Here is a 57,671-nt window from a genome sequence, read left to right as displayed (position 1 = left end):
AAGAGTCAATCAAGCGATAGGGGGAGCGAAAACGAGCCAACACCTTTTTGGGATGGCCGCTGATATCAATGTAAGCCATTTGACTACAGAACAATTATACCAAAGGATCAAAAAGAGCGGGTTGGTTTTCGACCAGTTGATCCAGGAATTTGACAGATGGGTCCATGTTTCTTATAATTCTGATCTCAATGCCAACCGGCGCCAATGTCTGAGAGCAGTCAAAGAAAACGGAGCAACAAGGTACATTCCTGACTAAAAAATCTCTAAACCAAATAAAGAAAAATACGAGTGTAGGATTCCTTAATAAATTTTGAATTTTACACTCCTGTTATCTCCCTGAATTTGACGCTTTGTCTTTGGCTGAGATCAATTTTTTGACCTGTTTTCATTTCTACCAAAAGTGTGCTGTTGAAGTAAGGCTCAATGTTTTTGATAAAATTCAGGTTTAGGATAAACTGCCTGTTGGCTCTAAAGAAAACTTCCTCAGTCAGTCGGTTTTCCATGTAAGTCAATGATTTGTGAAGCAAGGCTTTTTTGTTTTCAAAATATACCTTCACATAATTTCCCTCGCTTTCTATGAGGTATATGTCCCTGATGGGAACGAAATAGCATTTTTCGCCATCCTTGATAAATATCTTTTTATCTATGCCGAGTTTTTCGGATTCATTTGCCTTCTCTGATTGGGTTCTTTTTTGGATTTTGTTAATCGCATCTCTTAGCCTTTCCGGATTTACAGGTTTTAAGATGTAATCCAAGGCATTGACTTCAAATGCCTGTATAGCATATTCATCATAAGCCGTTACAAAAATTACATTGGGGGTTTCTTCAAGGTTTTCAAGCAATTCAAACCCATTCATTCCCGGCATATTAATGTCCAAAAAAATCAAATCCGGCTTTAGGCTGTTGATCATTTCTACTGCTTTTGCTGCACGGTCGGATGATCCAACGATTTCCAGTTCCGGAAAAACCTTGAGCATGGTCTCCAATTCTTTGATGGCAAGGATTTCATCATCTACCAAAAAACATTTTTTATTCATGGTTTTTATATTTCAATGGATAAATAATAGACACCGATACTTTATTGGGCGATTTGGATTGGAGAAGAAGTTGGGCCTTTTCCCCAAAAAGGTTTTGAAGTCTCTTGGTCGAATTCTTCAGTCCAATACCTTTGTTTTCATTTTCTTTCAGTTCTCCTGTATTACAAACCTCCACTTTCAAAGTGTGGGAATTAGCACTTGAATTGATTTCGATGATTCCCCCGTCAGGAAGCTGCGTAATCCCATGTTTGATGGCATTCTCTGCCAAAGTAAGGATCATAGCAGGAGGCACCTTTGCGTCCAAAGTCTCTTCCTGTAGGTTGATATATACATCTAACCTGTCTCCAAACCTGATTTTTTCAAGTTCCAGATATTTTACGACCTCATTGATCTCATCTGAAATATTGATAAGAGGCGTTTTTTCATAGTTGAGTGTAAAGCGAAGCAATTCACTCAATTTGATAATTGCCTCCCGTGCTTTATCTGTGTCTATAAGCACCAAGGCCTTGATGCTGTTGAGTGCATTGAAAAGAAAATGTGGATTAAGTTGTGATTTGAGCAGTTCCAATTCCGATGTCTTGGCTATGTTTTCCATCAAAAGCTTCTGTTGGGAGATTTCTTGATTTCGCTTCAGAATATGGTAGAGGTAATAAATAATGATCCAAACTACCACATACCTAGCTATGTTCATCATCTGTCCAAGAAACTGGATCAGAAAATCTGTGGTTGAGAATAATTCCGGGCTGGCAAAAATGTATGGAATAAAAAAAGTACACACCATGATCAATGTGATGAAAAAAGTATCCAAAAGAGCCTTTCCCCAAATTTTGGAAAGGCTCTTTTCGAAAACAACAGGTTTGATAAATAATTTTTTGTATAAATGTGAGGCAATCAATCCCGAAACTGCCAAAAGGCAAAACTGGATGAAATAAGCCCAAACAAATTCCCGGATAATAAAGAATGTGTAATTGATAGTTTCGACAAAAACAATCGAAAGCCATCCTACAATCTGCAACAACCAATATTGTTGTTTTTTATTCAGTCTGATTTTTTTCATGAAACCGATTTACCGACAATTGTTCTTTGATCGGTAGTACAAATAACAGGAAAAACCTCAAGAAAAGAATTCCCACAATACAGGATTGCAGGATTCAATGGATGAATGCCTACCTGCCTACAAAATTGACCAAAGTTCCGATTTCATCGATTTCGATGCTGATTTTGTCACCGTCATGTAATGTAAAAGAGTCATCAGGTACGAGACAAGTTCCTGTCATCAGGTAGACACCCGCAGGGAAAGCCATTTCTCTAAAAAGGTAACCTGCCAACTCGGTATGGCTTCTTTTCATTTGGTTGATCGAGATTTCGCCTTCAAAGACTGTTTTGCCAAAGCGCTCGATTTTCATGTGGATTTTGGTGTCAGGATGGATGGGCTTCTCGGGGACAAAAAGGCAAGGACCTATGGCGGCTGCGTAATCATAGCTTTTGGCCTGAGGGAGATAAAGCGGATTTTCTCCTTCGATATCCCTAGAGCTCATGTCATTACCTATAGTGTATCCTGCTATTTGACCTTGGGAATTGATAAATAGGGTCAATTCAGGCTCAGGAACGTTCCATTTGGAATCTTTTCTGATATGGACTTTTCCATTTGGTTGGGCGACGCGGTAGTAGGTGGATTTGAAAAACAGTTCAGGTCTTTCTGCTTCATAGACTTTAGAATAAAATACAGCCGCACCGCTTTCCTTGGATTCTTCCATTCTTGCCTCACGGCTTCTGAAATAAGTGACGCCTGCTGCCCAGATTTCCTGAGTTCCGATAGGTGCGGTGATTTCCTTTGGTGACCAATCGATTTTTTCGGAGTTAGAAACTTCTTCCTTTAGTTTTTGAAAAAGGTTTTCACTGTTGACCAAAGTGTTCCAGTCATTTTCTTTGTATCTAAAAAATTCTGACTCAGATTCTATGATGATGCCTTGATCGGTTTTGTAAATTTTCATTGTTCAAAGGTTATTAGGTTTGAACTTGAAGTTAAATAATTATAACTGATTCATGGAAGTTAAAATGATGAAAATACTGATTAACCCTTTAAACAGATAAATAAATATGTAGGATGGTGAATATTGGGTGAATCTAAGGATGATGACTCAAAATCTATAATTCTTACCCAGCCTAAAATCTCCATGCATCTGATTAAAAAATTTAGAGCACCTATTTCAAAAGCATCATTTTTTCGTCTTCAAAAACGAAAATTTTCCCGTTGCTCAGTTCGATTTTAAGATCAAAAACCAATTCCAAATTTTCCACCAAAGAAGAATTCCATTTCAGAAACAGCCCGTCTCCTAGATAAATCCTTGGCTCGCTTTTTAAATAATCAGAGATAGTTTCGGCAGAATTTGAAGGATAATTTGAAATCAAAAAATATCCCGAAATGTCAGATCCGATTTCTATGTTTTCTTCGGGTAAAATTCCAAATTGTTTTTTGGTCGTAATCATTATTCCTGTGATGTTTTCTTTTGATACGTTTGGTGCAGGACTACAAGCGATGCCAACTTGGATAAAACCTGATCCAGGAATATAATGCTCATATTGTGAAAGAAATTCAAAATCAGATACTTCAATCAACTTGTAAAAATCCTCCTTTGGATAATAGAAATCAGGGTTGAAGGTTTGGCCCAACAAAAAATCGGTTACCTTAAAATCCTGTATGGAAAAGTCTTTGGGTGGAGCATTATTTCCACACCCACAGGAATCAAGGCATATTATATCACAGGAAACGGGTATGGCACCAAATAGTACAAGGAAAAGGAAAAAGGCTACGAAATTCTTTTGCATGATTTCAATAATTTAATCTTTCTATCAACTTGACGATTTTTTCAACCTTTATGTCCTGCTTTTTTGAATCAAAGATCGCATTGATTTCCTCTTTTTGTTGGGAATCCGAAAGGCTTTTGAATCTTTGATAGGCTTTTGGAGCATCTTGAAGACATTCCAAAATATCATCTGGGATGATTTCCGGAATTTCATCTGTGAAAAGGATAACCTTCACCCATTCTCCAACTTCCTTTTTGATGGCTTTTCTGATTGCTGCTTTTACTGGCAAAAACAATTGTCCGTTACCAAAAGGCATGAGTGTAACATTTTCAAGCTGGAAACCATCGATGCTTCCGATGACTTTCATCCATCCAAATGGAAATCTTTTTTCTTTTGGGATTTCCGGGAAAAGCACATAAGTCCAAGCTCCTTTTCCATTGAATTTTTGGAGAAGGTAATCATTGTCTATCAAAGGTCTTTTATCCATTGTCGGTTGGAAGCTTGATCAAAATCCCTTTAAATTTAAGGAATTTAAAATTCAATTTTGAATCAATATGGACCCAATCTCTTGCACCTTCCTTGCAGAATACTTAAAAAAAACCGCTATTATCATCTTGATCATTTTCCAGATAATGATAATAAACTCCTGCTCTGAAAATCCTGACTTGAAGTCAAGAAAGGTTGTTTTGGTGATTTTGGATGGAATTCCTGCTTCGGTGATCGAAAAAGTATCTACACCAAACCTAGACAGTATCGTCACTTATGGCGGGTATTCACGTGCATGGCTGGGAGGAGAAAAAGATGGTTATTCTGAAACACCGACCATATCCGCAGTCGGCTACAACAGCATGCTGACAGGAACCTGGGTCAACAAACACAATGTCAAAGACAATAATATCCAATTTCCCAATTACCATTATTGGAGTGTTTTTCGACATTTTAAGGAAACTTATCCCCAAAGGACCATTGCCATATATTCAACATGGTTGGACAATCGAACCAAATTGCTTGGGGAAGGATTGCCTGAAACAAGCAATTTAAAGTTGGATTACAATTTTGACGGATTAGAACTGGACACAGTCAGGTTTCCCCACGACACCTTGAGCCAATATATCCATGAGATAGATAAATTGGTGGCCTCAAAAGCCGCGGAAGATATCAGCACAAATGCTCCTGATTTGACTTGGGTTTACCTGCAATACACAGATGACATGGGGCATCGCTATGGAAATAGTCCCGAAATGGATGCTGCTGTCCAAGAAGCGGACCGGCAATTGGGAGAAATTTGGAACGCCGTTAGAAATAGGGAAGAAAACCTTAATGAGGAATATTTGCTGATAGTGACGACAGACCATGGAAGGGCATCAGGTGGATTTCACCACGGAGGACAATCGGAAGAGGAGAGGGAAATTTGGATCGCAACCAATTCCAAATTCAATAAACGATTCGATTACAATCCTTCCATAGTAGATGTTTTCCCCACTGTGGCAGATTTTCTCGAAATTCCAATTCCAAGAGACCATGCCATGGAGTTGGACGGGGTTTCCTTATTGGGCGAGGTTTCTGCTATTTATCTTTCAGGAAAAATTGAGGGCGGAAGATTGAAAATCAATTGGAAGAATTTGGGAGAAAAACAGGTTGGGAAAGCTTGGATCACCTTTGGAAACCAATTCCGGTATGGGAACAAGGATGCGTATATCCTGCTCGGGGAAGTAAACTTAAAGGATGAATCTGCCGAATTTGACATTTCAAAACACGATTTCCAAAATGCCAAAGTCGTATTGGAAACCCCGGCAGGCTTTCTGAATTATTGGGTTAAAAAATGAGGATCGATGGGCCTAAAATGGATGATTATACTATTTCATTTGTTAAGAACGGATAGCTGAAGCAGAAATCAAACAATACCATGATTTCTTAAATAATATCAACAAATATCCAATATCAATCAATATCATTTTAAACAAATATCATGACCGCTTCGCTTAAAGACTTTTACAATTGGTCACAAGACCAAAAATCAACCCATTTGATGCCTGCACTATTTATCGGTCATGGTTCGCCGATGAATGGCATCGCGGACAATGAATTTTCCAGGCAGTGGTCTATTTTGGGAAAGGAAATTCCAAAGCCTTCAGCTGTTTTGGTTGTTTCGGCACATTGGTTGACAAGAGGGACTTTTATCACGGCAATGGAACATCCTAAAACCATCCATGACTTTGGGGGATTTCCGAAAGAGCTGTTTGAAGTCCAATATCCTGCTCCAGGAAATCCAAATCTAGCCAAGGCAATTTCGGATTTGGTAGTTTCCACCAATATTGAATTCGACCACGAATGGGGATTAGACCATGGAACTTGGACGGTTGTGCGGCACATGTATCCTGAGGCCAATATTCCTGTGCTTCAGTTGAGTATTGATTATTATGAAAGTCCTGAGTTCCACTATCGCTTGGGAAAAGAGTTGAGGGAATTGAGAAAAAAGGGAGTTTTGGTCATTGGAAGTGGCAACATGGTACACAACCTTAGGATGGTGGCTTGGGACAAGTTGAATGAACCTGAGTTTGGTTTTGACTGGGCATTGGAAATGAATACTTTGTTTAAAACCAAAATCGGATCAAAAGACCATCGCGATCTGATAAATTATAGAAATCTTGGGCATGCAGGTAAGCTTGCCATTCCTACACCCGACCATTATTTTCCTCTTTTGTACCTTTTGGGAATTCAGGGTGAAAAGGAGGAAGTTTCTTTTTTTAATGACAAAGCGGTCGGAGGATCGTTGACAATGACTTCGGTAAGGTTTGGTTAGGAATCCTGTAAATGAAATGGTGCATTTTTATTATTAGAAAAAAACTTGAAGTTTTTTTTTAATTTGATCGAGTAAATTCACCAATACTTCTTCCATTATGAAACATTGTTTTGTTAGGTTGTTTTTAATTTTTGCTTTTTTTACCTCTGCACCGTTATTTTCCCAAACCGATTCTATCTTTTTCAAAAACAAAGACCTTTTGATCGGTGAAATCAAATCTATGGACAGAGGAGTCATCACCGTTTCCACCGCTTACAGCAAGGAAGATTTCAAAGTCAAATGGGTACAGGTTAATAGAATTATCACAAAAGTTCCTTTTATAATAACTACTTCTGACGGGATAAGAACATATGGAAATGTAATCGGATCCGAAACTGGAAAACTGACTTTCAAACCGGAGAATTCAGAATCTATCGTCATCCATCTTTACAATATCATTGGTATCAATAAAGTGGAAACAAGATTTCTTGATAGGTTAAAAGCTGAAATTGATTTGGGTTTTACGGTGGCTAAGGCTAGAAATCAGAGACAACTCACTATCAGAAGCAGGGTAGGTTACCTTACCAAAAAGTGGGCGCTAAGTGGATCATTTAACGTATTGGCCTCAGTCCAAGATGAAACTGAAGCAATTGGAAGAATGGACGCCAACCTAACTTACATATACTTTCTTCAGAAAGATTGGTTTGCTGTAGGCCGTTTGGATTTCCTTTCAAATACAGAACAAAAGCTTGACCTTAGGTCCAATACAAAGTTGGGTTTTGGTAAGTTTATCAAACGTGACAACCATTTGTACTGGAATTTCTCTGCCGGTACCTCCTTTAATAATGAAAGGTTTATGGGTGAGGCCGAAAAGAGACAAAGTGCGGAATCTTGGTTTGGTTCGGAGGTGAATTTGTTTGATGTAGGTGACATTAGCCTTCTTTCCAACGTATATGCATATCCAAGTATCACAGAAAAAGGCAGAGTTAGGGTTGATTATAGAGTGGATTTAAAATACAACTTGCCTTTGGATTTTTATATCAAAACCGGGCTGACATGGAACTATGACAACAAACCAACACCGGGTGCACCTTTACATGATTACGTTTGGCAAACGACTTTTGGATGGAGCTGGAAATAAGTCAAAATTATTTTTTTGATCTGAAATGCAATATTTTTTCTACCAAAGTCAGATTACTTTTTGTCAAAAAGAAATTTTTAATTGGTTATTGCGTTATACCTGTAAAATATATACTTTTCAACATAATTGCTTATCATCCAATGCAATAAAGAATAATTGATTGTTCGTTTTATAGGTAAATAACCTTCTAAATACAATCAATTGACGGATACCTTCAAAATATCTCGCTTTTGAAATTGTTCCGGAAAAAGATGAAAGGGCACGGCAAATTTCTTTTTTAAGTTTAATAAGTACATATGTTTCCAATCAGACCCGGTCAGTACAGACATCTGAAGCCTAAGTATCAAAAGGTCATACCTCCTGATCTGACATCAGGTTTAAAGGCTACTTCCGACCCAAAAGCATATTCCAATGCAAGGTTAAATTACATCGAAGCCGGCTTGGAGCCTTTTTATGGAGAATTGACTGATGCACATTTGGTACATTTTATCAAAAGGACTCGTTTTGGAGCTACCTTGGAAGAATTGAAAAGATTGAGAGGAAAGTCTCTAAATTTCATCGTATCTGAGTCATTGGCTTCTTTCACTCCATTTACCGAACCGGTCAATAACTACAATGACGTAAGCGAAAACAAAATTGACCCTGAGGTTCCTCTTGGTCAAAGCTTTGTTCAGGCGGCATTCAACAGGGATTTTGAAGGCGATAGGATTGTGGCTCTCAAGTCTTGGATGATCGGTAGGGTTTTAGGCCCCAACAGCGGCATACAGGAAAAAATGGTTTTGTTTTGGTGGAATTTTCTTCCTATCAAGATGTGGGATGTATTTGTAGCCAAATCATGTTACAGATATATCAATATGCTTCACAGGCATGCTTTGGGTAATTTCAAGGAGTTAATCAGAGATCTTACTTTAGACCCTGCCATGCTCGTTTTTTTGAGCGGCGCTTTCAACAACAAAGAAACCCCTGATGAGAATTTTGCGAGGGAACTTCAGGAGCTTTTTTGCATCGGTAAAGGAAAAGATGCAGGGTACAAGGAACAGGATGTACAGGCTGCCGCTAGGGTCCTTACAGGATGGACTGTCAATTGGGACAGTATCCACACAGCTGGTGAGCCCCAATCTTATTTCAATCCGGAAATGCACCATTTGGGAAACAAGCAGTTTTCGGCTTTTTATGGAAATAAGTTGATTTCAGGAAAAGAAGGGGAAGCAGGTGCGGGAGAATTGGATGAAATGCTTGATATGATTTTTGCTACCAATGAATCAGCCAAGCATATCGCTCGGAAGATTTATACTTTTTTTGTAGCCAGTGAGATTACTGAAATGGCCGAAGTCAATGTCATCACGCCTTTGGCAAATATCATCAGACAAAACAATTACAATATTTTGCCTGCAATGACTGCATTGTTTTCCTCAGCTCATTTCTTCCACGAGGAGATTATGGGAGCCTTGATCAAAAGTCCTTTGGATTTTATTCTTGGTTTATGGAGAAATTTTGACATGCCTATTGCCGAAAGTGCCATGGCTGAAAAGGATTTTTATTCTGCTATCCTTTGGGATATGAGCGGAATGGGAATGGAAGTGGGAGATCCCCCCAATGTGGCAGGATGGACACCTTATTATCAGGCCCCACAATATGACAAGATTTGGATCAATACTGATACCATCCTCAAAAGGGCTATCGGGTCCGATTCTATGCTGTTTTGGGGTTATTGGATTTCCAATTCTGTCAATATCGAAGCAGACCTTCTTGCCTATGTAAAAGGTTTTACCACACCGGAAGATCCCAATCTATTAATAAAGGAATTTGCACTAGTGAATCTCGGGCTGGAATTGAGCCAATCCCAGATCGATCAGGTAAAAATGCTTCTGCTCAATGGACAGGATCAGGATTATTATTGGACAGGTGCTTGGCTGACACATGCGGCTTCTCCAAATGATCAGGAAAGTGCCATTATCGTGATCAATAGATTGAAACCGGCTTTCCAGCTTTTATTACAAATGGGAGAAGCGCAACTGATGTAATTTTTATGAAAAGAAGGTCATTTATAAAACACGCCGCACATAGTCTTGCCATCCCTAGTTTTTTGGGGGCAATGAGCAACAAAAGCTTTGGGCAGACTTTGGATAAATTTTTGCACCTAGCCAATGAAACAGACCGTGCCTTGGTTCTGATTTATCTGGAAGGAGGAAATGATGGACTCAATACAGTGATTCCTTTGGCCCACCTCAGCCAACTTAATAAGGTCAGGCCACATGTGGTACTTCCTGAAAGTGGAATTCTACCTGTCGAAGGAACAGACTTTGGTCTGCATCCATCACTCTCCGGATTTCAGACTTTGTATGAGGAGGGAAGGCTTCAAGTATTGCATTCCGTAGGATATCCACAGCAGAATTTTTCTCATTTCCGCTCTACAGATATTTGGATGAGCGGATCGGATTCCGATGAATTGATCAATTCAGGTTGGACAGGAAGGTATTTGGAAGCAAAGCATCCACAGTTTCCGGAAGGATATCCCAATGGAGAAAATCCGGATCCACTGGCGGTGGAAATTGGTTATGGTTCATCCATGCTTTTTCAAGGGGAGAAAGCAGGATTTAGTATGATTATCAACAATACCAACCAGTTTTATCAATTATTGGACAATGAGCAGGAAGAAACTCCTGATACTCCTGCGGGGGATAAACTGAGGTATATCAGGCTTATCGCCGAGCAATCACAAAAATATGGGGCAGTGGTCAGAAGTGCTGCACAGAAAGTTCCGCAACAGAAAGTTTATCCCAATACACGGCTTGGCAACCAACTTAGGGTTGTTTCCAGGCTTATCGCAGGGGGATTAAAGACGCCTCTTTATTTGGTAAGAATGGGTGGATTTGACACCCACGACAATCAGGTGGATGGGGGAGACCATACCCAAGGAGAACATGCGCGATTATTGAAGGATTTAAATGATGCAGTGATGGCATTTATGGCTGACCAAGAGTTTTTGGGAACAGCTGATAGGGTAATGGGAATGACTTTCTCGGAGTTTGGAAGAAGGATAGTCTCTAATTCTAGTGGGGGAACAGACCACGGTGCTTCCGCTCCCTTGTTTATATTTGGTAATATGTCTTATGGTGGATATAAAGGTAACGCACCGCTTATAGATGGATCAGAGGAGTATAGGGATAATATTCCGATGCAACATGATTTTAGACAGGTATATAGCTCATTGCTTACTCAATGGTTTGGGTCAGATGCTTCTGTAAACCAAGCCACGATGATGGGGACTTTTGGCGAAATACCTGTTGTAAAAAATGCACTTATTACCTCAATTGAAAAAGAAGAACCAACCAATTTAAAAGTCTATCCTAATCCGATCAGGGATTTTGCAACTGTAAAATTTGATGTGTTTTCGGGAAATATCAGAATAGACATCATTGACAGCCAAGGAAGGGAAGTGAAAAAAATCTATGAAGGAATGGCCCAAAACAGGCAATTCAATCAAAACTTTGATTTCTCTATGTATCCTCCCGGAAGGTATATCCTTCGTGTCATGGATGGTTTTAGAAGGTCAACAGTCCATTTGATTAAGTTATAATAATCCCCATCCGGCTTTGTTCTGAGGGATTTAGAAGATAAAGGTTTATTTTTTTATTTGGTTAGTTTTGGTTAGAAGGAGTCAGTTGGGAGGCTGACTCCTTTCTTTTTTGCCTCGGTCAGTGTCCTCGCTGACCTGTTGAAGGTTTTAAACCGCTTTTTCCAAATGCTTATCCAATACCTCTCTGATATTTCCTGAAGGTCTTTCCGCAGAGGGATCAATGATTTTTCCTTCTTGGTCTAAAAGGAGGAACCTTGGAATCGCATTTACCATAAAGAATTGGGCAAGCTCAGATTGCCATGCATTGGAAGCAAACCACTGCAGACCATCCATTTTTTTGTTCTTCACCATTTTCTCCCAAGGTTCACGCGTATCATCAATTGACACGGTGAGGAAAGCAACTGGCTTGTCTTTGTATTCTTCTTTTACCTTATCCCAATTGGGATGCTCCGCAATACATGGACCACACCAAGTCGCCCAAATGTCAATATAAACGAGGTTTCCTTTTAAATCACTCAGCTTGACCGAATCTCCTTTGATATCAGTAAAGGTAAAATCAGGAACTGTTTTTCCGGGTGAAATGGGATCCCACTTGGCTTTAAGTTTTTCCAGCTTTTCTGCAAACTTTGGCGTAGTGTTTTCAGCTAAAAATTTGCTGTACATATCTTCCACATGTACCGGCCCTCGGTATTCAAGGGTAGATTTCAAGGTTTCAAATTTCAGTTGGTCCTTGATTTCAGGGTTTTTGATCAATGAATCGATTGCCATCCAAGAAACTTTTTCATATTCTTTGATGGTGGTATCCGCTTTCATCATTTCACCTGCCAAATTGTTAATCCTTTGGTCTAGGAGATTTTTGTAAGGTGCCACGCCAAGCAGTTCCTTTTGGTCCAAAGGCAATTCATTCAATTTACTTTTGGTATCCTCAACCGGAAAATCCACCGAATCCTGTGGAATTTTATTAATATAGGAATGGTATAACGGATACATTTGATCCATAAATAAGCTTTGGTAGGTAAAATAAGATTCTTCCATTTTTGAAAAAACAGGATCAATATCTTTTCCAACTATAAGCGAATCGTAATTCTGTTTGACTATTGAGATGAGACTGTCTTTTCTTGAAAAATAGGCTTCTTTTTTCAAAGCCATGGTTTCCATGAAATTATCAAGCCCGCTCTCATTGATGGCACGGAATTTTTTTCTCAGGTAGGCATTTTCTTTGGCTTTGTCGCCGGAAGCCATGAACGTTTGTCCAAATTCTTTGGCATCACCTGTGATAAAGATGCTGTCTCCGGGATTGAGGTAGAGACTAAATCTCAAATCTCCATTGGTGAGCAAAAACATTCCCGATTCGGGATAATCAAATTTCAACCGGAAGGTGCCGTCAGATTGTACAGAGTCACTTGCAAGGTCTTCATCAAGGCTTGCCATAATTAAAGGAAATTCTGAATTCTCCAGCTTTCCTTGGATTGTGATGCTGTTGTCCACAATTTCAGGTTTTTGGCTGCAGGAAATTAAGAGCATGCTTCCTGCCAACACAGATAGACATAAGTTTTTCATTTGTTTGTGGTTTAGATAGTGGAAGAAGGTAGGAAATCAAAGGACATTGGCTGTCAGATGATATCTTTTTAAACTTAAAAGTACATTATAGTTTTTGGACAAAAAAATAAAACCGCAGTGATCAAATAAAAAACTTGCTATTTTATGATTATTTAACTTTGGGATATGGTTTGAAATTGATAATTGACTTCTGTGAAAGCCAATGTAGCTTAAGGTTAAGGGACAAATCAACGTCAGCTTCGGACTGACGTTGTTTGAAGTTAAAGGGTGTATATAATTCAGGGTGGTTTTGACCTTAAACAGGATGCACAAAACAGTATCAGATACTCAATTTAAATTGTGCGAGTTTTTCCTCATCATATTTTCTAAGTAGCTGATTTAAGGAATCCAGGTAATCCGAAAGAATTTTGTTATTAACTAAGGCACTTTCAGCCTCAGGAATCGTCACTGGCATTTCACTGATAAATTTTTCAAGTTCAGGTGCATATTCTTTGATTTTTACGGTTGCTGCCAGGATTTCAGCATTGAGTTGGGCTTCGGTTTTCATGGTATTTTGGTGTTTGTTGAAAATCATTACAACTGTTAGGTTGCAAAGATCATTCCTAAATAGACTGAAAATCATGTATGAAAAGAAATTAGATTTATATTTTTTACAGGTTTCAAGCCTCTGAATACTTTATAAAAAAGCCATCAAAAAGCGGATTATCCGATTTGAAACGTTTAAATCGGATAAGTAGTCTCCTGGGTTAGTGATAGAGTAGGAAAGGTGAAATTGCTTTATTATTTTAGTTTGACAAATATTTTTAACAAATAAAATTCTTAAAAACATGGAAGACTCTATCTCGTTTACCATTCCACCTGAAGACTTGCAAGCTGTCAAAGACATGATCGCTGCAATTAATGACCTCTTAGCCCCATACCTCATCACCCTTTCACCCGAAGAGCGTGGAAAACTTGTCGAATTGGCTGAGGAATGCGAACCTTTTGTCAACAAAGTAATGGATTATGCTGTCACTAATCCTGAATTTCTTCCTCCTTTTGTGCAAGTTAAGGACATAAAAAAAGATTGGGCTGACACCTCTTCTCTGCTTCCAATTTTCCGGTCTATTCAGCAACTTGAGAGCAATCTCGGCGATACTGTGATGGTGATCAGTTCTGATGCATTTGAAACTGCATTAATCTATTTCAGTTGGGTAAAAATAGCGGCAAATTTAAATGTCCCTAACTCCCAAATCATCTGCGATGATCTAAATAAAAGTTTGGAAGGGGAAGCAAACCATAAGCCTAAACCGAATGAAGAATTGTAATTAAATAGGGAGTTATCGTTTGAACCAGGCCGGGTCGTATGATCTGGCCTTTTTTTTTTGGGAAAAATTCCTTTACAATGAGTCTTTTGTTTACTGACTGAAATGAAAACAAAAAAAAATCCCCTAACCTCAGATCAGAATTGGGCCATAAAATTAAGTCTGAGCAAAAATTGTCGGCATAGCTTTATTTTCATTTCGAGCGGCTTCGTGTAATTGTCTCCTATTTAATTTATAGAAGTCACAACGATAACTTGAGAAGTTGGGGTTTGAGTAGCTTTAATCCTTCTAAAAAGGAAAAAGGACTGTGCCAAAAATTCTGTTTCAGTGCTGGTTTTGACAGGACTTACTCCATGGTTTTCCACTTTAAAAAGTATTCCATTTGGACTTACAATTTCATAACCATTGGGATCATTCTTTTGTCGGACATTTATCTCGTCACCATTTACAAAAATTAATTTACCTGATCCTCCAAACAAACCGCCTTTTCCTTTTCCGATTTGCATTTTTGAATCATTGTCCACAATTCTGGCATGTTTAAATTTTGGATTATTTCGGTTATAAAAAACTCTAAAAGACCTGCCTTGATAAGAAAGGTCAGCATAATCAAATCCTGGATCCACCCACATTTTTGCAGTACCACCTTGGTCATCTTTCATAACGATCTCGTCCTTGGGAATGCTCCATCCATCTTGTGTCTGAGCATTAGAAAAAACAATAAGAGAGAAGAAGAGTAAAACAGAAGATAAAGTCGTTTTCATGGTCATTTTGGCTTATGATTGTGCAAACGGAATTATTAAAAAACAGTTACTATTAATTTTAAGCTGGGGGACTTATTAATTGGTGGGTATAAAGTATAATATGACCTAAGCCAATTCCCTCAGATCCACAGGAACAACCCTTGAAACTCCAGCTTCGATCATGGTGATGCCATAAATGATGTCTGTGCTTGCCATTGTGCGCTTGTTGTGCGTCACGATGATAAACTGGGACTCTTTGGAGAAGGTCTGAATGATGTTGTTGAATTTGTCAATGTTGGCATCGTCAAGCGGCGCGTCCACCTCGTCGAAAATACAGAAAGGTGCAGGCTTCAGCAGGTAGATTGCAAAGAGCAGGGAAGTGGCGGTCAGGGTTTTTTCCCCACCAGAAAGTTGGTTGATCGTCAGAGGTCGCTTGCCTTTAGGTTTGGCGATGATCTCGATCGGACTTTCTAATGGATTGCTTGGGTCCACCAAGGTCAGATCGCATTGGTCCTCCTCGGTAAAGAGCGAGCGGAAGACTTTGATAAAGTTCTCTTTGATCTTGCCAAAGGCATCCAAGAAAGTATCCTTGGCTACCTGATCGATTTCCATGATCGTTTCCAACAGGGAGTTTTTGGCTTTGATCAGATCGTCTCTTTGTTCGGTGATAAAGGTGTGGCGCACTTTGATTTCGTCATAGGCTTCCATCGCCATCGGGTTGATGGGACCGATTTTCTCTAATCGTTCTTTGGCTTTGCCGACGATTTCGCGGATATCGGACTCGGCCATCTCGACATACGCTTCATCCAAAGCAGGATTATCGGCCATCAATCCATCCAAATCTATTTCAAATTCCACACTCAGTCTTTCCTTGAGACTTGCAAGCTTAAGTTTGACTTCATTCATGGACTGCTGCATCTCATGGATCAAAGTATCAAGCGATTCTTTGGATTTTTGGAGTTCACGGATCTGCTTGTCGGTATCATCAATCTCCCCACGGCAGGCATAATAGTCCTTTTCTGCTTCGTTGACGCCTTTTTCTATGCCCTCCTTTTCGGCATAAAGTTCGATCAGCTCGTCGTCTTTGATCTCATTGTTATCCAGCAAGGAGCGGATCTCTGAGTCTATGGAAGCATGCTCGGTTTGGGATTTTTCTATTCTTTCTTTGCTGCTTTCGAAGGCTGATTGCTTGAATTCAATCTCTTGGGCAAGGCTGTTGACGCGGTTGAGCTGTTGGTGATACAGGATATTCTCCTGGTTAAAAGCCGCAGACTTTTGGCTGAGGCTTTCACTTTCAGTTTGGAGCTGAAGGTTTATTCTTTCCAATTCTACTTCCAAAGCTTCAAAAGCTGCCTTTTCATTTTCCAGATCAGGCATGATGGTTTCCAAACTGAATTGGAGTGATTCAATCCGGTCAAGGATGTCCTCCCGCTTGTTGGCATTGGAAGAAAGGAGTTCGGCTAACTGTTCCTTTTTGGTGCGGACAGAGACATATTCCTGATTGGTCTCATTGATTTCCTGCTGCAGCTTTTCAATGGCCGATTTGAAGCTGACTTCTTTGAGTTTGAGCAAGTCAGTGAGCTTGTCGTCAAGATTGGCGCGGGTCGCGGAAACTTTCTTGTTAAGCTCCTTGATTTCCTTTTCGAGTTTCTCCAGATTTTTTGCCCGGCCTATTCTTTTTCCTTCAAAAAGTCCCACAGATCCACCTGAAACGCTGAATTTACGCTTGGTGAATTTACCGCTTTCGGTGATGAAAATTGAAGATTGGTCTTGAGGAAAATCCTGGTATTCACCTTTGACGATATAGACATCATCAAGGATAAATCCGATCAGCTTGGCGTATTTGTCATCGTATTCGATGATTTCCGTTGCCGGAATGGCATTGGCAAATAGCTTGGTCTGGGCCGGATGGAAGCTGCTGAAATGCTCAAGAACAAAGAAATTGGCTTTTCCCTTTGCCGAATCGCTTAAAAGGTTGACTGCTGCAATTGCCTGCAATTCTGTCTCGACCACATAGTAATTCATGTAGGTTTCGAGGTAGTTTTCTATCGTGACCCTGTACTTTTCTTCCGTTGTCAGAATGTCTGATAGGAGCGGAGTGTCCTTCGCCCAACTTGAATTTTTCTTTAGGAACTTGATTGCCTCGGGATACCCCTCCAGGTTTTCTACCAAAGATTTTGTCAGGTTAAATTCATTTTGTCTTGCGTCCAGCTTCCTTGAAGTCTGCGTGACTTCCTCCCGGATCATGTCGATGATGCGGTTGGTTTCCTCTATTTTTTGGATTTGGTCTTCTTCTTTGGATTTGATCTTGGACAACTCAGCTGATTTGAGGTCGAGGAAATCCTTGAGCAAAACCATCTTGTCTTCAAACTCCGCCAAGTTGGTAACCTGATTGGTATCGTCAGAAGCAGTCTTTTCGAGTTCCTGCTTGAGTGTGGAAAGCTGGATTTGCTTGATTTCCTGGTCTTTGGAAAGCTGGTAAACGCGGTCTTTTTTGGAAGAAAAATTCCTTGTCACCTCTTTTTGACTTTCCTGGATTTGAATCTGTTCTCTTTTTTGGGATTCGTAGGCTGCACGCAGTTCCTCGACGATCATTTCTTTCTCGGAAAGCATCTTTTGGGCAGATTCACTTTCCTGCTCAAGGGATCTAATGCTGAATCCTGCACGGTCGTTGGACCTACGGTCTGCATCGATCTGCTCTCGGAGTTTTTGTGCCCGGTCCTCTAGAAATCTCAGCCTTTCGTTTTTGATTTTCTTGTCACTTTCAAACTGCCTGATCTTGTTGACATGCTCGTTGAGTGTCTTTTGGCGGGAGGAAAGCAGTTTTTCCTTCAGGATCAGGTCAGCCTTGCTGAATTCCAATAAGGCTTCTTTTTCTGCGACTTTGGTATTGACTTGGAGCTTTCGGTCTTGTTCCTGCTGTACTTTTTGATTCAAAGAAATCAGCGAATCCGCATGTTTTTGGACGGATTTTTTGGCCAGGTTGATGCTTGCTTCCTTGTATTCCTGTTTGATTTCAAAATACCGAGCAGTCTGCTTGGCCTGTTTTTCGAGGCTTTTTAGGTTTTTTTCTATTTCAAAAAGGATGTCTTCAACACGTGCAAGGTCGGCATCGGTATCTTCTAGTTTCCGGAGGGTTTCCTTTTTTCTCGATTTGAATTTGGATATTCCTGCAGCTTCCTCGAAAAGTTCGCGGCGTGAATTGTTCTTGTCATTCAGGATTTCATCGATCATTTTCAGTTCGATGATGGCATAACTGTTGGAATTGATGCCGGTATCCATAAAGAGGTTGGTGATGTCTTTCAGTCGACAAGCGATGCCATTGAGCAGGTATTCACTTTCCCCTGACCGGTAATAGCGCCGGGTGATGGTAACGTGCGTGTATTCTGTGGGAAGGAGGTTTTTGGTGTTTTCAAAAGTAAGGGAAACCTCCGCGAGATTGCTTGGTTTTCGGTTTTTGGTACCGTTGAAGATCACGTTTTCCATCTTATCCGAGCGGAGCATCCGGGATTTTTGTTCGCCGAGAACCCATCGGATCGCATCCACTACATTGGACTTGCCACAACCGTTTGGACCGACTACTCCGGTTATTCCCTTGTCAAAATGGATGACCATCCTGTCACCAAAACTCTTAAAACCTTTGATCTCCAGCTTACTCAGCAGCATCCTTTACCTCTTTGAAAATGATTACAGACAAAATTACTTGAATTCGGAAATTAACCAAGGCGGGAATGAGAATGATGAATTTAGAATTGAAAATGAATAATTGAATGCAAAACCCTGGCAACCCTCTGCAGATAACAATTACAACAACTAAAACAATTATAACTATTGAGAAACAGATTTCGATAACTTGACAACCCGATAGCCTGACAACGCACAGCATAAAACAATTAAATTCCTATATTAGTAACATCAAATTTCAACTTCCATGGATTTAGGAAACATCATCTATATCATTGCCATCATCGCATATTTCATTTATACAGCGACAAAAAAGAAAGCAAATCCTGAAGAAGTGGACCAACCGGGTTCGCCGGATAATCCTCAGGAACAAAGAAAACCTTTATCTTTTGAAGATCTCTTGAAGGAAATCAGGCAAGGTCAAGGTCAAAGGGAAAAAGAAACCAAAGACAAAAGTCAGAGTAAACCGGCTGAAACACTTGCAAGAAGACAAGAAGGAAGGACTTTCGAGCAACCCAAACCGAAGACTGTGCAAGAAGTCAAAAAGATCAAAAGATATGAAAGTTACGAAGGGGTGATTGAAGAAAGAGCCCTTCCGGATAGGGTTAAATTAGCAGACCAAGAAAGGATCCATAGCCATGTGGAAGGGATTAAATCCACCATTGCACTTGAATCTGTAGGAGGTCAAGAAGAAGAGAACAAGTATAAAACCATGCTCAGAAATCCTGAAACCATTAAAGATGCAGTGATTTTGAGTGAGATTTTGAATAGGAAATATTTTTGAAGCCAAGCTTATTTTTTGATTTAATGAGGGGGTATGAACCTTTCTTATGGCTTACTTTGATATGAATATTGGTTCTTAGTAATTTATTACTGAATGATTTGGTTTAGCACCATTTTTCCAAACCTTTACCTCCTATTTTTCTGAAAAACAATTGTTTGCCTTTGGCGTTTTACTTTAGTAATAATTTTTAAATCCAATCCCAATCCCTTATCCGTATATCTTACCATGAAAACTTTAACTGAAATCAAAACTGGTGAATTGTCTTCGGCAAGAAGAGATTTTATCAAAAAATCCGGTGCTATGGCAGCCATGTCCTTATTTGGAGTGGCTTTTTTTACAAGTTGTTCTTCCGATGATCCTGATCCTGGAAGCGGCAGCAACAATCCTCCGGCGACCGGAAATGGAATCACCGTTACCAATAGTGCTGTCACTGTCAATCTTGATCAGGCAACAGCCTTGGCAACAGCAGGAGGTTGGGCTTTGGTAATTGACGCAAAGGTCTTGATTGTCAATTTAGGGAATAACACTTTCAGTGCTTTAACGTCTGTCTGCACACACTCTCAATGTGACAGAAACTGGACTTTTGGAAGCAATGTGTTTACATGTACTTGCCATGGTTCGAGGTTTAATACAGAAGGTGCTGTGCTCACCGGGCCTGCCATCCAACCATTAAAGAGCTATGCTACCAACCTGAACAACAGGACTCTCACCGTAAATCTCACCTGATGAAAAGGTTTTGGTTTTATTTTATTGCAATTTCCTTTTTTGCATTCCCCAAAATAGGGAATACCCAAGGTTTCAAGACAGAAAGCGGTTCTGTTGAATTTCTTTCAAAAGCTTCCTTGAATGAGTTTACCGGAGTTTCAAGTTCGCTCAACGGCTTGATGGATTTGGATAAAAATCTCCTTGACTTTTTTGTTGACCTCAATACCCTGAAAACAGGTATAGGTTTGCGGGACAGGCATATGAGAGAAAATTACCTTGAAACAAAGAAATTTCCTTTTGCTGAATTTACAGGGAAAATTGAAACCTTGCCTACGTTGATAAAAGGTCAGTCAAGAGAGGTTTTAGCCAAAGGGAAGTTTAAAATTCATGGTGTTGAGCGTGAAATTGAGGTTCCTGGAAAGTTGACCATGATCTCCGATAACGAACTGAAGCTTGAGGCGCAGTTCAAAGTTTTACTTTCTGACTACAAAATAGATATACCAACTGTGGTATTTTATGAACTTTCTGAAGAACAGGTTGTCACCATTCAGGCTGTTTTGAAAAAGAATTAAAAAATCTAACCCATCACTTTATGAACTTGAGAAATCTTATCCTTTTAGCAGGGTTGGTGTTTACATACCCTGCATTTGGTCAACTCGAAAGAAAATTAGCTACCGAAAACCAAAATGTTGATTTGATATTCCACGCGCCAAGACATATCAATTTGCTTACTGTAGAGCCATTGGATAAGAAAGCACTCCATTTTGCGATCATGCATACTTTTGGAACCTTGGATGGCGGGATACAGGATTTGTGGGGCTTGGACAACGGTGCAAACATCCAATTCAGTTTTGAGTATGGCTTCAGTGACAAATTCTCTTTGGGTGCAGCGCGTCAAAGTCGAGACAAAGTGTATAACCTATACGGGAGGTACCATCTTCTAAGTCAGACACAAGATAACAGCATGCCTTTTTCCCTCTCATTGATGGGTGGTGCAGCGGTCAACACTTCTGATTATGGTTTTTTACAAAATGACGCACCAAATTTTGCTGAAAGAACCTCATACGCTTTTCAGTTTATGGCTGCCCGTAAATTTTCGGAAAAGCTTAGTGTACAGGTCACACCGATGATGGCCTATTTTGTAGACCCTAATCCTATCTTCTTTATTGAAGGAGATCAAAACCTGTATCTCGCTTTGGGATTCAGCGGTAAATATAAGGTTACAGGAAAGTCCTCGCTGACTTTACAATGGATTCCCAATCTAAACAGCGACCTAAGAAACAACCTTGGAGTTGGGATTGATTTAGAAGCAGGCGGGCATGTATTTCAAATGTATTTTGTTACCTCCCAATTTTTAAATGAACAGTATCTTTTGGCAGGAGGAAATGGAACACCTGGGGATGAATTCAGGATAGGGTTCAATGTCAACAGAATATTTGCTACAGGAAGAAAGAAAAGCAAAAAGTGATTATTTGCTTTTATAAATCCTGATCAAACCCATTTAGTGAAAATTTTCTGTGACATTCCTTGTCAGTCAGGAAGGAATAGTTGTCAAAAGCATTATATTTTGGCTTTAAACTTATTCTTATGGCTCAGGCAAATACTATTGAACAGCAAAAGATTCTTCGGGTATTTAAACTCATCAACCTTTTGAGGGGAAATATTGGAAAAAATGTCCACAGGTTAGCGGAATCATTGAATACAGATTCAAGGACCGTTTATAGGTATTTCAAGTTGTTGGAAGCATTGGGTTTTGAAATCGAAAAACAGCATTCCAAATTCAGAATTGTGGATCGGGTGGAGATTCCCATAGAGCATGTTTTCGGTACTTTCAACGAAGAGGAAATAGTTTTTATGAATGAGCTGATCAATAAAAGCAGCCAAAAGAATCTCCTCAAAGATTCCATTCTCCAAAAAATCAATATCCGGTCAGATTTTAGACAAAGCGTTAATCAGCTTTTCAATGCCAATTTGGGCATTTTTGTAGACTTGATTTCCCATGCCATCAAGGACCAAAACCAAGTGATTCTGAGAGATTATTATTCCATGAGTTCGGATTCTGTTTCTGACAGGTTGGTTGAGCCTGTGGCCTTCAACAATAATTTTGATTCAATCTATGCTTTGGAAATAGAAAGCAAAGAAATGAAAATGTTTAAAATAGAAAGGATTGGGGAGGTTTTGTTGACTTCCAAGGTATTCAGATACCAATCATTGCACCAGCCTTTGGAGCAGGGATTGTTTGGTTTTTCGGGAAAAAGCCAGTTTTCTGTTCATCTAAAACTCACTAAAAAAGCCTATCAACTGATGATAGAAGAATATCCGGACGCCAAGCCATTCACTTTCACCAAAAACCGAAACCAATATTATTTTGAAGGAAAAGTGCCACAATTGCCGGGATTGGCCCGTTTTATTCTTGGCTTACCAGGAGAAATCAAAGTGGTGGAAGGAGAGGAGCTAAAAATGTATCTGGCAGAGCAGTTGGAGAAAGCTAAGTTTTTTTAGGTAGATCTGAGATATGAGACAAAAGATATGAGACTTTAAAACCCCGAAAATGGAATGGTGAAATTTTCTCTTCCATCAGTGTGATTTCATATCTGATTTTTCTTTCAATGAGGTTTCGCTAAGACGTAATAGTATGTTTTACGCCAACCCCATTTGAACAAAAGAGCCACAATTTTCATCATGGCTCTTTCTTTCAATTGTTTTTGGGAATACATTTTATTTTCCCGGAATCTATCTCAAATCTCCCATCTCAAGTCTCACATCTTATTGATGTTCGTCTCTCAATAAATCATTGACAGTCTTTACAGGATTGAAAGTAATCAAAGGCACTTCTACGAATACGGTATTCCAACCTGCCATCGCGCCGTTCCATAATCCAGGCAATTCCAATGCCTTCAGGTCGCGTCCGCTTTTTGATTTTTCGGTAATAAACCCTGTCCGCATATCCCTAAATTTCAATAAGTCAAATTTATTACCCTTGTAATCCTTGGTGGCACAAACCAAATCGACAGGATTGAAGTGGGTAGAGGCAGAGAAAATCTCTTTGTGTTTTGGGTTGGAAAGGTCGATCTGCGCAGTCTCTGCGATCTGAAGGGAAAGCGAACCGTCATCCTCTTTTACCCAAAAAGGTCCACCTCCCGGTTCCCCAGTATTCTTGACCATCCCGCAGACACGCAAAGGCCTGTTGAGTTTGTGGTGAAGGTAATTTCCTTTTTCAGCAATACTTTTTCCATGATAAGAATCAGGTAAAATTCCTCCCAATGAGTCAGTAAACACCTTCTCGCCAAAGGACACTGCAGATTCATCTACATTGAGATCCAATTTATTTAGAGCCTCGAAGACTTTTTCCTGAATTTCAAGCAACAATCCTCCAATTGCGATCTTATATTCCTTGGTAGTCTGCTTCAACCTGTCGGGAACTTCATTGTCAATGTTTTTGATGAAAATCACATCTCCGTCGATGTCATTCAGGTTTTCGAGCAGGGCACCGTGTCCGGCCGGTCTGAATAGTACGCTACCATCTTCCTCTACAAAAGGCTCGTTATCCATCGTTACCGCTATCGTATCAGTGGATTTCTTTTGTTGAGAATAGGTAATATCGAACTTGACCCCATACTCCTTTTCCAGTTTTGGCTGAACTTCAGCAATCAAGGACTTAAACTTTGGCTCGTGGTCAGGAGAAACCGTAAAATGAAGTCTGATGGTATTTCCTTTTCCCAAACTGTACATCCAACCTTCGATCAGGTGTTCATATGCCGGAGTCCTGTTGTGGTCGCTATATTTATGGAATTTCAATAATCCTTTAGGGAGATTTCCATATCCCAATCCGGAATCATTGAGTAATGCTGATATGATTTTTTTGTATTCCTTATTTTCCAAAGCCTCGCGGATGCTTGATCCTTCTTTTTTAAGGGTATTGTCAAGGTCTTCATAGAAGGCAAATTTTTCGATCTGGCTGATGAATTTTTCTACGAATTTGCTTTTAGAAACATCTCCATCTCCTTCTACAAAGGAAAAAAGGTCTTTGAACATCCTCGTAGCAGCCCCGCTGGCAGGTACAAATTTGACCACTTCTTTTTGCTTTGCTTTTTCAGGATAGGTTTTCTGAAAATGAGCCAATTCTTCATCAGTGAGCAATTTGATCCCATCACCTATGGTAGCGGCCCTTTCAATCGGTAAAAATGGAAATCCTTCTTTGAAGTTTTTGAGCTGTTCTTTGGCATTTTCAAGGGACATACCCTGACTCAAAATCTGCTTTTCAAGCTGTGCGTTCATGGTTGAATGGTTATTGGTTTAAAAACTTTAATATATGAATTGAAAATAAAGATTGGAAGTTTTTTCTATATGCTAAAGTTAATTTTATCACCCGGTCTTTTTTGGGAGAGGATGTTGAGTGAGTTGTTTTCTACTTGCAATATTCTCGGATATCCACCTGTCACTTGTGCATCACGCATGAGGACTATCAGGGTTCCGTTTGGGGTAAGCTGAATTGTCCCCGGATAAACAGGTGAAGTCAATATCGGCTCAACTTCATTTTCTATGGTTTCTTCAAGTTGATAGGCCATCCTGTTGACCAAAGTTGAAATGGTAAATGACTTTTTCATGATCCTGTTTTGCATCAGCTTGGGCAATTTTTCCCATTCAGGTCCTTTAAAGACTTTGATCTCTCCATGCTTGAACCAGTTGAGGTTCATTTTGGCGTGAGAACTCAAAGCAGGGTAGAAGCGCTCTTCAGATAGGTAACAGACCGAATCACTTTTTTCAATTCTGGATTGTGGCGTAATGCCGGGGTACCAACTTCTGCTTTCGGCTACTATTTCAGTTTCAAAACCTCCCTGAATGCCCATATAAAGCCATTGCCCTTTCCTGTATTTCCGGATATGGATGACATCATCTTCTTGGATGTCAAGGATTTTTCCTGCTTTGACAGGTTTGTCATTCCAGTAGATATCCGCATCTGCACCCACAAAAACGACTCTTGTCGGCATCTCAAAAACCATCTTGGCACCGGGCCCTCCCATTTCCAATACCGAATCGTAAAATTGGTTTTGAAGCAGATAATTAGCTTGGGTCATCGAAAACCTATCCATCACACCGGAATAAGGAACTCCGTATGCGGCCATTCCAAACCTTCCAAGGTCCTGAACCGTGGTCATCAATCCCGGTTGGATAAAATGAATGTAGGCGGGTGTTTTAATCATGATGCCATGAATAAAGTCCCTGATGGGAAAGTTGTTGGATATCTTCGAAAACCTCCCTTGTGATGGGTTCAAATTTGACTTTGTCACCAATGGCGGGAACTACAGGTCTTTCTTTTGAAATATCAAATAGCCTGACAGGACATTGGCCTATAGCATGCCATCCTCCGGGACTTTCTGCGGGATAGATGCCAGTCTGTTTTCCCCCTATCGCAACCGTTCCTGAGGGCATAGATCTTTCAGGATTTTTTTTCCTTGGGGTATATAGCTTTTCATCCAAACCTCCCAAATACATAAACCCAGGCAAAAAACCGTAGAAATGAAGTGTGTAAATGGTTTCGGAATGGATTTTAATAATTTCCTCAATGCCGATTTCGTGGATGCCTGCGAGTTTTTCTAAGTCCTTGCCGGATTCAGGGCTATAGTGGACAGGTATTTTCCAGATTTTGGAACTGAAACTTCCGAGGATCGAAGGCAATTGATTGATTTCCTCAAGGATATCAGCGCAATCATTTTCTGAGATTTCTATTCTAAGTTTCAATGAAAGGGTATTGAATCCTATCCTGATTTCCCGGATACCTTCTGTGTATTCTTCCTCAAAGAACCTGCGGACTTGTTGCTGTTCTCTCAAAATATCTGTAGAGATGACTTTTGGCCAAGCTAGCTCAATCAATTTGCTGTGAATTCTAAAAATTCTGATGTCCATCGTTTATTTGCCAAAATGGGTCCGGAAACTTTTCAATATCTCCAATGCCGCAGGATTGTCTCCGTGGATGCAAATGGTCTCCGCTTCGATGGGGATAAAATTCCCTGTGATTGTTTTGATTTTACTTTCATTGACCATCCAACCGACATGTTCCAAAACCTCTTGTGGGTCAGTCAGTAATGCTTTTGGTTTGCTTCTATCCACCAAGCTTAGGTCGTCATTATAACTTCTGTCTGCGAAAACTTCTCTCTTGATTTTGATGCCTGCCTCCATTGCCATTGCTGCCATGAGAGATCCGGAAGGACAATATAGGAAAGCATCTGCAAAATATTCTTCGACCAAGTGGATTAGGATAAAGGCTGTCAGGTCATCTTTTGCAGCAAAGTTATACAATGCTCCATGGGGTTTGACATGATTCATCGATAGGCCTTGTTGTTGGCATATTTTTTCAAAAAATTGAATTTGTTTCAAGATAATTGTTCGGAGCAGCTTATGCTCTATGTTCATGTACTTCCGACCAAAGTTTTCCCGGTCAGGATAGGAGGGATGTGCCCCTGCTTTAAGGTCATGTTTCTTTGCCAGCTTGATTGTGATTTCTATGCTTTTTTCATCTCCTGTATGTCCTCCGCAGGCAATATTACAGCTGTCAATAAATGGCATCAAGGCTGCATCATTGCTCATTCCTTCCCCAAGGTCACAGTTGATATCAAATGGAAAGGTGTTTTTGTTCATCCCTCTAAATTTAGCAAAATAGTCCTTGTATTGGGGTTTGGTCCTGCTTGGTTTTTTTGCAGATTCAATTTTATTTTTTTTATGGTTTTGGTGAATTCTATTTTTTGGAATAGGTATTTAATTTCTCAAGTTGATATTTTTCTCAATATTTGAATAAAAAAATGAAATATTCATACATTTAATTTAATAGCAGCCGATGTATTGATATGTATAAAATCCAAATACTGATTGTTTATTTTGTCTGTCTTTCGGTTGTTTCATTTTCACAGGAACAGGATTCTGTATTGCTCAGCAGGGCATCAGCTGCTTTTGACCTTGCATCTGTAGATTCAGATTCCGCGTACCTTATAGCTAAAGATGTTCTGAGACAATCGGAAGAAAAGGATTTTTCCCGTGGAATAGCAAATGCCTTTAATGCTTTGGGTTGGGTTTTTATGCACAAAGGCAAAATGGATTCTTCCTTGGTCTTTTTTCAGGAGGCAAAAAAGATCTTCGAAAACACAACCTCTGATTTTGACGTGGCTAGGGTGAATATCAACCTGACGGAAGTTTTGACCAAGCAATCAAGGTTTGCAGAAGCATTGGATTATGCATTGGAGGCAGAATTACAAGCTAACAAAATCGGTGACCTTCCACTTCAGACGGATACCAAGAGGCTTTTGGGGATATTATACAGGGAATTGGGAGATATGGAAAAATCCATTTCTTATTTCAATCAAGCCATAGCCGGATTTGAAAAATCGGGAGATATACGGCGGTCCGTCAATACCGCTATCAGCCTCAGTATTTTATTGAGGAAAATGAACCTCCCGGACAGCAGCCTGACAGTGCTTGAAAAGTGTTTGACTTTGGCACAAAACCAACCCAATAATGATTACCAATTGGCCATGATAAGGGAACACCTTGGTGACAGCCATTATCAAAAAGGTGATTTTAATGCTTCATTGGTGGATTATTTGGAAGCCTTCCAGCTGTTTGAAAAATTAGGAAATATGGCCGATGTGGCCTATGAAGCCATGGTGGTAGGTAAAACCCAAGTTGCTTTGGGAAAGTATGAAGATGCAGACCGCTACCTTTCCATGGCCTATAAAGTCAGCGACAGTCTTGGCTTTACCAATTACCAATATGATGCTTCGGTGGAATTAGCCTCTCTGTACCAAAAAACAGGTCAATGGGAAAAGGCCACCAAACAGCTCGGGATGTCGCTGCAGCTCAAAGACAGCCTTGCCAATCAGATGCAGCTTCAGAAAATGGCAGAGCTCAAAGAAAAATTTGAATCTGAAAAGCAAGAACAGGAAATAGCCTTACTCAAGGCCAACATTGACCTCGAAAGCAGCAAGTCCCGACGAAGAATGCAGCTGCAATATTTTGTTGTTGCAGTTTTTTTGTTGGCAATCATCTTGGCCTACCTTATTTTCAACAGATACCAGCTCAGCCAAAAACTCAAAGAGCAGGAACTGAGAAACCAGATTTCCTCAGACTTGCATGATGATCTTGGCTCCACTTTGTCAAGCATAGACATCAACAGCAGGATCGCTTTGCTCAAAATTGATGACGGCACCCTCGTCGCTTCTCAACTCCAAAAAATTCAGGAAAACAGCAAGACCATTTTGGACAGTCTTTCGCATATCGTTTGGTCGATCAATCCTTCCAATGACAGTGTCCAAAAGGTGATTTCCAAGATGAAGGATTTTGCCTCCGAAGTATTCGAATCTCAGGGCATCCTTTATAGGTTCAAGTCCGATGAAGAAGATTTAGAATCGAAAATCAATCCCTTGATCAGAAAAAATATTTACCTGATATTCAAAGAAGCGGTAAACAACTGTGGCAAATACAGTTTTGCAGAAAATGTGGAGATAGAAGTTGGGTTCAAAAACCAATGGTTTCACCTTTCGATCATAGATGATGGAAAGGGGTTTGATATCTTTGAATCCGGCGAAAAGGGAAACGGACTAAGAAATATGCGCCTGCGTGCGGAGCAGATCCAGGGAGATTTGACGATCAATTCCCAAGTCGGCCAAGGAACTTCCATCCACTTCAAAGTTCATATCCCCTGATTTGGGTATTGTAAATAGCTTTGCCAATCGATAGCTTTAATGTTAAAATGTTTTTCCTATGCCGACCAAGATTTTGATTTATGACGACAATACAGACCTGAGGGAAGGCATTTGTCATTTGTTGAGGTTAAGGGAGGAATATGAGGTGGTAGGCGAATTTGGAGACGCCAAAAACGTCCTCAAAGAAGTCGGCTTTTTGAAGCCTGATGTGATTTTGATGGATATCGAAATGCCGGGAATCACAGGGGTAGAAGCGGTCAAAAAAATCAGGACAATAGACAGGAATGCCCAAATCATCATGTTGACGGTCTTTGATGACCAAGGCCATATTTTTGAAGCGCTGCAATCCGGCGCCAACGGCTATTTATTGAAAAGAAATGCCTCGGACAGGTTGGTACAATCCATTGAGGAAGTTTTGTCCGGCGGAGCTCCCATGAGTCCATCCATCGCGCGTCTCATCATCTCAGAAATGCAGCTAAGGAAACCCCAAGAGAATTACCAGCTTTCTATCCGTGAAAAAGAAATTCTCAAATCTTTGGCCACCGGCAACAGCTTTAAACTGATCGCCTCCGACCTGCAGATCAGCCTGGAAACTGTCAGGACCCATATCAAAAAGATCTATGAAAAACTGCAGGTCCATTCCCAGATCGAGGCCGTCAGCAAAGCTTTGAATGAAAAACTGGTCTGATTTTTTGATTCTCTAAGATTTTTATCACCCTATTAGGGTATTGTGGGTTGTAACCCGATTCTGCACCTTTACTTTATGCAAATCAGTCAGGTTGAAGTATTGACAGGCTGTCTATTAAAGTTTTTAGAATATTTCCATCATTTAACTTAATCAGTTATGAGAAAAATTATCTTCCCATATTTCAAAAAAATCCTCTTAAGGCAGCTGCTTTTCGCCCTGATTTTAGGTTCAATTGCTTGTTCTGAGGAGGAGGGACCAAACAATGTAAACAATCCCAACCCTCAGCCTACCACCAAGCTAGAAATCACAGAAACCTCTCCTGAGTATGTATTTTGGGGGGAAGATATCACCATCAAAGGAACAGGATTTAGTACCAAGACTGAGGATAACTTTGTGTGGCTCAAAGGAGAGTCCCAATCTTTTGGTAACTGTGCGTTAACCAACAGGACAGATTCACTTGGATGGAGAAAAGCAACTGTTATCAGCGCTACTACTACTTCCCTGACGGTAAGAATTCCTTATGTCCCAGCCTCTCAAAATGCCAATAACAAACCTTGTGGAGTATATAATCCAAATCTTAGCATAACGGTAGCTGGCAAAACCGTCGTCAGCCCGCAGGTGAAACTTCTCGGAAAGCCGTTTATCAATGAAGTCTGTATCAGTAATTCGGGATTCAAAGGCTCAGGTATCATACCTGGCAAGCAATCCAACAATGTGATCAGCATTGGTGGTTTGGGAATGTTTGGATCGGCTTCAGGAATGGATGCCAAAATGAAACTTGCCATAGGTTCTGAAAATATTCCCCTGATCAAAACAGATCCGCCAATTGCCACCTGTTCCAATGGTTATAGTTTTACAATCCCAATTACAATGGCTTCAGGAGAATGTACACCTGATCCAATCAGGACCGGCAGATTCTCAAAAATGATGGATTTTGTTGCAAGTATAGAAGGTACCTCAATCCAGTCAGAGAAGTTTTCTTATCCTGTCGGCTCATTCCCTGATCAAAGTATAGAGTCTTTAGCTACACAAAGAGCTTCAAAAAGTGCCGCGGGAAATCCTGAAATCAAAATCAAGGGCAAAGGGTTGAATTGGTACAAAGAAGCAAGATTTATCAGTACCAATAGTGCGGGATGCCCCATGGCCACCATCGGACCAGTATCGAATGTTGAGGGCACAGAGCTAACAATCCTTATTCCCCTGTCACAGATGAACGCCAACTGTACCTATCAACTTTCGCTGATCAATACCTGCAATCTTTCAACAGGACAAATCGGACAAGTGATCATTGACCCTTAATTATAGCTTTTCTTTCAACCAATCAGGGATAAGGCTTTTGGCTTTATCCCTTTTTTTTGGATTTCAGGTTAATTTCTGCCGCAATGGTCGCGAAGGTTTCGCAAAGTCCGCAATGGGAAGATGTTCGTTTCCCCGTTATCCTGCTTCTCCAGAAGCAGGATATTTTCTCCAAAGATCCTTCATTAATGGCTCCCTAAGGATGACAAAGGATTTTATTTCTAATTCTAATTCCCCTCTTTCTAGGGAAGTAAAGCGATCACATCAGAAGCAAATTTATCCATACTGAATTCTCCTTTTGGGGTAAAACCAAGACGGACAATCACCAAATCTTTTGATGGAATCACCAAAATCCATTGCCCTTCAAATCCTCCGGCATAAAAAGCATCATTGGGTAGACTTGGGAATTTCTTTTCCTCAGGACGGCTAGGATTGCCGGCATTGAGCCACCATTGTGCGCCATATTCTCCCATAGGAGCGGCAGTAGCCGGTGTGGTCGCAAATTTCACCCAATCTTCCGATAGAATCTGTTCGCCAAGCCAGTTTCCTTTACCCAACATCAGCAAACCCAATCTCGCAAAATCCCTTCCCGGGGCAAATACAAAGGAAGAACCCACGAAGGTGCCGGAGGCATCTTTTTCCATGACGGTGTTGTGCATGCCTATTTTGTAAAACAATCCTTCATAAGGCAAACGCTGGTAATTTTCTTCTCCAAGTTGGTTGCGGAGAATCTTGGACATGATGTTGGTTGTCCCGCTTGAGTAGTAAAAGTATGTGCCCGGTTCGTACTTCAATGGCTTGGAAGCGGCTACAGCTGCGGCATCAGGTTTGAGAAAAAGCATATTTGTCGCGTCTGAAACACCGCCGTAATCTTCCACCCAATCCAGTCCGTTGGTGGCCTTAAGCATGTTTTGGAGATTGATTTTACTTCTTTCATCTGTCCAATCAGGAAGTAGGTTGTTTTGTTCCAAATCCATAATACCCTTGTCTACCTGAAGGCCGACGAGGTTACTGATGATGCTTTTCCCCATAGACCAACTTGTATGTTTGGTCTTTATATTATGGTCATTGCCATAGCCCTCGGCCACCAATAGTCCTTGGTGTAGGACGACAATCATGTGGGTCAGATGGGTCTTCTTGACAGAATCTTCAAATTCAATATCAATCAAATCCTGGATTTTTTTGTATTGGGGAAGGTTCAGGATCGAATCGTTGAGCCTGTTGCCGTTTGGCCAACTCACGGTATCTTGACTCCAATAGGGTTTGGCTACTTCATAATAAACCTGATTTCGGACTTCCTCTTCCTCCATTCCGGACAACAAAGTACAGCCCTGGCCTTCGCGATAGATGGCTACTCTTTTGGCCAAACCAAAAACAGATCCCGTTACTTTTTTTCCTTCTCTGTCTACTTCAAAATCTCCCAAGCTGATCGGGAATGCCCTCAATTCCTGACTCATTACCGAATTTTCGTCCCGTTCCGCAAGGAAAATACAGCTGCACATGATCTTTGATCCATAAGAACTGACAAGTGGAAATGATTTCCAGGCATAGTTGATCCCGTAGCCCAAACCGGCGATTAGGATCAGAAGGATTGAATAACCGATTTTCTTTTTCATGGGTAAGGTGGGGGGCTTTTATATTTCCTGAAATTTAAATGTTTTATTATTTCAGATGGCATTTTTTTTATCTCAAATGACTCTAAGGATTTACGAAGTATGGAAAGAACTCAAACAAATAGGCTAAACTTGTTTTTCATGGTTTTTTTCAATCAAAGAACCTTTACTTTTTCGTGATTTTTTTGTGATAATTCAAAGGCAATTTTGACTCAAACAAAATCACATCTATTATGAAAAAACTAATCTTATTCTTGTTTGTCGTCATTTTTGCTGCCTGTTCTGAAGATACCGAGCCGGTAATTATCGATTCAGCATTGCCTGATGGCACTTTGAGCGTTCTTCGCATGGGTACATTCGTTGACCAAAACGGTGCCGGAAGCGCAGGCGCAGCATCTATCGGTACAGATACCAAAGGGACAGTATTTTTGAGTTTCAACAATGCCTTCAGAACTGCCTTAGGTACGGGTACAGTCACAGTTTACCTGTCAACATCTGACACTTTCACGCCTGATCCGGCGAATGGCAATCCCAATCTATTACTGGTGGGACCTGTTAGAAATGCCGGTGAAAACTTCTTTAAAATCCCGACAGGAACTGATTTGGCTAAATATACCCATGTTATCCTTTGGTGTGGATCAGTGGGTATTCCGTTTGGAAATGCAAGGTTGCAATAATCACTCTTCACCGACATCCCGGAATTTCCGGGATGTTTAAAGCTCCAATCATGAAAAATCTAAAATTCTTACAGATAGCAGCACTGTTTTTTGTGGTTCAAGAGGTGGACGGGCAAAGTGGATGGACCAAATCAAAAGGTGAAGGTTTTTTCCAAACATCCTTTTCGACATTCAATTCCAAAGATTACTTCACGCTTGAAGGGGAAAAACTCCTCACCAATAGGTTTCATCAGCAAAGTATAGTCTTTTATGGAGAGTATGGGGTGACCGACAAATTCACGGTGATTGCCAATCTGCCCCTTCAAAACTTCAACGGTTTTGAAACCACTGAAACTGTTTCCGGACTTGGAGACCTTAGACTGGAATTCAAACATTCCTTATTGAAAAAAATCCTGCCATTGGCCATCAGTGTCGCTCCTGAAATTCCAACCGGTAGGGCCAATAATTTTGCCAACAGCACTGTCAATGATTTTGAAAGGATCAACCTTCCAAGTGGTGACGGAGAATTCAATGTTTGGACCACTTTGGCCACTTCTTTTGCTTTGGGAGACTTTCCGTTTTATGGTTCTTTATTTGGGTCCTATAATTATAGAACGCAGTATGACGGGATCTCTTTTAGTGATCAGATGGCCGTAGGAGTGGAGTTTGGCTACAAGTTCTTTGATAAGGTTTGGGTCAATGCCAGGCTGAATGGACTTACTTCTGTAGATGAGATTACAGAGGTGACGGATTTTGTAAGGGGGGATGGAACTGAATACACCAGTTACAGCATTGGTGCGAGTGTGCCGGTCTACAAGGAATTCCATCTCAATCTCAATTACCGAAATTTCAACGACCTCTTGTTCCAAAGAAAAAACATCTATTCAGGTGGAGTCTTTACTCTCGGGATCTATTATAACCTCAAACCTACGGCCAAATGAATAACAGCAATATAGTTTCGGGGTATTCCTTCGGAAAAAACATTAACCCCGTCGGTTTGATGTTTATGCCTTCCGGAAAATTGGAAAAATTCCAGACAGTCTTCCATCAGGGGGATTTGGCAAACAGGCTTTTTATCGTCAAAAGCGGCTTTGTCAAACTCTGTGAGTTGTCTCAATCAGGTGAAGAGATCATCCATGATATCAAATCTGAGGGTGAAATATTCGGTGAATGGGACAGTCTCTTCCATCCCGGAATACATTTCAGGTATTCTGCCATTACCCTTTCTGATAATACTGAAGTTCATGCTATCAAATTCTCAGAAACCTCCATTGAACAGCCTTTCAATTCCATCTCAGGACTTTCCAATCTGGTTTTGGAAGATTTGAAAAAGCTTGCCCTCAGACACCAAAGACTGCTAAACAAGGATGCAGCGTACCGGATCAAAGAAACCCTCCTCAGCCTTGCCAAAAAAGCAGGACAAAAATTCGGAGATGAAACCCTGCTCAAAATATGGCTATCCCATGAAGATATCGCAAAACTCGCTGACACTAGCCGTCAGACTGTGACTGCAGTCATGAATCAACTTAAAAGCAAAAATAAAATCACTTACTCAAGGGACAGGATTCTTTTCAGAAGCCTGACCGATTTCCACAATTAAACACAATCATTATGAAAAAACTAAGCATGATTTTGGTATTGGCAACATTCTGCCTTTTTTCTTGTCAAGATAAAGCTGACAAAGTTCCGGCCGATGATTCAGTTGAGGTCACAGGGCCATTGGAAGTACTCAAAAGCGGTACCCTTTCCAATCAAAGTGGAGCAGGGACCAGAGGAACCGTTCAGTTGGTAAAAGACCAAGCTGGAAAATTCTACATTTCCCTGAGTGATAATTTTACGACCAAGTTTTCAACAGGAACTGTCACCGTCTACCTTTCCACTGCCTCTTCTCTTCGATTGAATGAAGGCGGAAGTTTCCAATTGCTTGGATTGGCCAATAGACCGGGAGCACATTTTTATGAACTGCAGGGCAATAAAGACGATAAGTTTACCCATGCTATCATTTGGTGTGGCGCAGCGGCAATTCCTTTTGGAAATGCTTTATTGGAATAACATTTTGTTTGGTTTGTTTATTTGTAAAAATGGGGGTTGACTATTCATCCCCTTTTTTTGTGACCTTCTTTACCAAAAAGGACAATGATCCCATGGAATCATGGTAAAGAATTTAATTTGAACCGCTGTACGGATAAATATTCGAAGCAATCAATCAGTTCAACATCCAAAGCAGTTACTATTGATGACCATCCTTTAGCTTCTTCCATCATTACTTTATTAATGAAGATTCATAGAATATTTGGCCATGAAGGTGGATGGTCAAGGAGATTTCTTCCCTATTAATTAGACTGCATCGGATCAAGCTCAAAAACAAATTCCGTAAAGGTGGAAGAATCAGAAAAGACCTGAATGGTGGAATCATGGACCTCCAATATTTTTTTCACAATGGCCAATCCCAAGCCTGATCCTTCAATCCCTTTTTTGTCCCTATCGACCATGTAATACCTTTCAAAAAGTGAATCCAAATCCTTTTGTGGTATTCCCGATCCTGTATTTTTGATACTCACACAGACTTTGTAGGTAGTCTGACAATAAAAAGCTTTGAGGGTAATCTTTCCGTTTTCGGGAGCATATTTGACGGCATTGTCAATCAGGTTTTGGATCACCCTGTCCAATAAATAAAGATCAGCTTCCACCACAGGGAGTGAGGGCGAAATGTCTGCAACAAGGTCTATTTTTTTCGCTTTGGCCAAAAGTTCAAATTTCAGACAGGCATCAAAAAGCAATTCCTGAATCCTAAAGGGCTCCAGTTTTAACTGCATCTGACCGGATTCCAGCTTTGACAACTCAAATAAATCCGCGACCAATTTGGTAAGCCGGTCTGAGGAATCAGAGATTATTTTCAGGTATTGATCTCTTTCAGCTTCTGTGATCTGATCGCCTTTGATCATCATGGTTTCAACGTATCCGTTGATTACTGCCAAAGGATTGCGGAGGTCATGGGACACATTGGCGATCAATTCCCTTCTCAGGCTGTCCACTTTTTTCAATTCATCCATATGGTGGAGGATATTGTCGGCCATTTGGTTGAAAGTAGAGGCCAATACCGATAATTCTGAATTGGTCATTTTCTCAGGAATTCTTGCTTCCAAATCTCCGTCTTTAAACTTCCGGACTGTGGCAACTATTTCTCTCAGGTTTTTTGTAAGCAGGATAGTCAAAAGCAAGGCGATCAATAAGGCTACTACCATGGTCACTATAAATGACTTCAGGGTCAGCTTCAGCCAATAACTGCCCAACAGTCCCGCGGCGGCCTCCTCAAACTTTTCACTGGCCAAGGTGATGTAGACATAGCCCAATAATTTTCCGTTTTCGGTCACTTCTGTTGCAGAGAAAATGGTCTGATATCCATTGGACCTCGGATCATCGCCAAGGATGAATTCTGAGCCTTTGGTTTGGATAAATTCCCGGACAGGTTCGATATCGACTCTTTTGAGCTTGACCTTGGAATCCAAAACTACAAATGAGAGGATCTCGCCTTCCGGATCCAAAAGGTAAACCTCAATACTCGGATTGACGGCCATCATGGAATGCATGATGACTCCCAATGCTTCTTCATTTACCTCGCCGTTTTTGAAGGGAGGCGCTTCTTTGATCAGGTAATCCGCGATGGAAGCGTTGAGCTTTTGGGTGGTTTCGAGAAAATAATTTTTGGAAGCGATCGTGGTAATGATGATGTAGGCAAAGCCGACCACCATCATGACGAGTGTAATCACTACAGAAATTCTCCAATAAAAACTTTTCATAAAATCATGTTTTAGTCTCGGCAAGTGTTTACCATTCGTCATTGAAGCGGTAACCTATCCCCCAAGTGGTCAGGATAAACCTTGGGTTGTTGGCATCGACTTCGATCTTGGACCTCAGCCGGTTGATGTGGGCGTTGACGGTGTGTTCATAGCCGCTGAAGTCATATCCCCAAATCAGCTCCAACAATTCCGACCTGCTGTAACTTCTTCCCGGACTTTTGGCCAAAAGCATGATCAGGTCAAACTCCTTTGGGGTAAGGTCAATCCTTTTTTGGTTCAAAAGGACCTTCCTTCTTTTTTCATCTATTTCCAGGTTTTCAAACCTGACGGCATCTTCATTTTTATTGCTCAGCAGGACAAATTGGTCTTGCCTTCTCATTATGGCTTTGACCCGGGCGATAAATTCCCTGATTTTGAATGGTTTGGTGATGTAATCATCCGCACCCGATTCCAAGCCTATCACTTTGTCAATTTCTTCAGATTTGGCTGTAATCATCAGGATGGGGGTGAAATTGTCCAAGGCCCTGAGCTTTTGGCAAATGCTCAACCCGTCCATTTCGGGAAGCATGATATCCAATATCATCAGGTCAAACTGCCCCGAGGAAGCAGATTCATAGCCTAAACGGCCATTGTTGGCTACCTGAATCTGATAACCCAAATCCTTGAGGTGGATCTGAATCAGTTGGCTGATATTTGGATCATCTTCGACTACCAATACCTTTTTCATAATTGACTAGTTATAAATTCCAATAAAAGTAAACTGAAATGTTCACGAAAGTATCACGAAAAAATCTGTTCCATATAATGGCCTTGGAAGAAGGATTGATCCTAAACCACATGGTTCTGGGAGGATGTTGATTTTTAACCGCAATGCACGCGAAGGTTTCGCAAAGGGGGGCAAAGGGATTCTATTCTTTTACCCCGGAGGAGGCAGAACACAAGGACGGGAGCATCAAAAACAAGGATGAAAAGAGGAAAAACTTTCCCTTGTCATTTCGAACGCAGAGAGAAATCTTCTCATTCTTAAGCCATTGACAGCAATGGTCGCAAAGAATTCAGAATTTTAACTTTTTAATTCAGAATTGTCCTAAGACTATAATGCCTTTCCACCTTAAAAACTTATCTTAATCCCCTGAAAAAGAAAACATAATTGTAGATGAAAGTCCCTAGAAATCCTTTGCCACTCACTACCTGCCTAGGAAACCAAATCGACCAATTGGTTTATCAGCTTTATGGTTTGACGGAGGAGGAGATTAAGATTTCGTAAGGGTTAAAAACTTCTAATTATTAACTATATTATTTAAAATCAATTTTTATGAATCAGCGAATAATAATTTCAACAACAAATTTTATAGACGGAATGGAAATTGAAAAATATTACGATTTGATTTCCACTAATGTAGTCTTAGGAACAAATGTGTTTTCAGATATCGGCGCATCATTTTCTGATTTTTTCGGAGGTTCGTCAGAAATCTATCAAAACAAACTTGAAAGAATTTATAAAGTTGCTTTAGATAAATTGAGGCAAAAAGCGAAGAATTTAAATGCTAATGGGATAATTGGGGTGAATATTGATTTTGATGAAGTATCAGGTGGAGGAAAATCAATGTTCATGATTTCGGTTTCAGGAATGGCTGTAAGGTTAAAATCTCTTGATAAACCAAATCAAAGTGATGAAGGAAAAAAAACATCTGTTACACCTGAAGAGCTTGAAAATGTTATTTCAAGATTAAAAATTATAACAAAAATAAAGAGTAAAATTCCTTTACAAGATGAGGATTGGGAATTTCTATTAGAAAACACAATTGAAGAAATTCTTCCAGAGTTATTAGATGATTATTTGTTTGCCTTTAAGGATTTTCCAAATCCAACTACAGATATACAAAGGAGATTGAGGAAATTCTTTCCATTATTTCTAAAACAACTTGATTTTGAAATTGTCTCCAAGATGCTTTATGAAAAGATCCAAGTAAACAATTTAATTATTATTACACTGTTGAAAGAGTCCGAATCTTTTAATCCTGAATTAACACTTACAGTAATTAAATCAGATAATATTCATCAAGGAATATCTTCTTTAGTTGCTCATAAGAGATATTATTCAGTTGAGGATTTAAAATATATGAATTCGATCGTTGAATATCTTAAGAGAATTCCTAAAACCGGAAAAATTGAAGTTGTGAAAGGCATACTGGTTTCTAAAGAGAAATTCATATGTGAAAATAACCACAGCAATGATATTGATGCAGAATTCTGTACCAATTGTGGAAAGAATATTCAAGGTTTGACAAAAAATGAAATAAATATCTTGAAGGACTTTGAATTAAAAATACAAGGATTAGCAATGCTTCTTAATTAACTAATACTCAGATCACCTAGGTTTAAGGAATTGTCACAACGAAAAATATCTCAAACATTGCAAAGAGCGTATCCTCATAGTTGAAAACAAAATTCTTTATAAAAGAATTATTAAATATATGCAGGACACAATTGTAGTTTCGAGGTAATTTGAAGATCACAAATTTATCATCTAAAATTATGCTATTTATCCAAAAATATGATGAAACAATTCTTCCCAAAGAGTTTCATAACATTAACAACATATGCGCAATTTTATTTGATCAAATAGTAGACATTTATAGATATGGGATCTATGAGGATTTCACCTCGCATAATATTTTTTTTGGTGGTAATATTAAATCAATAGATATAGAAGGTTTTAAATCAGAAGACGACCTAATTAGATTTCTTCTAGATAATAATCTTAGAAGCGAATTAAATGATGCGTTAACAAAAAAAATTTGTTCAGCAATAATCTCTGATTTTAGTCATTTTGTATATGAGGCAATTTCATCAGCAAAAAAATGTAAAACTACAGTAGCTTTTTCTTTATTAAGGAAACCATTTACTGATGAGTTGACAATTTTGGAACGTCTTTTTGTTGATCCTGAGGGGTTTATCGAAAATTTTTATATTGAAGGAGATATCAATAAGTATGACCCTTCAAATGATCGAACTAAAAACAATATAGACCATTTAGAGTTGATACGTGATTGCAAAAAGAAGATGAAATATAGCCTTCTAATTTTCCCATCTTTGGTTTATGATATTAGATATGAGAAATCATTTAAAGGAGCAATTCAAGAAGTAACAAATAAATCAATTCATATTGTTACTAAGCAAAGGTATTATAAAACAGAGGCAAAAGACCTAAATTATATTTTTGACTCAGTTTCCAATATTGACCACTATCTTCATTTATTTTATACAAATACATTCTATATGCTCTTATATTCAGCATCTATAATTGATGAACTTTATTTTAAATATTTGACCAACCAAGAACATGTAACCTTAAGAAAATCAAAAGCATTGAGGAGATTGTTTAGTATGGTTTTATTAAGGGGTTTCTGTAAAGATGAATCAGATATCCAAGCTTTTGAAATGATCTTAAGTGTATTTGAAAAAAATAAAATGCAGTGTTCCACATGCAGTCATGAATTCACGCCAATTGGAACAGATTTAGAGTATTTCTTTTTTGAGGAAAATTTAAAATGTCCTCGATGTCTGAATACAATAATTAATTCTGAAAAGGACTTAGAGGCTTTTGTTTCCAAATTTGAAATTATCTTAAATGTTAAAAATAATGATTAATGTTCCCTTTTTGGGTGTAGTATATACAATTGTTTTTGGACTAAGTGGTATTTATAATTCCGACCTTTTATTTTTTGGGATTTGAAATCCCGATTTTGAGAAGTTCAACCTTTGGCTGATTCACCCTGAAAAAAAATCCTGTATTCTCCCCAAGCCTCTGAAGTGCCATTCCCAAGAACCGAGAGGTAGGAGTATTTTGCCTAAAGGGGGTACTTCCCAAGTGGAGGGGGGTACTTCGGAAGTACCCCCCTCCACTTCATTACCTACCCGAGTCACCTTTTTACCTACCCATGTCACCTTTTTACTGACACGGGTCGCCTTTTTGCTGACAGCGGTCGCCTCGGAGGTAACCCGTCTCGCCTTTTAGGTAACCCGTCTCACCTTTTTGCTCCTCGCTGTCAGCTTTTTGGTAACCCGTCTCGCCATTTTGGTGACTCGTCTCGCCTTTTTGCTGACAGCAGTCGCCTCAGAGGTGACCCGTCTCACCTTTTTGCTAAGCTGTGTCGCCTTTTTGGTTCTCACTGTCAGCTTTTAGGTGACACGTTGGTTCTCGGAAGTGGGTAAGATGATATTTTTGGATAGACCTGTCAGGTTTTGGAAACCTTACAGGTCTTTTTCTTAAAGTTTGGAAATAAAAAAACCGGACCCTTGCAGGTCCGGTAAAGTCTAAGTTCAAATCAAGGGTTAATCTTTTTTCTTTATTCGTTGGAAGATGGCTTTCTGCCCTGCTTCTCAAACCTCTTTCTCAGGTCTTCATAGATGGCTTTGGCATCGGGAGCATTCATTTTTGCGGCTTGCTTCACCGAATTGTAATAACTCAAGGCCCCTTTATAGGCTTCCGATCCTGCTAGCATGGCAGTATCGCTCATAGTGTCTTGGATCTGATCAACCATCCTCAACAATGGCATCAGTCCCGAAGTAGCATTCCAGTCTTTTTGAAGTTCCTCCAGACTGACATATGCCGGTAGAAATTCCGAATTGTTGACGGCATAGTCCATGACCTTGTCGACAAAAGGCTCTGTGCCGTCACTCATTTTTGGGATGGTTTTGCGCTGCTCGGGTGTGAGGGCGATGACATGGGGTGCCAATAGGCCCTGAATTTGCTGCAGGGCGGCCTTGATGGCCTGAAGATCCGCCGGTGGGATCTCGATGGAGATTCGATTTTCCATTGATTGGATTGTTTAAAATGAAAGAATATAACTGTAAGCACCTAGTACTTAGAACAAAATGTAGTTATAAAGGAAAAAATAAACAAGGGTTTAGGTAAAAATATTTGTGAACATTAGTTCAATGTCGTAAAATACCGTAGGAGGGAGGGTTTTATGGTTATCTTTTTGGGATTTATAATCCCAATTCTGAGAAGTTCAATCCTCATCTGGTTTTTGTTAAAAGTGCCAAAGAGTCGGTTTTTTATTTTTATTTGTTGTTTTTGAGAAACACACCCACCATTTCTTAACAAATTTTTTATGGAGAAACAGATGCTTTTCAATCGATTCCGAATGGTATTTTATTTCAAAATCAAAGCAAGGTATGCCCTGATTTAGAATAAAATTCTGTTTTCACCCCAAAAATCACTACTTTTGTAGCTTCATATATATTAGGCAATAACAGATGACCATTACTCCACCCTGATTTTTTAATTTTTTGACATCATCTCCTTCCCTCAGATGAGCGGAAGACCCATTGCCTATTTTCCATTTATTAAAGTTTAAGAATTATGACGCAGATGTTTTATCGCCTGTTCAAACCGACACAGGTAAATCTGAAAGACGAAGTATTGTCCGGCTTGACTGTGGCCTTGGCTTTGGTGCCTGAAGCAGTAGCTTTTTCATTGATTGCGGGAGTCAGTCCTTTGATTGGATTATATACCGCATTTATTATTGGACTGATTACCTCTATTATGGGTGGCCGTCCCGGAATGATTTCCGGTGCAACAGGTGCCATAGCTGTAGTAGTAGTCGCTTTGGTTGTTTCTCATGGAGTTGAATACCTCTTTGCAGCAGTTGTCCTGATGGGATTGATCCAGATATTAGTAGGTGTTTTGAAATTGGGGAAATTGATCCGCTTGGTGCCGCATCCGGTGATGTTTGGATTTGTCAACGGATTGGCCATTGTGATTGCCATGGCACAATTTGCTCAGTTCAAAACTGTGAATGCCGAGGGAGTTTCTGAATGGATGAGCGGAAATCCATTGTATATCATGATAGGCTTTGTCCTACTGACCATGATCATTATTAAGTTCCTCCCAAAGTTGACTACAGCTGTACCCTCGGCTTTAGTGGCAATATTGACCGTTTCCTTGATTGTTATTTTCGGAGGCATTGATACCAGAACAGTTGGTGATTTGGCATCCATCAGTGGAGGATTGCCGGAGTTTCATTTGCCTTTGGTTCCTTTGAATTGGGAAACATTGATGATCATCCTGCCTTATTCTGCGATTATGGCTGGAGTTGGGCTGATAGAAAGTCTGCTGACTTTGACCTTGATAGATGAAATCACAGAGACGAGAGGTCATGGGAATAAGGAATGTGTAGCTCAAGGTGTGGCTAACATAACGACTGGATTTTTTGGTGGAATGGGTGGCTGTGCGATGATCGGTCAGTCATTGATCAATGTCAATGCAGGCGGAAGAAGCCGGATTTCGGGAATAGTAGCTTCTGTCGGTCTTTTGGTATTTATTCTTTTCCTGTCTGCTTATATCGAAATGGTACCAATGGCGGCCTTGGTTGGGCTGATGTTTATGGTGGCAATAGGAACATTTGAATGGGCTTCATTGAAAGTATTCCGGAAAGTCCCTGCCCATGATGTGTTGGTGATGGTTATCGTTACATTGGTAACTGTCTTTTTGCATAACCTGGCTTTGGCTGTGTTGATTGGAGTCATCATTTCCGCTTTGGTCTTCTCTTGGCAAAATGCCAAAAGGATCAGAGCAAGGAAATATGTGGATGAAAATGGAGTCAAACATTACGAGATGTTTGGTCCGCTTTTCTTTGCTTCTGCAATGGCTTTTGGGCAAAAGTTTGACCCGATCAACGATCCTGAGGAAATTATTATTGATTTTCAGGAAAGCAGGATTGTGGACCATTCGGGCATAGATGCCATCCACAAAGTAACCGAACGTTATGAAAAATTAGGGAAAACTGTTTACATCCGTCATCTGAGCAGTAGCAGTAGGGTATTGCTCGAAAAGGCAGAGACGATCATCAACGTCAATTACACCGATGATGACCCAAGCTTTAAGATAGTATTTGACAAAAGAGAAAAAGTGAGGTCCTGATGTTGATATGCAACCCTCCGCAGGGTGGAATTACAAATTCCACCCTTTTATTTTTTGGGATTTGAAATCCCAATTCTGAGAAGTTCAACACATACTTTCTGTCAGATAGCAGTTTCCTTTTCTCCAGGTTTCTTTACCTGAAGTGCCCTTTTGGTAACTTTCAAATCTCTGAAATAACCGATCGTACCGATATCCACATACAGTCCTACAAATCCCTTTTTGGTTTTGCCCAGCATTTTGTCTACGATAAAGGAGGAATACTTCATGTCATTGATATACATTTCGGCAGATTCACCATTGACTTCTATTCTCATGGTAATCCATTCCTCGAGAGCTACAGGGGCAGAACCTTCATACCTGAATGGGGCAGTCTTCCGTAAGGTATCAAATTTAAAGTCGGGATAAGAGAAGTACTGTACGGTGTGGTTTCTTCGCAGTTGGTTATCGGACCTTCCGACTTTTGGCCTTACATAAATACTCTCAAAGGCAGAATCATCTTCCTGAATCCTGAAATAAAGACCGATAAATCCGGCGATGCCTGAGTACGTGGCAGGGTTTTGTAATTGGCTGTACATCTTGACTTCAATGGTTCCGTTTTCGAAGTCATCCAATCCTACAAGCCGAGCATAATGTGGTTCATCCACCGTGGCCTCTACGCGTGTCGAATCAAAAGGGAGGGCATTTAAATCCCGTTCGATTTTTAAGACTTTTTTTCCTTGAAATTTCACCACCTCGCCGGTGACATTGTGAAGTTCAAACTCCTGGTTTTTGAGTTTCAGGTTTTGCGCATTGACACCCAATGTGATAAATGCCAACAGAAGTATGAATGGGGATTTTTTTAATGACATGATATTCTTTCTTGATGATGATAACCTTACAAAAGTCAACATAATCCACGGTATCTACCCTTAATCTAGGTTAAGAAATCAGCCCTTGGCTTGGAGGTTCTTCCGGATTTTGCTCAAAAATTCAGGGGTAATCCCGAGATAAGAGGCTATCTGTGTATTGGGAATCCTGTTAAAAAGATGGGGATATTGTTCCAAAAAACTCAGGTACCGTTCCTCAGCAGTAGAACTGAACAGCTGTCCGATGCGCTCTTGCTGCTGCATAAAATGGTTTTCCAACAATACCCGAAAAATCCTGTCAAATTTTGGGGCCTGAATATACAGATCAAGCAAATCCCGGTGTGTGATTCGAAGTACCAGGGTATCTTCCAAAGCTTCAATATTCAAAGTGGATGGGATTCTTTTATGGAAACTTGTGAGATCAAGAATCCAATAATTCTCTGTAGCAAACTGAAAAACGTGGTAATCTCCTTTTTCATCCACTTTAAAAAGCCTGAGACATCCTTTTACCACAAAATCAAAATGGTCACATACTTTACCCTCCTGTAAGGCAAACTGCTTTTTTGCAAAAGTGTGGGGATGGAATTTTGCTTCAACCAATTCTTTCTCCTCTTGCTTCAAAGGAATCAGTTTCCCGAAATAATCGAGGAGCGGTTGGCAAGCAGCTGGATTTGAATCGATTTCCATAAACAAAGAATTGCTAATTAGCCGTTCAAAGGTAAAAAGTTATGACCAATATGGGGGCTTTTTTGAATTACAAAGCTACTCGGTCATTGAAATAAAAAAAACCTACTCCATCTTTACCGCGATCACCACTGCCGAAAGAATCGTCAGCCCTCCGATGGCCAAAATCGAAATATCAATACCGAATGAATCTGCGATCAGGCCTGTGATGATTGCCCCGATGGCATAACCCAAATCCCTCCACAAGCGAAATATCCCGATACTTTTTGCCCTGTCCTGTGGATGGGTATTTTCGGCAACGGTGGCGAGAAATGTCGGATAGACAATGGCTGTTCCCCAACCCAATATGGCTGACAAAAACACGTAATGCGTCATGCTTTCAGCAAAAAGGAATAAGCCCAATGCGATGCCCTGTAGCAGCATTCCGGTAAAGAGCAGGTTCTTTTTGTTGTAGATATCGGCCATCCTCCCGGTAAAGAGTTGTCCAAATCCCCAAACAGCAGGATAGACAGCAGTGACGACACCGACTTGTTCCAGATTGAATCCTTTGGCTGCAAGTAATATTGGGAAAATCCCCCAAGCCATTCCATCATTGAGGTTATTGATCAAACCGGCCTGCGTGACAGCTCCCAGGTTTGGATGTTTCCAGGTAGTATCCCAAAAAGGATTTTTCAATTTTGGAACATCAGAAAAAGTATTCTCGGCTTCCACATGCTTCCGTGTGTCTTTGACAAGGAAAATGGAGCCCGCCAAACCCAATAGAGAAAGTCCAATTCCAAGGTAAAAGGGATAAGGCCTTAAACCGTATTCTGCCGCGATATATCCTGTCAAAAACGCAACCAAAGCCACAGCAAGGTATCCGGCAAATTCATTCAAGCCCATGGCAAAACCCCGCTGTTTTTCCCCAACAAGATCGATTTTCATGACCACAGTACTGCTCCAAGCCAAACCCTGATTGATCCCAAGCAGGATGTTTGCAGCGACTATCCAATCCCAACTAGGGGCAAACATCAGGATAAAGGGTACCGGAACTGCAAACAGCCAACCTATGGTAAGCAGGTTTTTTCTCCCTACTTTATTGGCAAAAACTCCGGCAAAGTAATTGGTGATGGCTTTTACAATCCCAAAAACAATGATAAAAGAGAGTATGGCAGTTTTGGCTGCAATGTGAAATTCCTGCTCGGCAATCTGTGGCAGGATGCTCCGCTCCAGGCCCACCATCCCGCCTACAAAGGCATTGATGATGACCAAAAGTGTAAATTGCTTCCAGTTTTCTCTGAGACCCAGTTCTATTTTTTGCACTATCCCTCCATTTGAATACACAAAATTCGTGGAGGCTCGGGTCGATTCCTTTTACAAATGTTAAAAAATCAACGCTGGGCGCGGATCCGGCTGAGGCTGACCTGAGTGATGCCTAGGTATGAAGCAATGTACTTCAGGGGTATTCTTTTCAAAAAATCAGGTGATTCTTGGGTCAGTGCAAGATACCTTTCTTCCGCGCTATGAAACTGTAGACTCTCAATCCTGTTGACAGTTTCGACATAAGCAGATTCAAAGATTTTGCGGAAAAGACGTTCTATGTCAGGAAATTGGTCATAGAGATCAAAAAGTAAGGGAGAACTGATTCCGATAAATTCGGAGTCTTCCAAAACCTGAATGCCTTTCTTGCTCGGCTTTCCTGTAAAAAGACTTTCCACCCTTGCAATCAGGGAGTTTTCGAAGGCAAAAGATTCGGTGATGTCTGTTCCGTCTTTGTAGTAGTAGATCCTGGCTATTCCTTTTTTGACAAAATAAATGGTGCGACAGGTGTGGCCGATGGATTGGAGGTCTTTGTTTTTGGGGATCTGGGAAAGGCTACAAATGGCTGCTAATGCTTCCTTGGCTTCTCCGGAAACCCTATGAAAAGTATCAAAATAATAAAAGAGCGGGGAATAGACTGTCGAAAAGTGATTGCTTTTAGTCGGCATAGTATTCAAAGTTAAACCTCTGAAGGGAAAATATCATTTAATTTTTTTGCTATGATTTCAACCCTTTTTTGGGTTTGAAGATGGAGTTTAATTTATTGTTTTCTCTTTGGCTAAATCCTATGAGTCTGATTACTTTTTTTGATCCACCGGCTAAAGCAGGTGGCAATTAAATCCAAATGCATACTTCTGCTTAATGTCATTCTCCATTTATCATTCAGAATTATTCATTTATTTGGCTAAAGAAGGTGGCAATTAACCATTGCCTTGTTTTTATCCTATTTGGAAGCGGTTCTTTGTTGGAAAGTGGGGATGAAAAAAGAGAAGGAGAAGCAGTGGAATTGGACAACCAAGATTTAAATCCCGTGCAGCCTGTAGTATACTTTGTGCTTTCGACAAAGTCGTGAATAACAACTTTAATTAATTAAGGTCTTATTGCCAGTTGTAGCCAAAACTGCTCAATTTTTTTGATTACATTAAAAAATTCCTCTATCTCCAGAGGCTTTTTCAAATAGCTGTTGCAATGATTGCTGTAAGCTATGTTTACATCCTTAGGATTGGAAGAGGTGGTTAGCATAATTACCGGTATTTTTTTGAGACTTGAATCCATTTTGATTTGCCGCAATACTTCATGACCGTTATATATTGGCAAGTTGATATCCAACAGGATAAGGTCTGGCTTTGGTGATTGAGTGAATGATCCTTTTCTGAATAGAAAATCAAGTGCTTCCTGCCCATTCCTTGCCACACTGATCTCAGAAACCAATTTACTTTCTTCAAAGGCTTCTAAAGTGAGTAGGATGTCACCTTCATTGTCTTCCACCAAAAGTATATGTGCAGGTTTTAATTTCATTTTTTCTTCAATTTATTTTGCAACAGTAAAATAAAACGTGCTTCCAACTCCGGGAACAGATTCTACCCATATTCTGCCACCCAAAAACTCCACATGCTTTTTTGCAATTGATAAGCCGATTCCGGTACCTTCATACTCGTCATGGTTGTGCAGTCTCTGAAAGATACCGAATATTTTATCAATAAAATTTGGATCAATACCAATTCCATTGTCTCTGATGGAAAATTCCCATTCCTTTTCTTTTTCGATTGAATGGATATCAATTTGCGGAGGAACGTCTTCTTTCGAATATTTGATAGCATTGTCCAATAATGCATGCAATACTTGGGTAATCCCTGCGCTGTACGTTGTAAGGGAGGGAAGAGGTTGGTAAGAAATGGATACTGACTTTTCTGAAATGACTGTTCTTCTTAATTTTTTATATTCATCGAGGATTTCATTTAGGTCAACCAGTTCTTTGCCTTCGGAAGACACGCTTGCCCTTGAATACTCCAATAATTCCAATATTATCTGCTTCATTCGTTTTGCACCATCTATTGCAAAATGGATGTATTGGATTGCTTTTTCATCCAATTGTGAACCATATTTCCTTTTGAGGAGATCCATAAAGCTCGAAATCATCCTGAGGGGCTCTTGAAGATCGTGAGAGGTGACAAAGGCAAATTGTTCCAGCTCTTCGTTTGAGCGCTCGAGTTCTTTGGCGTACTTTTGAAGAGATTCATTAAGGGACAGTAATTGAAGTTCGGAATTCTTCCTTTCAGTGATGTCATTCATGGCACCAATTACCCTGATCACTTTTCCTTCGCTATTTCTAATAAAAGTAGCGCGGTCAATCACAAAAGCTATGGTATGGTCATTTTTTAAGAAACGGTATTCCTCATACCAATCCTTGAGTTCAGGATCCGACATAAAGCGATTTACTTTGTTGATGATCCTTTCCCGGTCCTCTATGTGAATACATGACATCAACAATTCAAATGTTGGATTTATTTCATCAGGATTGTATCCAAACAACGTAAAAAATCCCTTCCCCCAAAACAACGTATTGTTTACAGCATCAAAATCCCAAATTGCGTCATTGGTGGCTTCAGTCACTTTTTCAAACCGTTCATTCGCTTCCAAAAGACGAAAATCTGCTTCTTTTCTAAGGGAAATGTCTCTAAAAAAAACCGTGATCCCCTCTTCCGAAGGATATGCATCCACTTCTAGCCACTTGCCAAAATTGTCCTCAAAGTGAACAGCTTCTCCTGTTTCCAGAACCCTATGGTAATTAATGTAGGAAGGATGAGTCACTGCATCAGGGAAGAGATCCCAAAGATTCCTTCCGATAATTTCTTCTCTTTTTACACCAAGAAGTTTCTCGGCAGCATGATTCCAATAGGAGACAATGCAACCGCTGTCCATGGTAAAGAAGGCATCTGCAATACTTTCTATGATGTTGTTTTTTTCCTGAAAAGCCTTCTTTAATCCTTCTTCAGCTTTAATCCGATCATCTATATTTTTAAAAAAGGCAGAAACACCTCCTTTAGAAGGATATGCGGTGATTTCATACCATTTGCCATCAACAGGGTAATTGTATTCAAATGTTTTTGCTGCTTTGGACTTTGCAACACTTTCCAATTTGGTTTTTAAACCTGTTTCTTCCCCTTGAGGGAAAACTTCCCAAAAATTTTCTTTATTGAATTTACCCCCGCTTTTTCTTTTGAGTAGATTTTCAGCTTCAGTATTAAAATAGGTAAGGTTCCAATGTTCATCTACGGCATAAAATGGATCGGAAATACTTTCTAATATCTCGAGAATTTGAAGCTCTAATGATTTTGGTAAATCTATATCCTGAAAACTCCCAAAAATACGTTGACATTTACCTTCTATAAATTCCCCAATTCCTATGACGCGAACCCATCGTTCTTTCCTAGTAGCAGTCACAATTACTGCCTCAAAATCAAATGATTCACCTTTCTCTATACATTTTGACACTTTCTCAGTGACAACTTCATGGAAATCTTCCCTGTAAAAATGAATGGCAGTTTCCCAATCAAGTTCATAGGAATTAGGATCTGTTTCATGGAGCTCGTGGACCATATCTGACCAGAATATTTTACCTCTGTGCAAATCTATTTCCCAACTTCCAATTTTTGCCATACTTGTAGCTTGTCTCAACAACTCCTCATTTTCGACTTCCCTGGTAATATCCATCACCATGGAATTAAAAAGCACTGTCCCATCAGGTAAAAAATCAGGAGAGCCTAATCCTTGAAGTGTCCGCCTTTCACCGCTTGGAGATACTGTTCTGTAGCGTGCTGTCCATTTGGACCTGTTTTTTACAGAATCCAAAATACTTTGTCTCACCTGATTGAAATCACCGCCGGCTTTGGTTTGATTCCAAACCAAATGAACATCGTCCATCACTTCTTCAGGACTATATTCCCAGATCTTTTTGGATCCTTTGCTCACGTTTCTTAAAGCATCTGTGCCATCAGGAAACAATAAATATTGAAAAACCACCCCAGGTAAGTTATCAGCCAAAGACTGATGGCGTAATTCCGCAGCTTTTCTATCCGTGATATCTTCACAAATGGCCACTGTCCTTACAGGCTTACCCATATTGTCCCTTATAAATGCAACGTGTAAGCGAACCCAAACAACGGATCCGTCTTTTTTCACATAACGCTTTTCATTTCTATATTCTCCTTCCCCTAGGGCAGCTTTGCTGAAAATTTTCCAATCTTTTTCTTTGTCCTCCGGATGGGTAAGGTCCGGAAATTTCATGTTTAAAAGTTCAGATTTAGAATAACCTGTAATGGATTCATAATAGGAATTGACTAAAATTATTTGGCCGTTTGAAGGATCAACCTGTGCAATACCCAAAGTAGCAATCTCAAAGATGGTTCTGAACCTTGCTTCACTTTCAGCCATGGCTATTCCTGACATTTTAAAATCATGTATATCCTGAAAACTGCCATAAACGCGTGTGCATACCCCATCCATAAATTCTGCTTTCGCAGTGGTGCGTACCCAAAGTTCTTTATTGCCGGAAGTGACGATAACCGCCTCAATCGTATATGGCTGTTGGGTTAGAATACATTTTTCAAAACTTGATCGTGCTAGATGGCGATAATCCTCTCTGTAAAAATTAAAAGCCGCTTCCACATTTGGCACAAAGGACTTGGGGTCTGTCCCATAGATTTGATGAACTTCATCTGACCAAAAGATGGTGTTATTTACTGCATCAAACTCCCAACTTCCTATTTTAGCGAGTTTGCCAACTTGACGGTTTAATTCTCTTAGGTTCTTCTCTTCAGTAATGTTTTTGGCAACTGCATATACAACACCTTGTTCCGGAGAGGAGGTTGAAGTCCAACTCAACCAAATTACTTTACCTTGTTTTGTGACATAACGATTTTCAAAGTTTCTTATATTTTCACCATTATAAAGTTTCAATTGAGCGTCACTTGTCAACAATCTATCTTGCTCGTGTAAAAATGAGATGATGGGCCTAGAGCATATTTCTTCCAGGGTATAACCTAACAAAGCTAGGCCTGCTGGGTTGATTCGTTTTATATAGCCATCGAAACCTGCCATGCAGATTAAATCGGGTGTAAAGTCAAAAATTTGAGCCAATTCGATTTCAACTTTCTTTTTGCTTAGTTCACTTCCAATCGCTGACTCTAATTTTCTCAATAAGTCGATATATGGAGTCAGCGCTGATTTTGGTTTAACAGTTCCCAATAAAAGAACACCTATTACCTCATCTTTATTTTTTAAAGGCACTCCCATCATGGCTTCAAAGCCTGCCTTTTTAGCAGCTAATTTTCTTTTTATAAGCCATTCTCCCTCAACATTTCCCCAAATTTCGATTGTTTTGTTTTGCCAAACATTGCCCGGTAACCCTTCCCCCAGAGCGCAAGAGGTAATTTGCTTCGTTGCCTGATAAAAGGTACTTCCTGTTATTCCCTTCGCATGATGAGCTACGCGATTGATGCTTTTACCATCAATAGCAGGTAGCCATATTTCAGAAAGATCAAAATCACCAATTTTGATAATGTGTTCGCAAAGATTTGAAAGGCATTTTGTTAAATCATTATCAATGCTTTGATGGAAAATATCACTTATAGTATTGATGAGGTCTTTTTCTAATTCTTTGTTTTTTTGCTCCGTCACATCCCTTTCTATAGCAATCCAGTGTGTATACCAGCCTTTTTCATTGGCTACCGGGATTACAGAAAAATTGATCCAAAATTCTTCTCCGTTTTTTTTGTAGTTGATGGTGGTGATTTCATAGGGTTGCCAGTTTCGGATGGACTTGCTGAGCACTGCCAATTCTTCTCTATCTGAATTTGGACCTTGAAGGATTCGGGGAGATTTACCGATTACTTCTTCGGAAGTGTAACCTGTCATTTTTGTAAAAGCCTCGTTGACATAGATTATCCTTGGACCAGGTTCGTCAAATAGTTCAGCTTCTGTGATCAGAACAGCATCATTGGTATGGGTGATCACACTTTCAAGCAACTTCAGCCGCTGTTCTTCAGCTTTTTGCCTTGTAATATCCTGTACAGTTCCTTCAAAGGCAATCGGCTTCCCATTTTCATCCTTTATCAATCTACCCAATTCGTGTACCCACTTGATACTTTTATCGGGAAGAATGATCCTGTGTATATAATCGAGTTCTTTTTCTCCTGAGAATGCATCATCTTGTTCCTTCATTAATCCTTGAAGGTCGTCAGGATGAATGCTGCTCCTGAAATTTTCAAAGTTGACTTCAAAGCTGTTCTTGTCCCTGCTCCAAATATTATAAACCTCATCTGTCCAGGTTAAGGTTTTGCCATCTATTTCCAACCTCCAATAGCCAATCTTAGCCATTGACGATATAGACTTTAATTTTTCTTCCGTTCTTTTCAGTTCTAAAACCTGATTTTCCTTTTCTGTTACATCAAGGCACACCGCTAACATACATGGTCGATCAAAGTAGTCAACTTTGTTCGCATTGATTTCCATCCGGATCAGCTCACCTGATTTCTTTTGGTGGGTGAAAACCCCAAAATTAATATTCCCCTCAGGTTGATCCCGGCCCGCGTTAATTTCCAAGATTTCCTTTTTGGGATGGATATCCTTTAAGGTCATCGAAAGAAATTCTTTTCTTGAATATCCATAATGGTGGATGGCAGCAATGTTTACCTCTAAGATTTCTTGAGTCTCAAAGTCAAAGATCCATGATGGGATAGGATTAAGGCTGAAAAGGTTATTGGTCATAGCATCAATTACCATATATTTTGGAGGTTTTGGGCAAATCGGAAAATATAAGATTGTATTAAAAATTCGTTGTGAAGGAAATAGATATAAACGAACTGTCGAGTTTGGGCTTTCCTTGGCTTGGGTTATCGCAGGGAGATACTCGAATCCAATAGTTGCTGTTAAACTTCTAGCCAAAAAAACAGACAATCCGGTGGAATTAACCAATGTATTATAAGCATTATTTGACCTTTAATCAATTATGTTGTGGTTATATATGTTTGGTTTTGATGATCAATTTATTGACCCTTTCAGTTCGAATTTTTCTACTCTCACTATCATTTCTTGGCAGATATTAATTAAACTTAGTTTTTTTTAACTGTAAATCCAACTGCCACTGCAAACTATTATTTAGGATAATCCAAACCATAAAAACATTCTGAATCGGTAAGAATTTGAGGACAGGATTCTAGGGTTAGTACCACCGTATTTCAAACATATATGATAAGCTGAGAGTATTTCGTTAAGCAAAAAAATAAAGCCAAGTATTAGCTTCCTACTTTCATTATTTCTAAATCAAAAGAATCATTGGACTGCAAAGGGTATTGAAGTACTTTACAGCTTGGCATATGAGACAATTGATTTATATGATATCAATTACTCCCCCTATTGGGATTTGAAATTCTCATTCTGAGAAGTTCAACTTATGCCTGCACCGGAAGGATAAAAAATCCAATTTGATTCCATACTCCACACTCTACAAAAGAATCAGTTTCCCGAAATAATCAAGCAGCGGTTGGCAGGTTAACGGTTTTGTTTTCTTATCCATTAATCGGAATTTTCTTTTTAAAATAAACAACCAAGTTTAAAAATTATTAATTGCTTCTTTTCCACCACTTCATTGTGGTGAACAATCTAAAACACCTCCATAGGACAGGAAGCTGGTGAATGTTTTTGTCAAATTCCGGTAAATCCAGCCAGGGTCGAATCTAATTCCTTTGTCAAAAAGGATGGAATCTTTAGCTTAACCTTGTTTTTTTTGAAGTAAATGGATATTCCTGATTTACATTTCCTCAGCGATAAACCGGAATCTTCCCGTTTCTTGTCCCCCAATTTTTTCCTAAATTGGGTTTAACTTTTGAATTCAATATCAGTATCGGTTGTCCATTTGATCAAAGAAATGGGAAATGCTACAATAGCAAAGGGTATCAGGAAATTCCGCCTGATACCTAAATAGAATTATTGAAAAGCCCAACCCACAAAAACTCCGTAATTTGGTTTGAATGTTTTTTCAGGACCATATTGGTCAAGATTTCCTCCCAAGCCAAAATTGAAAGCATTCTTTTTTAATCCGGCTCGGAGTTGAAGAAAACTCCTTGCATGCAGGTTGTCACGCGTACTGTGGATGTACAACATTTGGATCCTAGTGTATAAATTGGTTTTGGGAGTAAGGGTGGGTTTATACTCATAGATTCCAAAAAATTCTACATTTCTTTTGGAATGAAGAAATGCCGAAACTATAGTCACGGCTACCCATTCCTTATTGGTAAATGAATGTTGCGCACCAAGCAGCGGGGCAAAACCCACCGCATTGTTGATCGAAGTTCCGCCGACCAAACCAAATCCTTTATAGATATTATAGTTGATCAATACCGGGCTAGCAAAATCCAGATCTTCCATATTATTATCATAGCTTGCAGCTATAGAGGATACACTCAAAAATCCGAATCTACTCTCAGGAGTAAACTTTTTCTTGACCACCATCTGAAAAAACATCCTGTTATTACCCGCCATAAATTCAACAGGCGTGGGGACTTTTGGGACAAATTCCTGTGCCAAAGCTGATTGAAAAACTCCAATAAAAAACAATATTGTCAGAAGTGGTAATAAGTATCTTTTTGATTTTAGGTTTGAAACCTGCATAAGTTTTTCATTTAGTTTATGCAAATTTCAGAAATCAAAAAACAGTAATAGTTGCTCTATATCAACGTTTTGATACTAGAGCTGGGCTTTTAACCGGCTAAGTGTATAATGTGTGATACCTAAATAACTGGCGATTATTTTATGAGAGATCCTGCTTAAAATTTTGGGCTGATGATAAATCAGCGATCTCAACCTTTCCAGGCTATCAGTCCCTTGAAAATCATAAATTCTCCTCTGGGTCGTGATGTAAGCAGATTCCAAAATATTCCTGTAGATTTTATTTACAGAAGGTTCATTTTCCACCAAGAAATAAAAATCCTCTTTACTGATATAAAGTAGGGTGGATTTTTCCAGGGCTTGGATATACTCTATAGAAGGCTGTCCGGTAATTAAGCTTGTAAAAGAGGTTCCAAATTTACCTTCAAATGCTATGTACCTTGTATTTTCTAACCCTTCATTGTTTACAGAAAACAACCTCAAGCAACCTGATATAACAAAATAATTGAATTTGCAGACTTCACCTTCCTTGAGTAAAAATTCGTTCTTTTTTACTTTTTTTTCTTTGAAATAAGGAGATAGCGATTCGAGTTTTTCCTCCTCGATTTTGGTGAGGTTATGAAAATAGGATTTTAAAACTTCATGCATGATCCAAATTAATTCATTTTGTTAAAAATAACAGCAACCTTATCCTTTGTTTACATGATTGACAGATGGATTGGCTGAACTTTTATGTTCAAATGGGTCTTATAATCAAACATTACAAAAACTTTTAAATCAATAAATTACTAATCATAAAAATACGATCATGAAGGCCTTCTGGAAAAACCAAATTTTAGCTGAAAGCGATAAAACAATTCAAATTGAGGGAAATCATTATTTTCCTGCTGACAGCATCAAGAAGGAATTTTTCAAATCCTCCATAACCCATTCAACCTGTCCTTGGAAAGGGATAGCTTCTTATTACACCATTGAAGTTGACGACGAGGCAAACAAAGATGCTGCGTGGTTTTATCCCGAACCGAAGTCAGCTGCCAAAGAAATCAAAGGCTATGTCGCTTTTTGGAAAGGTGTGGAGATAAAACATTAATAGTATTCCCCACTAGGTGGTGGCGATAGCTATCAACATCTAATTCCACGCATTTATTTTCTAAGACTGAAGTCAGTGGAATAAAAAATCCAGTAATCTTCCCAAGCTGCTGAAATGCCATTCCCGAGAACCGGGAGGTAAAAATAATTTATTCTTCAGAGGTAATTCCTAGTGGAGGGGGGTACTTCTGAAGTACCCCATCCACTTCATTTTCTACCCGAGTCGCCTTTTTGCTGACAGTTGTCTCATCAGAGGTGACACTTCTCGCCTTTTTGGTGACCGGTCTCACCATTTTGGTTCTCGCTGTCAGCTTTTAGACGACACGATTGTTCTCCCAACCCCAAATTCAAAATCCGGATTAAACGCTAAAAACTAATTTAAGAAATTTTTGTTCCTTTATCATCTTGGGCAAAATCATGCAGTCAATGGAAAATCTAAGGCAGGCAATGCGGCAAATGATTGACATTTCGGAACAGGAATTGGAGGTGTTTCTAGGAAAAACTTTTTCCAAAACATTCAAAAGACAGGAGATCCTATCAGCCCCCGGAACTGTTCCCAATGAGATCTTTTTTATCGTAAAAGGGATTGTCAGGGTAGTAGTCACCGACCATGCAGGAACAGAACATACCGTCCACTTTGCGATGGAAAACCAGTTCATTGCCGATTACACCAGCTTTTTGACCAACCAAGATTCTATCTACACCTTGCAGGCATTGGAAGAAACCACAGTTGTGGTATTGCCCCGAGAGGCAGTTTATTGGGGTTATGAGAACCTTAAAGAAGGCCAAAAGATGGGCAGGTTGATTGCTGAATTTTATTTTGTCTACCAAGATACAAGGGTGAGAAATATGTATTCGCGAACTTCCAAAGAAAGGTATGACAGCATTTCAGAGGTTTTTCCCGGTATTCACAACCGAGTTCCGCAGCATATGATCGCTTCTTATTTGGGCATCACCCCGGTTCATCTCAGCAGGTTGAAAAAAGCAGACAGCCAAAAAGTCTAAACATTTGTTATCGTTTCGAGCTAAGATAGGAAGTAAGTTTGCGCTGTAATAAATGACAGACAAATGAATAAATACCTTATCCTGACTTCTCTTTTTGCATTCGCTTTAGGCATCGAAGCCTTTGGGCAAAAAGAAGATCTAAAAAACCGAACCCCTCTGATTTCGTGGCCGACCGAATTTGAACCTGGAAAAAGTAAGTTTTTTGTTCACAATGAAATCGAGATTTCAGCCCCGCCCGAAGTGGTATGGAATATCCTGATTGATGCCTTGACATGGG

The 57,671-nt window shown here is 39.8% G+C and carries 53 protein-coding genes (2 of these 53 cut by a window edge); 26 read left to right on the top strand and 27 right to left on the bottom strand.

Going from position 1 to position 57,671, the window contains the following annotated elements; genetic code table 11:
- Positions 1 to 256, top strand: partial view of a D-Ala-D-Ala carboxypeptidase family metallohydrolase gene (locus NK987_RS01650; protein ID WP_259262459.1) — the 3' portion only. The gene continues 194 nt to the left of window position 1, outside the view; the window shows 256 of its 450 coding nt (coding positions 195-450); its start codon lies beyond the left edge, outside the window; it ends in the stop codon at positions 254 to 256.
- A gap of 61 nt (positions 257 to 317) precedes the next feature.
- Here NK987_RS01650 and NK987_RS01645 read toward each other — a convergent pair whose 3' ends face one another.
- From NK987_RS01645 to NK987_RS01625, 5 genes are all read right to left on the bottom strand, one after another.
- The gene (locus NK987_RS01645; protein WP_258423373.1) at positions 318 to 1,037 is read right to left on the bottom strand and encodes a LytR/AlgR family response regulator transcription factor; all 720 of its coding nucleotides are present in this window, start codon (positions 1,035 to 1,037) and stop codon (positions 318 to 320) included.
- Positions 1,030 to 2,094, bottom strand: a complete 1,065-nt coding sequence (locus tag NK987_RS01640; protein WP_258423374.1) for a sensor histidine kinase — start codon at positions 2,092 to 2,094, stop codon at positions 1,030 to 1,032. Before NK987_RS01640 ends, NK987_RS01645 begins: the two co-directional genes overlap by 8 nt.
- A gap of 109 nt (positions 2,095 to 2,203) precedes the next feature.
- Positions 2,204 to 3,031: a fumarylacetoacetate hydrolase family protein gene (locus NK987_RS01635; protein WP_259262458.1), complete on the bottom strand. Its 828-nt coding sequence runs from the start codon at positions 3,029 to 3,031 to the stop codon at positions 2,204 to 2,206.
- A 211-nt stretch (positions 3,032 to 3,242) separates the two neighbouring features.
- Entirely contained in the window at positions 3,243 to 3,866 is a 624-nt protein-coding gene (locus NK987_RS01630; RefSeq protein ID WP_259262457.1) for a hypothetical protein, read from the bottom strand.
- Between the two features lie 4 nt (positions 3,867 to 3,870).
- Complete coding sequence (locus NK987_RS01625; RefSeq protein WP_259262456.1) at positions 3,871 to 4,332, bottom strand: YdeI/OmpD-associated family protein; 462 nt, start codon at positions 4,330 to 4,332, stop codon at positions 3,871 to 3,873.
- A 145-nt stretch (positions 4,333 to 4,477) separates the two neighbouring features.
- On the opposite strand from NK987_RS01625, the gene NK987_RS01620 reads away from it, so the two are divergent.
- The 5 genes from NK987_RS01620 to NK987_RS01600 all read left to right on the top strand — a co-directional run bounded on the left by NK987_RS01620 (position 4,478) and on the right by NK987_RS01600 (position 11,348).
- Entirely contained in the window at positions 4,478 to 5,671 is a 1,194-nt protein-coding gene (locus tag NK987_RS01620; protein ID WP_259262455.1) for an alkaline phosphatase family protein, read from the top strand.
- 143 nt (positions 5,672 to 5,814) lie between these two features.
- Positions 5,815 to 6,648: a 4,5-DOPA-extradiol-dioxygenase gene (ygiD, locus tag NK987_RS01615; RefSeq protein WP_258423379.1), complete on the top strand. Its 834-nt coding sequence runs from the start codon at positions 5,815 to 5,817 to the stop codon at positions 6,646 to 6,648.
- A gap of 97 nt (positions 6,649 to 6,745) precedes the next feature.
- Complete coding sequence (locus tag NK987_RS01610) at positions 6,746 to 7,768, top strand: DUF481 domain-containing protein (RefSeq protein ID WP_259262454.1); 1,023 nt, start codon at positions 6,746 to 6,748, stop codon at positions 7,766 to 7,768.
- Positions 7,769 to 8,064: 296 nt separating this feature from the next.
- Positions 8,065 to 9,792: a DUF1800 domain-containing protein gene (locus NK987_RS01605; protein ID WP_259262453.1), complete on the top strand. Its 1,728-nt coding sequence runs from the start codon at positions 8,065 to 8,067 to the stop codon at positions 9,790 to 9,792.
- 5 nt (positions 9,793 to 9,797) lie between these two features.
- Positions 9,798 to 11,348, top strand: coding sequence for a DUF1501 domain-containing protein (locus NK987_RS01600; RefSeq protein WP_259262452.1), 1,551 nt, complete (start codon positions 9,798 to 9,800; stop codon positions 11,346 to 11,348).
- A gap of 147 nt (positions 11,349 to 11,495) precedes the next feature.
- On the opposite strand, the gene NK987_RS01595 is transcribed toward NK987_RS01600, so the two are convergent.
- Both NK987_RS01595 and NK987_RS01590 read right to left on the bottom strand, forming a co-directional pair.
- Positions 11,496 to 12,908 (bottom strand): TlpA family protein disulfide reductase, encoded by a 1,413-nt coding sequence (locus tag NK987_RS01595; protein WP_259262451.1) that lies wholly within the window; start codon positions 12,906 to 12,908, stop codon positions 11,496 to 11,498.
- A 319-nt stretch (positions 12,909 to 13,227) separates the two neighbouring features.
- Positions 13,228 to 13,455 carry a hypothetical protein gene (locus tag NK987_RS01590; protein WP_259262450.1) on the bottom strand — a complete coding sequence of 76 codons (228 nt, stop codon included), beginning with the start codon at positions 13,453 to 13,455 and terminating at the stop codon, positions 13,228 to 13,230.
- A gap of 280 nt (positions 13,456 to 13,735) precedes the next feature.
- Between NK987_RS01590 and NK987_RS01585 the strand changes: the two genes are divergently transcribed.
- Positions 13,736 to 14,215 carry a hypothetical protein gene (locus NK987_RS01585; protein WP_259262449.1) on the top strand — a complete coding sequence of 160 codons (480 nt, stop codon included), beginning with the start codon at positions 13,736 to 13,738 and terminating at the stop codon, positions 14,213 to 14,215.
- Between the two features lie 224 nt (positions 14,216 to 14,439).
- Here the strand turns inward: NK987_RS01585 and NK987_RS01580 are convergent, their stop codons facing one another.
- Together NK987_RS01580 and smc are read right to left on the bottom strand one after the other, a co-directional pair.
- A complete protein-coding gene (locus NK987_RS01580) occupies positions 14,440 to 14,973 on the bottom strand; it encodes a hypothetical protein (protein WP_259262448.1) in 534 nt (177 codons plus the stop codon).
- A 105-nt stretch (positions 14,974 to 15,078) separates the two neighbouring features.
- Complete coding sequence (gene smc, locus NK987_RS01575) at positions 15,079 to 18,618, bottom strand: chromosome segregation protein SMC (RefSeq protein ID WP_259262447.1); 3,540 nt, start codon at positions 18,616 to 18,618, stop codon at positions 15,079 to 15,081.
- Positions 18,619 to 18,883: 265 nt separating this feature from the next.
- Between smc and NK987_RS01570 the strand changes: the two genes are divergently transcribed.
- From NK987_RS01570 to NK987_RS01550, 5 genes are all read left to right on the top strand, one after another.
- Positions 18,884 to 19,420, top strand: coding sequence for a hypothetical protein (locus tag NK987_RS01570; RefSeq protein ID WP_259262446.1), 537 nt, complete (start codon positions 18,884 to 18,886; stop codon positions 19,418 to 19,420).
- A gap of 225 nt (positions 19,421 to 19,645) precedes the next feature.
- The gene (locus NK987_RS01565; RefSeq protein ID WP_259262445.1) at positions 19,646 to 20,146 is read left to right on the top strand and encodes a Rieske (2Fe-2S) protein; all 501 of its coding nucleotides are present in this window, start codon (positions 19,646 to 19,648) and stop codon (positions 20,144 to 20,146) included.
- Positions 20,146 to 20,697, top strand: coding sequence for a YceI family protein (locus NK987_RS01560; protein WP_259262444.1), 552 nt, complete (start codon positions 20,146 to 20,148; stop codon positions 20,695 to 20,697). Before NK987_RS01565 ends, NK987_RS01560 begins: the two co-directional genes overlap by 1 nt.
- 20 nt (positions 20,698 to 20,717) lie before the next feature.
- On the top strand, positions 20,718 to 21,593 hold the full coding sequence (locus tag NK987_RS01555) for a DUF5777 family beta-barrel protein (protein WP_258423390.1): 876 nt from the start codon (positions 20,718 to 20,720) through the stop codon (positions 21,591 to 21,593).
- Positions 21,594 to 21,712: 119 nt separating this feature from the next.
- Entirely contained in the window at positions 21,713 to 22,627 is a 915-nt protein-coding gene (locus tag NK987_RS01550; protein ID WP_259262443.1) for a helix-turn-helix transcriptional regulator, read from the top strand.
- Positions 22,628 to 22,891: 264 nt separating this feature from the next.
- Here NK987_RS01550 and NK987_RS01545 read toward each other — a convergent pair whose 3' ends face one another.
- The 4 genes from NK987_RS01545 to pxpA all read right to left on the bottom strand — a co-directional run bounded on the left by NK987_RS01545 (position 22,892) and on the right by pxpA (position 26,764).
- The gene (locus tag NK987_RS01545) at positions 22,892 to 24,403 is read right to left on the bottom strand and encodes a DUF4301 family protein (RefSeq protein WP_259262442.1); all 1,512 of its coding nucleotides are present in this window, start codon (positions 24,401 to 24,403) and stop codon (positions 22,892 to 22,894) included.
- 65 nt (positions 24,404 to 24,468) lie between these two features.
- Positions 24,469 to 25,329 (bottom strand): 5-oxoprolinase subunit C family protein, encoded by an 861-nt coding sequence (locus NK987_RS01540; RefSeq protein ID WP_259262441.1) that lies wholly within the window; start codon positions 25,327 to 25,329, stop codon positions 24,469 to 24,471.
- Positions 25,322 to 26,032, bottom strand: a complete 711-nt coding sequence (gene pxpB, locus NK987_RS01535; RefSeq protein WP_258423396.1) for a 5-oxoprolinase subunit PxpB — start codon at positions 26,030 to 26,032, stop codon at positions 25,322 to 25,324. The genes NK987_RS01540 and pxpB overlap by 8 nt, the downstream gene beginning before the upstream one ends.
- 3 nt (positions 26,033 to 26,035) lie before the next feature.
- The gene (pxpA, locus tag NK987_RS01530; protein ID WP_258423397.1) at positions 26,036 to 26,764 is read right to left on the bottom strand and encodes a 5-oxoprolinase subunit PxpA; all 729 of its coding nucleotides are present in this window, start codon (positions 26,762 to 26,764) and stop codon (positions 26,036 to 26,038) included.
- A gap of 206 nt (positions 26,765 to 26,970) precedes the next feature.
- On the opposite strand from pxpA, the gene NK987_RS01525 reads away from it, so the two are divergent.
- From NK987_RS01525 to NK987_RS01515, 3 genes are all read left to right on the top strand, one after another.
- Complete coding sequence (locus tag NK987_RS01525; protein ID WP_258423398.1) at positions 26,971 to 28,821, top strand: ATP-binding protein; 1,851 nt, start codon at positions 26,971 to 26,973, stop codon at positions 28,819 to 28,821.
- Positions 28,822 to 28,879: 58 nt separating this feature from the next.
- On the top strand, positions 28,880 to 29,509 hold the full coding sequence (locus tag NK987_RS01520) for a response regulator (RefSeq protein ID WP_258423399.1): 630 nt from the start codon (positions 28,880 to 28,882) through the stop codon (positions 29,507 to 29,509).
- Between the two features lie 156 nt (positions 29,510 to 29,665).
- Positions 29,666 to 30,808 carry a hypothetical protein gene (locus NK987_RS01515; RefSeq protein ID WP_259262440.1) on the top strand — a complete coding sequence of 381 codons (1,143 nt, stop codon included), beginning with the start codon at positions 29,666 to 29,668 and terminating at the stop codon, positions 30,806 to 30,808.
- A gap of 239 nt (positions 30,809 to 31,047) precedes the next feature.
- On the opposite strand, the gene NK987_RS01510 is transcribed toward NK987_RS01515, so the two are convergent.
- The gene (locus NK987_RS01510) at positions 31,048 to 32,421 is read right to left on the bottom strand and encodes a serine hydrolase domain-containing protein (protein WP_259262439.1); all 1,374 of its coding nucleotides are present in this window, start codon (positions 32,419 to 32,421) and stop codon (positions 31,048 to 31,050) included.
- A 230-nt stretch (positions 32,422 to 32,651) separates the two neighbouring features.
- Here NK987_RS01510 and NK987_RS01505 point away from each other — a divergent pair, with 230 nt between their 5' ends.
- From NK987_RS01505 to NK987_RS01490, 4 genes are read left to right on the top strand one after another with little or no spacing between them, the layout of a single operon-like run.
- The gene (locus NK987_RS01505) at positions 32,652 to 33,095 is read left to right on the top strand and encodes a DM13 domain-containing protein (RefSeq protein WP_259262438.1); all 444 of its coding nucleotides are present in this window, start codon (positions 32,652 to 32,654) and stop codon (positions 33,093 to 33,095) included.
- Positions 33,096 to 33,145: 50 nt separating this feature from the next.
- A complete protein-coding gene (locus tag NK987_RS01500) occupies positions 33,146 to 34,015 on the top strand; it encodes a hypothetical protein (protein ID WP_259262437.1) in 870 nt (289 codons plus the stop codon).
- A complete protein-coding gene (locus NK987_RS01495) occupies positions 34,012 to 34,674 on the top strand; it encodes a Crp/Fnr family transcriptional regulator (RefSeq protein WP_259262436.1) in 663 nt (220 codons plus the stop codon). The genes NK987_RS01500 and NK987_RS01495 overlap by 4 nt, the downstream gene beginning before the upstream one ends.
- Before the next feature lie 11 nt (positions 34,675 to 34,685).
- Complete coding sequence (locus NK987_RS01490; protein ID WP_259262435.1) at positions 34,686 to 35,126, top strand: DM13 domain-containing protein; 441 nt, start codon at positions 34,686 to 34,688, stop codon at positions 35,124 to 35,126.
- 281 nt (positions 35,127 to 35,407) lie between these two features.
- Here NK987_RS01490 and NK987_RS01485 read toward each other — a convergent pair whose 3' ends face one another.
- Together NK987_RS01485 and NK987_RS01480 are read right to left on the bottom strand one after the other, a co-directional pair.
- Complete coding sequence (locus NK987_RS01485) at positions 35,408 to 36,874, bottom strand: HAMP domain-containing sensor histidine kinase (protein ID WP_259262434.1); 1,467 nt, start codon at positions 36,872 to 36,874, stop codon at positions 35,408 to 35,410.
- A gap of 28 nt (positions 36,875 to 36,902) precedes the next feature.
- A complete protein-coding gene (locus NK987_RS01480; RefSeq protein WP_259262433.1) occupies positions 36,903 to 37,601 on the bottom strand; it encodes a response regulator transcription factor in 699 nt (232 codons plus the stop codon).
- Between the two features lie 588 nt (positions 37,602 to 38,189).
- Here NK987_RS01480 and NK987_RS01475 point away from each other — a divergent pair.
- Together NK987_RS01475 and NK987_RS01470 are read left to right on the top strand one after the other, a co-directional pair.
- Positions 38,190 to 39,233, top strand: a complete 1,044-nt coding sequence (locus NK987_RS01475) for a YbjQ family protein (protein WP_259262432.1) — start codon at positions 38,190 to 38,192, stop codon at positions 39,231 to 39,233.
- Between the two features lie 179 nt (positions 39,234 to 39,412).
- A complete protein-coding gene (locus tag NK987_RS01470; protein ID WP_259262431.1) occupies positions 39,413 to 40,528 on the top strand; it encodes a hypothetical protein in 1,116 nt (371 codons plus the stop codon).
- 363 nt (positions 40,529 to 40,891) lie between these two features.
- Here NK987_RS01470 and NK987_RS01465 read toward each other — a convergent pair whose 3' ends face one another.
- Together NK987_RS01465 and NK987_RS01460 are read right to left on the bottom strand one after the other, a co-directional pair.
- Entirely contained in the window at positions 40,892 to 41,050 is a 159-nt protein-coding gene (locus NK987_RS01465; RefSeq protein WP_259262430.1) for a hypothetical protein, read from the bottom strand.
- Positions 41,051 to 41,226: 176 nt separating this feature from the next.
- On the bottom strand, positions 41,227 to 41,697 hold the full coding sequence (locus NK987_RS01460) for a hypothetical protein (RefSeq protein ID WP_259262429.1): 471 nt from the start codon (positions 41,695 to 41,697) through the stop codon (positions 41,227 to 41,229).
- Positions 41,698 to 42,245: 548 nt separating this feature from the next.
- Between NK987_RS01460 and NK987_RS01455 the strand changes: the two genes are divergently transcribed.
- The gene (locus NK987_RS01455) at positions 42,246 to 43,805 is read left to right on the top strand and encodes a SulP family inorganic anion transporter (RefSeq protein ID WP_259262428.1); all 1,560 of its coding nucleotides are present in this window, start codon (positions 42,246 to 42,248) and stop codon (positions 43,803 to 43,805) included.
- Positions 43,806 to 43,906: 101 nt separating this feature from the next.
- Here NK987_RS01455 and NK987_RS01450 read toward each other — a convergent pair whose 3' ends face one another.
- The 4 genes from NK987_RS01450 to NK987_RS01435 form a co-directional block, all read right to left on the bottom strand.
- A complete protein-coding gene (locus NK987_RS01450; RefSeq protein WP_259262427.1) occupies positions 43,907 to 44,653 on the bottom strand; it encodes a DUF1080 domain-containing protein in 747 nt (248 codons plus the stop codon).
- Between the two features lie 78 nt (positions 44,654 to 44,731).
- Positions 44,732 to 45,337 carry a Crp/Fnr family transcriptional regulator gene (locus tag NK987_RS01445; protein ID WP_259262426.1) on the bottom strand — a complete coding sequence of 202 codons (606 nt, stop codon included), beginning with the start codon at positions 45,335 to 45,337 and terminating at the stop codon, positions 44,732 to 44,734.
- A 102-nt stretch (positions 45,338 to 45,439) separates the two neighbouring features.
- Entirely contained in the window at positions 45,440 to 46,636 is a 1,197-nt protein-coding gene (locus tag NK987_RS01440) for an MFS transporter (protein ID WP_259262425.1), read from the bottom strand.
- A 68-nt stretch (positions 46,637 to 46,704) separates the two neighbouring features.
- Entirely contained in the window at positions 46,705 to 47,301 is a 597-nt protein-coding gene (locus NK987_RS01435) for a Crp/Fnr family transcriptional regulator (RefSeq protein ID WP_259262424.1), read from the bottom strand.
- Between the two features lie 245 nt (positions 47,302 to 47,546).
- On the opposite strand from NK987_RS01435, the gene NK987_RS01430 reads away from it, so the two are divergent.
- A complete protein-coding gene (locus tag NK987_RS01430; protein ID WP_259262423.1) occupies positions 47,547 to 47,705 on the top strand; it encodes a hypothetical protein in 159 nt (52 codons plus the stop codon).
- Positions 47,706 to 47,722: 17 nt separating this feature from the next.
- On the opposite strand, the gene NK987_RS01425 is transcribed toward NK987_RS01430, so the two are convergent.
- The 4 genes from NK987_RS01425 to NK987_RS01410 all read right to left on the bottom strand — a co-directional run bounded on the left by NK987_RS01425 (position 47,723) and on the right by NK987_RS01410 (position 55,948).
- Entirely contained in the window at positions 47,723 to 48,151 is a 429-nt protein-coding gene (locus NK987_RS01425) for a response regulator (RefSeq protein WP_259262422.1), read from the bottom strand.
- A gap of 12 nt (positions 48,152 to 48,163) precedes the next feature.
- Positions 48,164 to 53,416, bottom strand: coding sequence for a PAS domain S-box protein (locus NK987_RS01420; protein ID WP_259262421.1), 5,253 nt, complete (start codon positions 53,414 to 53,416; stop codon positions 48,164 to 48,166).
- Between the two features lie 1,203 nt (positions 53,417 to 54,619).
- Positions 54,620 to 55,303, bottom strand: coding sequence for a hypothetical protein (locus NK987_RS01415; protein ID WP_259262420.1), 684 nt, complete (start codon positions 55,301 to 55,303; stop codon positions 54,620 to 54,622).
- A 75-nt stretch (positions 55,304 to 55,378) separates the two neighbouring features.
- Positions 55,379 to 55,948, bottom strand: coding sequence for a Crp/Fnr family transcriptional regulator (locus tag NK987_RS01410; RefSeq protein ID WP_259262419.1), 570 nt, complete (start codon positions 55,946 to 55,948; stop codon positions 55,379 to 55,381).
- 160 nt (positions 55,949 to 56,108) lie between these two features.
- On the opposite strand from NK987_RS01410, the gene NK987_RS01405 reads away from it, so the two are divergent.
- Positions 56,109 to 56,390 carry a DUF427 domain-containing protein gene (locus tag NK987_RS01405; RefSeq protein ID WP_259262418.1) on the top strand — a complete coding sequence of 94 codons (282 nt, stop codon included), beginning with the start codon at positions 56,109 to 56,111 and terminating at the stop codon, positions 56,388 to 56,390.
- A gap of 148 nt (positions 56,391 to 56,538) precedes the next feature.
- Here NK987_RS01405 and NK987_RS01400 read toward each other — a convergent pair whose 3' ends face one another.
- Positions 56,539 to 56,682, bottom strand: a complete 144-nt coding sequence (locus NK987_RS01400; RefSeq protein ID WP_259262417.1) for a hypothetical protein — start codon at positions 56,680 to 56,682, stop codon at positions 56,539 to 56,541.
- A gap of 133 nt (positions 56,683 to 56,815) precedes the next feature.
- Here NK987_RS01400 and NK987_RS01395 point away from each other — a divergent pair, with 133 nt between their 5' ends.
- Together NK987_RS01395 and NK987_RS01390 are read left to right on the top strand one after the other, a co-directional pair.
- Positions 56,816 to 57,394: a Crp/Fnr family transcriptional regulator gene (locus tag NK987_RS01395; protein ID WP_259262416.1), complete on the top strand. Its 579-nt coding sequence runs from the start codon at positions 56,816 to 56,818 to the stop codon at positions 57,392 to 57,394.
- A gap of 63 nt (positions 57,395 to 57,457) precedes the next feature.
- A protein-coding gene (locus NK987_RS01390) for an SRPBCC domain-containing protein (RefSeq protein WP_259262415.1) crosses the window boundary here: on the top strand, positions 57,458 to 57,671 show its start. Its footprint extends 350 nt past the window's final position; only the first 214 of its 564 coding nucleotides appear in the window; its start codon is at positions 57,458 to 57,460; its stop codon lies off the right edge, out of view.

Source organism: Aquiflexum gelatinilyticum, assembly GCF_024813435.1.
Lineage (GTDB): Bacteria > Bacteroidota > Bacteroidia > Cytophagales > Cyclobacteriaceae > Cognataquiflexum > Cognataquiflexum gelatinilyticum.
The sequence above is the reverse complement of the archived record's forward strand: the minus strand, read 5'-3'. Positions and strand labels throughout refer to the sequence as shown.

Excerpts from the sequence above, each read along its gene's own strand:
- NK987_RS01630 (WP_259262457.1), bottom strand. The coding sequence starts at position 3,866 with ATGCAAAAGAATTTCGTAGCCTTTTTCCTTTTCCTTGTACTATTTGGT.
- NK987_RS01645 (WP_258423373.1), bottom strand. The coding sequence starts at position 1,037 with ATGAATAAAAAATGTTTTTTGGTAGATGATGAAATCCTTGCCATCAAA.
- pxpA (WP_258423397.1), bottom strand. The coding sequence starts at position 26,764 with ATGAACAAAAACACCTTTCCATTTGATATCAACTGTGACCTTGGGGAA.
- NK987_RS01420 (WP_259262421.1), bottom strand. The coding sequence starts at position 53,416 with ATGGTAATTGATGCTATGACCAATAACCTTTTCAGCCTTAATCCTATC.
- NK987_RS01405 (WP_259262418.1), top strand. The coding sequence starts at position 56,109 with ATGAAGGCCTTCTGGAAAAACCAAATTTTAGCTGAAAGCGATAAAACA.
- NK987_RS01555 (WP_258423390.1), top strand. The coding sequence starts at position 20,718 with ATGAACTTGAGAAATCTTATCCTTTTAGCAGGGTTGGTGTTTACATAC.
- NK987_RS01570 (WP_259262446.1), top strand. The coding sequence starts at position 18,884 with ATGGATTTAGGAAACATCATCTATATCATTGCCATCATCGCATATTTC.
- NK987_RS01510 (WP_259262439.1), bottom strand. The coding sequence starts at position 32,421 with ATGAAAAAGAAAATCGGTTATTCAATCCTTCTGATCCTAATCGCCGGT.
- NK987_RS01500 (WP_259262437.1), top strand. The coding sequence starts at position 33,146 with ATGAAAAATCTAAAATTCTTACAGATAGCAGCACTGTTTTTTGTGGTT.
- NK987_RS01625 (WP_259262456.1), bottom strand. The coding sequence starts at position 4,332 with ATGGATAAAAGACCTTTGATAGACAATGATTACCTTCTCCAAAAATTC.
- NK987_RS01470 (WP_259262431.1), top strand. The coding sequence starts at position 39,413 with ATGCTATTTATCCAAAAATATGATGAAACAATTCTTCCCAAAGAGTTT.
- NK987_RS01435 (WP_259262424.1), bottom strand. The coding sequence starts at position 47,301 with ATGCCGACTAAAAGCAATCACTTTTCGACAGTCTATTCCCCGCTCTTT.
- NK987_RS01450 (WP_259262427.1), bottom strand. The coding sequence starts at position 44,653 with ATGTCATTAAAAAAATCCCCATTCATACTTCTGTTGGCATTTATCACA.
- NK987_RS01520 (WP_258423399.1), top strand. The coding sequence starts at position 28,880 with ATGCCGACCAAGATTTTGATTTATGACGACAATACAGACCTGAGGGAA.
- NK987_RS01640 (WP_258423374.1), bottom strand. The coding sequence starts at position 2,094 with ATGAAAAAAATCAGACTGAATAAAAAACAACAATATTGGTTGTTGCAG.
- NK987_RS01620 (WP_259262455.1), top strand. The coding sequence starts at position 4,478 with ATGATAATAAACTCCTGCTCTGAAAATCCTGACTTGAAGTCAAGAAAG.
- NK987_RS01515 (WP_259262440.1), top strand. The coding sequence starts at position 29,666 with ATGAGAAAAATTATCTTCCCATATTTCAAAAAAATCCTCTTAAGGCAG.
- NK987_RS01410 (WP_259262419.1), bottom strand. The coding sequence starts at position 55,948 with ATGCATGAAGTTTTAAAATCCTATTTTCATAACCTCACCAAAATCGAG.
- ygiD (WP_258423379.1), top strand. The coding sequence starts at position 5,815 with ATGACCGCTTCGCTTAAAGACTTTTACAATTGGTCACAAGACCAAAAA.
- NK987_RS01545 (WP_259262442.1), bottom strand. The coding sequence starts at position 24,403 with ATGAACGCACAGCTTGAAAAGCAGATTTTGAGTCAGGGTATGTCCCTT.
- pxpB (WP_258423396.1), bottom strand. The coding sequence starts at position 26,032 with ATGGACATCAGAATTTTTAGAATTCACAGCAAATTGATTGAGCTAGCT.
- NK987_RS01580 (WP_259262448.1), bottom strand. The coding sequence starts at position 14,973 with ATGAAAACGACTTTATCTTCTGTTTTACTCTTCTTCTCTCTTATTGTT.
- NK987_RS01595 (WP_259262451.1), bottom strand. The coding sequence starts at position 12,908 with ATGAAAAACTTATGTCTATCTGTGTTGGCAGGAAGCATGCTCTTAATT.
- NK987_RS01415 (WP_259262420.1), bottom strand. The coding sequence starts at position 55,303 with ATGCAGGTTTCAAACCTAAAATCAAAAAGATACTTATTACCACTTCTG.
- NK987_RS01590 (WP_259262450.1), bottom strand. The coding sequence starts at position 13,455 with ATGAAAACCGAAGCCCAACTCAATGCTGAAATCCTGGCAGCAACCGTA.
- NK987_RS01610 (WP_259262454.1), top strand. The coding sequence starts at position 6,746 with ATGAAACATTGTTTTGTTAGGTTGTTTTTAATTTTTGCTTTTTTTACC.
- NK987_RS01565 (WP_259262445.1), top strand. The coding sequence starts at position 19,646 with ATGAAAACTTTAACTGAAATCAAAACTGGTGAATTGTCTTCGGCAAGA.
- smc (WP_259262447.1), bottom strand. The coding sequence starts at position 18,618 with ATGCTGCTGAGTAAGCTGGAGATCAAAGGTTTTAAGAGTTTTGGTGAC.
- NK987_RS01395 (WP_259262416.1), top strand. The coding sequence starts at position 56,816 with ATGGAAAATCTAAGGCAGGCAATGCGGCAAATGATTGACATTTCGGAA.
- NK987_RS01490 (WP_259262435.1), top strand. The coding sequence starts at position 34,686 with ATGAAAAAACTAAGCATGATTTTGGTATTGGCAACATTCTGCCTTTTT.
- NK987_RS01485 (WP_259262434.1), bottom strand. The coding sequence starts at position 36,874 with ATGAAAAGTTTTTATTGGAGAATTTCTGTAGTGATTACACTCGTCATG.
- NK987_RS01505 (WP_259262438.1), top strand. The coding sequence starts at position 32,652 with ATGAAAAAACTAATCTTATTCTTGTTTGTCGTCATTTTTGCTGCCTGT.
- NK987_RS01560 (WP_259262444.1), top strand. The coding sequence starts at position 20,146 with ATGAAAAGGTTTTGGTTTTATTTTATTGCAATTTCCTTTTTTGCATTC.
- NK987_RS01600 (WP_259262452.1), top strand. The coding sequence starts at position 9,798 with ATGAAAAGAAGGTCATTTATAAAACACGCCGCACATAGTCTTGCCATC.
- NK987_RS01540 (WP_259262441.1), bottom strand. The coding sequence starts at position 25,329 with ATGATTAAAACACCCGCCTACATTCATTTTATCCAACCGGGATTGATG.
- NK987_RS01480 (WP_259262433.1), bottom strand. The coding sequence starts at position 37,601 with ATGAAAAAGGTATTGGTAGTCGAAGATGATCCAAATATCAGCCAACTG.
- NK987_RS01445 (WP_259262426.1), bottom strand. The coding sequence starts at position 45,337 with ATGGAAATCGATTCAAATCCAGCTGCTTGCCAACCGCTCCTCGATTAT.
- NK987_RS01635 (WP_259262458.1), bottom strand. The coding sequence starts at position 3,031 with ATGAAAATTTACAAAACCGATCAAGGCATCATCATAGAATCTGAGTCA.
- NK987_RS01495 (WP_259262436.1), top strand. The coding sequence starts at position 34,012 with ATGAATAACAGCAATATAGTTTCGGGGTATTCCTTCGGAAAAAACATT.
- NK987_RS01460 (WP_259262429.1), bottom strand. The coding sequence starts at position 41,697 with ATGGAAAATCGAATCTCCATCGAGATCCCACCGGCGGATCTTCAGGCC.
- NK987_RS01425 (WP_259262422.1), bottom strand. The coding sequence starts at position 48,151 with ATGAAATTAAAACCTGCACATATACTTTTGGTGGAAGACAATGAAGGT.
- NK987_RS01550 (WP_259262443.1), top strand. The coding sequence starts at position 21,713 with ATGGCTCAGGCAAATACTATTGAACAGCAAAAGATTCTTCGGGTATTT.
- NK987_RS01455 (WP_259262428.1), top strand. The coding sequence starts at position 42,246 with ATGACGCAGATGTTTTATCGCCTGTTCAAACCGACACAGGTAAATCTG.
- NK987_RS01525 (WP_258423398.1), top strand. The coding sequence starts at position 26,971 with ATGTATAAAATCCAAATACTGATTGTTTATTTTGTCTGTCTTTCGGTT.
- NK987_RS01605 (WP_259262453.1), top strand. The coding sequence starts at position 8,065 with ATGTTTCCAATCAGACCCGGTCAGTACAGACATCTGAAGCCTAAGTAT.
- NK987_RS01400 (WP_259262417.1), bottom strand. The coding sequence starts at position 56,682 with ATGGTGAGACCGGTCACCAAAAAGGCGAGAAGTGTCACCTCTGATGAG.
- NK987_RS01475 (WP_259262432.1), top strand. The coding sequence starts at position 38,190 with ATGAATCAGCGAATAATAATTTCAACAACAAATTTTATAGACGGAATG.
- NK987_RS01585 (WP_259262449.1), top strand. The coding sequence starts at position 13,736 with ATGGAAGACTCTATCTCGTTTACCATTCCACCTGAAGACTTGCAAGCT.